Source organism: Clostridium sp. TW13, assembly GCF_024345225.1.
Classification (GTDB): Bacteria; Bacillota; Clostridia; order Clostridiales; family Clostridiaceae; genus Inconstantimicrobium; species Inconstantimicrobium mannanitabidum.
In genome coordinates this window covers 3402614-3460284 of record NZ_BROD01000001.1, presented here as the reverse complement: position 1 = coordinate 3460284, position 57671 = coordinate 3402614, and the positions used below count along the sequence as shown (strand labels likewise).

Sequence of the window (57671 nt, the reverse complement as noted above, 5' to 3'; positions counted from 1 at the left end):
ATTCATTATTTAAAATAGCAAGTAATGACATAGGAAGTAAGTTAGTTTTTGCAGGGTATAGATTTGCATTAGCAGGGATATTCGTTCTTCTAATGCAGTTGGTAACAGGGAAGAGTATATTGAATTTTTCAATAAAAGATTTTGGTCAAATTACATTATTAGGAACAATGCAAACTACACTACAGTATATATTTTTTTATATAGGATTATCTTACACAACAGGTGTGAGAGGCTCAATAATTAATGGAACAGGAACTTTCTTCAGTATATTGCTAGCACATTTTATTTATAAAAATGATAAACTTAATACTAATAAAGTTATAGGTTGTATTATAGGTTTTTTAGGTGTAATTATAGTTAATTTAAATGGACAATCATTAGGAGGCAAGTTCACATTTAATGGTGAAGGTTTCATAATGATTTCAGCATTTCTATTTGCAGTCTCCGCTATATATGGCAAGACTATTACTCAAAAGAAGGATGCATCTACAGTTACAGGGTTACAATTATTTATTGGAGGTATTTTTTTAACTGTTTTAGGATTTTTATTGGGTGGAAGCATGCATGGATTTTCAGTAAAATCCACAGTACTTTTAATTTACATGGCGTTATTATCTTCAATTTCTTTTGCAATATGGACTCAATTGTTAAAGTATAATAAAGTTGGATTAATATCTATTTTCAATTTTATGATACCTGTATTTGGATCTGTATTATCAGCGTTATTTCTTGGAGAAAATATATTTGATATAAAGATTTTTATAGCATTGATATTTGTGTGTTATGGAATTTATCTGGTATATAGGGTGAAAGAGTAAAATTATTTATAGGTTAATAAGTGTTAGGTTTAAGAAAGATTGATTATGGATAAGTAATCAATCTTTTTTTGCAAAATATCTTGAATTTTATAAATAAATTAACGATATATATATAAGATATGCATATGTAATCATTATATAGTTAAAAGATAAACGAAAGTGAAGGAAAATGAGAGAATATGTCGAATATTATTCATTAAGTATGACTATATGAAATGAAGACTAATTTTTTAGTTCTTTTTTTTTCTGATTTTATGAAGAGGCATCTGGAAGTAAATAGTTTATATATTAATCTATTTGGAATCTCTACTTATTTTTAGATGTCTAAATAGAAACTTAATGAAGAAATCATATAAATAAAATCATTATTTTTAAAGGTAAGTCTTGGAGGTGAAAATTATAAAAATAAAATATAAGGCAATTGTTATAACTGTATTAAGTGTAATTCCGCTTATAGGAGTTACAGATATTATTTTTGAACATTCTTATTCTGGATATGTAAATAATAGAAAGCTTGAAGAAACAAAGAAAAGTTTTGATGCAGTAAGTGATGTTATTACTAAAGAACAGAATAGTGTAACTAGAACTGTTGAAGATTGGGCTAAATGGACAGATACATATGAATTTATAACGAACAGTGATAAAAAGTATATTGCTTCAAATTTACAGGATGACACATTAAAAAACTTGGATTTGCAAGCAATGATTTTTATAAACAAAAGTGGAAAGATAGTATATGCAAAAGAGGATAAAGAGAAAAAGATATCTAAAGATATAATTAATAGTGTACATATTGAAAACATAAAAAAGAATAGAGTAGGTCTAATGGTGCAAAATGGTAATTTGTATGTTGTTGGAATATCAACTGTAACGCCATCAGATAATCAAAACATTAGTAATGGTTTTTTAATTATTATAAAACATTTAGACATAAGCACATTCAATATCTTGAAAAGGTTGGTTAATGTAGAAGCTGATATTGAAGAAGCAAGTAAATTTAATATATCGAGTTATGATAAGTTAGTTGAAAATATAAGATATAAACAAGATAAAGAATCTATAGAAGCTGTAAAAGTGCTAAAGAACATTAATGGAGATGATGTCATTGCTGTAAAATTAATTAATTTTGGAGATAAGAAAGCAGTAAATGAATATTTTATTCTTTTTAACATACATTTTATAATTTTACTCATAGCTATCATAGCTATAGATTTTATAGTTTTAAACAAGTATAGCTTAAAAAGATTAAAAAAACTTAATGATTTTATCGAAGAGATTATAGTAAGTAAGGATATTACAAGAACGATTTCCTTACCCGGAAAAGATGAATATGCAATGTTTGCAGCATTAACTAATAGAATGTTAAAAGAGCTTAATTTAGCTTATAAAGGAATGAGAGAACAAAATGAAAGATTTATGATGCTTATGGAGGCTACTAATGATGGAGTTTTGGATTATTCAGTTAAAGAAGATAGGGTGTATATAAGTAATGAATTAAAACAATTAATTGGATTTAATAGTGAAAAGAATTATGTTTCAGAGAGGGAATATGTATCTAGAGTGCATTTAGAATGTGCAGAGCGTTTAAGAGAACATTATCATAATATTATTAATGGAAACTCTGAGTATTTTAATGCAGAATACAGAATGATAGATCAGTTAGGAAATATAACATGGGTTTTACATAGAGGAAAGATTGTAGGAAAGGATGAAAACGGAAAGCCATTAAGAATTATAAGTACTTTGGTAAATATAACAGATAGAAAAAAATATGAAGAGGAAACGTTATTTTTAAGCTATTCAGATAAGCTTACTGGATTAAGGAACAGGTCCTATATGGAGAAACAATTTCAAGCTTTAGACTCAAGTCCTAAATCCCAGTACTATATTGTTATGTGTGATGTTAATGGATTAAAAGTTGTTAATGATACCTTCGGTCATAAGGAAGGAGATCATTTGCTGTGTACAATTGCTAACATATTAACAGAAAGTTGTGAACAAGATGATATAATATCTCGCTTGGGTGGGGATGAATTTATTATTTTAATAGAAGATAAAGATGAGGAATATGTAAAAAATCTGCAAGACAAGATAAAAATAAAATGTGATAGCTTGTTTGGATACAAGTACAAAGTTAGTATGGCTATAGGATATGCAAGTAAGACAGAGGAAATTAGCGAGACTGAATTAGTAATGGGATTAGCAGATTTGAGAATGTATCGTAATAAGCTTACAGAAGAAGAGAGTACTAGAAGTGCAACTATAGAATCTTTACTAAATACTCTCCATGAGAAGCATAGCGAGACAGAAGAACATACTGTTAGGATAAAGGAATTAAGTATTCAACTAGGAGAGAAGCTAGGATTAAATCAAGAAAAGTTAGATGAATTAAAATTATTGTCATTACTTCATGATATAGGTAAAGTAGGAATACCAGAAAATATTCTTATGAAGCCAGGCAAGCTTACAGTGGAGGAATGGGCTATAATGAAAACACATACTCAAATTGGATATAGAATTGCAAAATCAAGCTCTGATTTTTCACACATCGCAAACGAAATACTAGCTCATCATGAGAGATATGATGGTACTGGATATCCAAATGGTCTTAAGGGAGAAGAGATTCCGTTATTATCAAGAATAATAAATGTAGTAGATTCTTTTGATGTAATGACTAATAAGAGAGCTTATAAGGAGGCTTTTAATTTAGAATATGCCTTTAAAGAATTGAATGAATGTTCAGGGACACAGTTTGATCCATATATTGTTAAAGAGTTTATTGATATTTTGCAAGAAAATATACGTTAGTTGTGAGAAGGAATAAATACGTTTTGTTAAAATGTGTAAAATGGGTTTATTATTATTTTCATATGTTATATAATGAAATGTATTTATTTTTACAAATGTAATATCACGAAGAGGAGGATATAAATTGAGTGTAAATTCAAATAGGTTAAAAAAGTTGAAAAAGCGTAAAAAAAATAAGAAAGGTTTAATAGCGGTATTTATTGTATTTGAGCTTTTTTTTACTTTAATAACAGCTCCATTTGTACTTCTTTATGGGCCTTTTGAAAATGCTAAAAGAATATATGTTGGATCAGCTATGACTTCAGGTAGACATCAATATTTGGCTACATTATTTCTATCAAAAGAGAGAATAGAAAAAATACTAAGCTCCAATGAAGGAAATAGTAATTTAGATGGTGTGGAGAACAATGCTTCCACTGTAGTTATAAATGGTAAGCATGATAATAGTATAGAACTTTTTGAATTTGAGAATAGCAAATACAAAGGGCGTATGTTAGTTATTAAAGATCCTCAAAGAGTTAAAATTGCATATACAGACAGCATGTATAAAAAAGGAGAAACTACTTCTCAAATGGCAATGAAAAATAATGCAGTAGCTGCAATAAATGGTGGGGCTTTTGTGGACAGTTCGAGTAACTCAACTTACACAGGTAACGGAGGTACTCCTACAGGAATAATAATTAGTAATGGAGTAGTTAAGTTTAATGATTTAAGTTCTAACAATAAAAAGACAGATTGTGTTGCTTTTGATAATCAAGGAAAGATGTATGCAGGAAGTTATTCCATCAATCAATTAAAGGAACTAAATGTTAGGGAAGCAGTAACTTTTGCACCTACCCTTGTTAGGGAAGGAAAACCTACCAATTTAAGTGGAGGATATGGGGCAGGAGGTATTGCACCAAGAACTGCAATTGGACAACGTGCTGATGGCTCAGTAGTACTGATGGTTATAGATGGAAGAGACTTAGTAGAAGGTCCAGGAGCAACGATGACTGAATTACAAACTCTTATGTTAACCAAAGGGAAATGTGTTACAGCACTTAACCTAGATGGTGGTAAATCAGCAACCATGTATCTAAATGGACAAGTTATAAATAAGGTGTCTAATGCATTAGGGGAAAGATATATAGCATCATCGATTATAGTTAAATAGTTAAAAGGAGAAATAATGAAAGTTTGTGGTTACAATTTAAAAGGAAAACATATATTAGCTTGGATGCTAATATCAATTGTATTTCAAGGAAGTATACTTTTATTTCTTGATAAATTTTATTTTAAAGATAATACTGATGTAGATATGAAGCAAGTTAATGTTTCAGATATGTCTTCAAAACCAGAGGTTCATATGGAGATACCTAGTGAATCTAAAAATGTTAAGGTATCTTATGATGGCAAGTTTATAATGTATAATGATGGTACGTCTATAAATATTGCAAACACAAGCAATGGCAGTACTCAAAAAATTGAAGGATTAGATACTGGAAGTTTATTAAGAACAACATGGGTAAATGATAGAAATTTAATGCTGTTTTTGACAAGGGAAGGCAGCAAAGTTGCTTTATATAATTATGAGCCTGAGAAGAATACAAAACAAAAGATTATTGATATTTGTTATTATTCATCAAAACACAAGGATTATGATATAAGAACTTCAACAATTACAGGAGTTATTTATGTTAGAGTTGATAATACTGCTTATAGAACAGATATAAATCAAACTAAGGTTACAGAGCAATCAATAAAAATAAGTACATTGAGTGATTTCTTTGTTCTTCCTACACAAGATAGATTAGTATATCAAAATCTTAATGGATATATATATACAACTCAACCAAGAAGTAGAATTTATTTAAATGCTAAAAGAAAGACTACAGTGTTGGGTGTAGATGATGATGGTGTGGCATACTTTGGAGAGTTGCAATCAGATAATAAGATTGATACAATTTTTAGTTTTTCCATACCTAAGAATGAAAGAAAAAGAACTCCTATAACATTAAGTAGTGCTGTGGCAACTAAAGATATATATATTAGTAGTAAAGGGAGTATTTTTGTTAATAATAGCAATAGTAAGGTAGTTACTGAAGTTGAAACAGGGAAGCAAACTAAGTATGATGGAGAGTTTTTATCTTTTTATAATTATGGAGTTACTAGTTTAGTGAATAATAAGTATTATAAAACTAGATTTAGTAATTAGTTAAAGTATGTGACAGAACATAAGTTATATGGTAGTTTATTTCTAGATGTATAAGGCATATTAAAAGTAAAATTATATTGATAACCGACCGATTGAGTAATATTAGTTTGGTCGGTTTTTTTGATAATTGAAGAGAGGATGATTTTAAATGAATAAAAATATTGAAATGATGAAAAAACTAATAGAAGAAAAGAAGAAGGCTGGGAATTCAAAAAATAATCAAAGACCAGCTAAAAGCATAGGTAAAGCAGCAAAAGGAAGAAAGAGTGGAAATGGTGGGGGATTATTTGATAAATAGGCAGTAAATAGCCTATAAGCTAAGGAGGAATGAGTTTGGGTGTCAGTGAGTGCATATAAGTACAAATTTAGAATAAATGTATCACATAGCATAAATTCGTCAACTGAAACTACAAAACCTCATTCTCATACTTTAGAGATAGCATTATTGATGAAGCAGGAAACAAGTGAATTTATTGGGTATGAAGAATTAGAGAAAAAGGTTCATCAATACTTAAGTATGTATAAGGGCATGTACTTGAATGATATTGAGCCATTTAATATCATTGAGCCTACTATAGAGAATATTGGAAATGAATTTTATGAAAAAATTAAGCAGATATTAGTGGTAAATGATTTTAGCTTATTAAAGTTAGATATTAGTGAAACTCCAACAAGAATATTTTCTGTTTCAGATACTTCAGTATTAGGATTGCTTAATGGTGAAGCAAATATGTTGATTATAGAGGATGTCCTCACTGAAAATAAATTCATAAATTCATATAAAATGCAGATGAAGAAAGATAAAAATATACCTAAGTATAATTTATCAAAGGAAGGCGACAATGATGTTTTTGTAATAAATCAAAATTATGTAGAGAATACTGAAACATCTGTTAATCTAGAAATTGATTCTCATACTAGTGAAAGAAATGTAAAGAACAAAGAAAAAATATACACTTATATGAAAGTGTTAATAGCTTGTATATATTTTTTAGCGTGCTCTTACGGAATCATGATTTATATAAAAAGATCAGGCCTATATCCAAAAGGCAGTGATATTTATGGCCATATTTTTAAAGCTAATTTCTTATATGAAAGCATAAAAAATGGAGATTATTATCCATTGTATACAAACTTGTGGTATAACGGTATACAACCATTTAGATATTGGGCACCAGTTCCATATTACATATTAGCTGCATTACAATTTTTAGTTGGTGGAGATCCTGTGAATGCTTATATAGTGTTTGTAGGACTATCTTTTTTTATTGGTGCTTCAGGTTGGCTGCTTTTTGGAATACATAATAAAAGAATGTCTTTGTGTATAACACTTGGTACTTTGTGGTTTTTGTTGCCAGATAACATGAGAGTATTTTTTTCTGAAGGCAATTTTCCACGTATGGTAATAACAATGCTTTTGCCATGTTTGTTTTATTTTATTTGGAGTTTTATTGAATACAAAAATAAGAGAAGTATATTCTTTATTATTATAATAATGAGCAATATTATCTTATGTCATGTAATGATTGCAGCAATGATTGGAATTGCTAGCTTTATATTTGTAATCATTTACTGTACTATAAATAAATCATATAAGGAGTCTGCTTTTTTGATAGTGAGTATGCTGTTATGTTTTGCAATGGTTGGTATTTGGTTATATCCTGCATTAAAGGGAGGCTTAATGGGAATGGAATCTTCCTCAACCTCCGAAGTTATGAGGTCTATGAGTGCTAAGGCAAGTATTTCTTTAAACCCAACATTAAGGCTGCAGGGAGGAATTGAAACCTACTACTATGGACTATCTGTATTATTAATATCTATATTGGGACTTTTATTATCAAATAGAAAAAGCATAGCAGGTTTCCTTAGTGCATTGATTATATTTGTGGGAACCACTACATTTGCTTATCCTTTATTATCAAAGCTGCCCTTGAATCAATTGCTTTGGATGTCAAGATTCACTCCTATAGCTTATGCAGTGTTCTTTTTAGCTTTGTTAGAGTGGAAGAGATGTAGGAAGATTTTCATGACATTCTTTATTGTAATGCTTGTTGCAGATATAATTCCTTCTTTAAGACTTGTTCAATACCCAATAAGTGAAAAAATGGCTAATACTTATGAAAGACAGAAAAAGATAGCTGATGAGTATTCTTTTTCTTATGCAAAGAGTATAACTAATCAGAGGTTATCTTTAATGGATTTAAGCCAATCAGGTTCTTTTCCTTCTTATGAAATAACTTCTAGAGAACCAAGGACTAAATATGTTTACGGATGGGCTTGGCAAGGAGCTTCTACTTCAAGGAATATAGTAATGTTAAACACAGCTTTAGAGAAGGGCTATTATAACTATTTGTTTGATAGATCCATAGAAATGGGCAGTGATACAGTAATAATTAGAAAAGAGCTATTTCAAGATCCAGAAGAAGAGTTAAAGAAAATCAATAAATCAGCAAATTTATTAGGCTTTAATTTAGTGCAGGATGGTAAATATTCCTTTGTATACAATAAGCAAACACCTAAAACTTTTGGAGTAATAACAGAATATGAAGGTTTAGCCATAGGGAATTCAGCAAGGCAGATTTCATTTTTATTTCCAAGTTTTAAGGAAGCAGATAATGATAATTTAGATGAGTATAATTTTGAAAGTTTGAAAAAATATAAGATGATATATCTTTCTGGTTTTAAGTATAAAAATCAAGCTAAGGCTGAAAGTTTGGTTAGAAAACTAACTGAACAAGGAATAAAGGTTTATATTGATATGAATAAGATACCTGTAAATTCAACTACTAATAGAATGACTTTTCTAGGTGTAACAGCTCAAGAAGTATCCTTTAGTGGAAGGTATCCAGATATAATTTATAACAATAAATTTATTCAAAGTGCAAGTTTTGGTGCTGAATTTTCTAAATGGAACACAGTATATTTAGAGAATGTGCCTCATATAGAGGCATACAGTAAGTTAAGTAATGAAACATTAGGAGTAATAGGAACAGGAGATAATAATAATCTTGTTTTTATGGGCTTTAATTTTCTATATCATTCCATAGAAACAAAGGATCAGAATATTGTAGGACTGTTAAGAGATGTTTTTGGAACTAGGGAAGAGATACTTCCTAATAGAGAAATAATACCTATAGAGGTGCAATATGAAAAGAATAAGATAATTGTTTCATCCCCTTTAGATAATTTAAATACTACTATTGCATATCAGGATAATTTTAATGCAGACAGGGAAATAGCAAATGAACAGAATTTGCTGATGGTTAATAAGGGAACTACGAAAATAGAGATAAGATATCCATATCTTCCAATAGGAATTGTTGTTAGTTTCTTTGGAACTTTTAGCATTGGAGCTTTTTTATATTTTATTTTGAGTAAGTCATTTAAAAGTACATAGGTTTGTATGCTAGTCTATTTGGATTTGTTGTTCATTTCCAGATGCGTAAGAAACATAATTTTAATAAGGAGGCATTAAAGAATGGGGATAGTAGTTAAACGAATTTTAGTGCGTGGATTCACAATTTTACCCAAAGGAGCTTCTACACTTAGAATGCCAATAAAAATTGATGGTTATTATGATGATTGGCTTGATAAACCTATTAGTTATCTGCATTATGGAAATAAAAATTATTCTAATAAAGTATCAATGTTGATAGATGATAATTATGTTTATCTATATATAAAGATGAATGATGCTGCATATACAAAATTTAATGGATATAACTATAATTTTAGATATGAAGGAAACCAGACATCTTTTCTAATTGAAGGTGGAGATAATATTGGTGTTGGCAGATATCAATTAAGAGTTAGAAATCAAGACGGCTGGACCATAGTTAAGGATAGTAATGCTTATATAACCAGATATAGCTTGGCTTCTACCGCAGGTTTTAAATCAGATGAGGCTGAAATACAGATACCAATTGCAGCCATACAAAAAAATGCTAATGGCAATAGCATATCATTTAATTCACCTAATTTAGGGCCGCAATGGGTTACTGCTGTTGGTACTAGTACTGCACCTTTCTTAGGAATAGGAATATCAATTTTAATTGCATTAGGTGGATATTTGTTTTTTAAGAAAAAAAGAAAGCAGATTAAATCATGATATTGCATATATTATTTTTTATAATTTGGATATACATATTGTGGGTTACCAAGAGAGCAAAACTTGATTTTTTTAAATTTTGCATAGGAAGTGTTGGTTTATTTGTATTTATGATGATATGGCTTCAGCCTGTAGCAACATTACCTTTAACTAAAATTGTTGCAGCTGGTACAGGAATATTAGGTAAAATAACTAAAATGTATGAATCTTATTATGAATACGGAATGATTTTCATAACGCAAAATGATTCATCAATTTCTCTATATATTGATTATGAATGTTCTGGAATAATTGAAATTATGGCATTTTCATCTATGTTGTGGTTCTTTCCTGTGTATAATTTTTTTGAAAAATTTATAATAACAATAGGTGGTATTGTGTGGATTTTTATGGCCAATGTGTTTAGAATCTTTGCCATTTGTACTATGATATTTTTCTTTGGAAATAATGTATTTTATCTTGCTCACACAGTGTTTGGAAGGATAATATTTTATGTCTTATCAGTAATTTTATACTTTTATGTTTTTACAAAATCCCAAGTTATAAGGCAGAAGGTGGGAAACTTTAATTATGGAGATGATATTTGAACGATTATCAAGTGAAATGGTATTTTGGATGGCTTGGGTTATTATTCCCTTGATTATAGAGATTGCACCATCTTTATTTGGTTTTGTAATTTTGATAAAAAAGAGATTTTTGTTAAATAATTCAAAAGAACCTATAAGGCTTCCGGAAATAACAATAATAGTACCAGTATATAATTCTTCGGATACTCTTAGAGGCTGTTTAGAGTCTATATATTTATCAAATTACCCAAATTCTCTAATAAGCATAATGGTTGTTAATAATGAAAGTAAAGATGACAGCTTTAATGTATTTACTCAGTGTCAAAACGAGTTTAAGGAGTTATCAATGCAGTGGTTAAATGCTAAGCAAGGTAAATCTAAAGCACTTAATATGGCACTTTTTAATAGTGAAGGCAAATATATAGTACATATTGATAGTGATGGAAAGCTGCATCCAGATGCAATTAAAAATATAGCAGTTAGGTTTGAACAAAATAAAAATATAGATTGTTTAACAGGCGCAATATTATCAGACTACAATGAAGTGGAAAAAACAAAGGGATTTTGGATGAAGCTACTCAGAAGAACTGAGTTTTTTGAGTATTGTCAAGCGTTTTTGGCAGGAAGAAATTTTGAATCAGAGTTTAATAATATTTACACTCTGTCAGGGGCATTTTCTGCTTTTAGAAAGTCTACTATTCTAAAGACACAACTATATAACACTGATACAGTTTGCGAAGATACGCAAGTAACTTTTCAAGTAAGAGAATTGCTTAAAAAGAATATACATATGTGTGAAAATGCTTTATTTTTTGTGGAACCTATAGAAAATTTTGATAAGCTATATACTCAAAGGCAAAGATGGCAGCGGGGAGAAATTGAGGTTGCTCATATGTTCTTGAAGAAGAACTTATCCGCTACAAAAGGTTTCTTCTCTAATTTCATGGTTAGGCTTCTAATGATAGACCATACTTTTGCTTTTCCAAGGATGATATGGTATTTTGCATTAATATGTCTTGTATTTCTTAATTATCCTATGAGGCTTATATTTGGATCTGTTATTATTTTGTATTTACTTTATATTCTTGCAGCTTTTCTATACTTTTTAAACATTTGCTTATACTTAGAGAAGTTTAGAAATATAAGAAAATACTATATTTCTAAATGGTACATAATATTTATTTTGCCTCTTTTTAATTTTATAGTGTTTTGGATTAGGCTAGCTGGAATTATTAATTGTATCAGAGGTGAAGGAAGGTGGAAAACTAATACACTTACAGAAGAGTGGAGAGGATTTACTTCAATAATTAAGTCTGATTTTTTGTTTATAAACTCAATAAGAAAAAAAATAAATAGTATTATAAATCATAAATAGAGTAATATAGCATCCATTGTAAATAATAAGAATAAAGCATCTGAAAGCACATAGTTTTATATGCTTTTAGATGCATAACAACTTTTTTACGGAGGATGAAATGTTAAGTATAATTATACCAACTTATAATGAAGGTGAAAATGTTATTATAATATCTCAAGAAATACAAAGCAGTATGAATATGTATGATTATGAAATTGTATTTGTGGATGATAGTAAAGATAATACAGTAGATATATTAAATAAATTAAAAGAGAATGATGAAAAAATAAGATATTACCATAGAAATAATGAAAGAGGACTAGCAACAGCTGTTATTTTAGGTTTTAAAATGGCTAAAGGGGATATAATAGCAGTTATGGATGCAGATTTACAACATAATCCTATAATATTGCGTGAGATGATTAATGCAATTAATAATGGGGCTGATATTGCCATTCCAAGCCGATTTGTTGAAGGTGGAGATGATGGTGGATTAGATAATGTAAGAAAGTTTGTATCCTATGTAGCAAGGAAAATAGGGCAGATTTCTATAAAAAAATTAAGAGATTTTAGTGACATAACTAGTGGATACTTTATGTTTAGAAAAGAAGTTGTAAATAATTGTGATTTAGATCCTATTGGATGGAAAATACTTATGGAGATATTAGTTAAGGGCAAATATGATAAGGTAGTAGAAATCCCTTATCAATTTGAAAGTAGAAAAGCTGGAGAATCAAAGATGTCTTTAAAAGAACAATGGAATTATTTAAGGCATGTAGCAAGACTTTTATTAAATAGTCCATCAGATATTAGGTTTATTTTATTTTGTATGGTTGGAGTTTCCGGGGTAATAATTAATTTAATAATTTATATGATTTTAGTTAATATGGGCTTTAGCATTATCAGTTCAGCTATTTTTTCTGCACTTATAGCTATGATTTCTAATTTTATATTAAATGATTTATTTACATGGAGAGATATTAAAAAGACAAAGTTAAATGAGAGAATGAGTAAGAATTTTATTACTAGCATAATTGGAATTATAATTAATGTATTTATACTAAATATACTTAAGCTATATTCCCAAGTTAATTACATTATAGCAAATACTTTCTCTATTATGTTATCAACAGTATGGAATTACTTTGTAAATAAATCATGGACTTGGAGAAGACATAGTAAATAGAAAAAGAGGTCATATTAATGATTGAAAAGATAAAAAATACAGCAAGTAAAGACGTTATTAGATTGACAAAATTCTCTATTCTAAGTGTTTTATTCTGTGGTATATTAATATTTTTTTTATTAACTCAAATGAAAGAAAATAAAAAGAATGTTATAGAATTTTTTGCTTCTCAACAAGAGATGCTTGTAAGGGAGCAAAATGAAAAAATTAAAGATATTTTGAAAACTAGCACTTCAAAAAATGATTTTGAGAAAAAAGTAGTAAATGATATTGTCAAAAAGGCTGAAAATTCGGGAAGCAGATATTGGCTTTTTGGTAATGACAAGGATTTTATTTATTATAAAGATGAAGAAACCACTAATTTATTTGAAGCAAAGAATATTAAAGGAATGTTGAAGTATTTTAGAAATAGTGGAGGATTGTATATTAATAACTTAGAAAAAGCAATTTCTAAAAATACGTTTGGAACTACAAATTATTCAGAACAAAAAAATGGTGAAAATAAAGTGGTTTCAATAGGTTTTATTAAAGCATATGATAGTAATTATGTTATTGGGTTAAGTACCTCAGAAAATTATATAATTAGTTATGCGAAAATAGATAAGTATAATATAAACCTATATATCATCATGGGATTATTTACTGCAACATTTTTAGTTAGCATAATAGCGTATACCTTAACCATGAATAAAAAAGATAAGAAGATAGAACTTGGTAATAATCTAATAAGAGAAAAGAGCATAATATTGACTGAAAATAGTGAGAAAGATAATAAGGATTTAAATGAATCAGAGAAGAATATAATAATAGATGAATTGACAGGATTATATAATCGTAAGTTTTTTGATTCAACTATACGTATATTAAATTCAAGAGAACGATTATCCATAGGAGTTATTACGTTTATAGTTGATAAAAGTAAATGCAAAGAGAATGATTATATTATAGACATAGCTAAGTCATTAGAAGAGATTTCTTTTGAAAATAAAATAATTTCAAGAATAAGTGAAGATGAATTTTCAATTATACTATTAGATGCAGATAAGGACCAAAGTTGCATAATGTTAGAAGAAATAAAACTAAAGTTTCTAGGACAGTTTCACAGTCTTAAGTTAATTGTGCTAATAGGTAAGGATGGAGAAAATAAAAATACACAATCCTATAAAATATATAAAAAGAGTTATAGAAAGTAGATGAATTAGCATTGAAATACAGTCAATATAAGTTTAAGTTTTATTTAAATGCAAGTCATGCAATATATATTAACGGTAATCTTGGTCAAAGTCATCCTCATACCTGGGAAATAATGATTGATACAATAAAGTTAAACGATAGATTTATACAATTTCATGAAGTTGAACGAAGAATTGAGCAGCTACTACATAAATATCAAGATAAATATATAAATGAAATAGAGCCATTTAGTTCGCTAAATCCTACATTAGAAAATATCTGTGAGTTCTTTAAGAATAGCATAAGGAAGTTATTAAAAGAAGTTGGATGGGAATTAATTAAAATTGAAACTAGTGAGACTCCAGCAAGGTCATATACAATTGATTTAATGGATGAGATTGAGCTAGATGTTAGATTGCAAGAGCAAGAACAAATAGAGATAGATAGAGAAGTTGAAAAGGTTATAAGTAAGATGTTGAAAAAAATTTAAGTTATAAATTTAAGAGAGGGAGGATTTTATGGAGTTCTTACAATTGATTGTATTTTGTTTAGGTATAACCTATGGTGGATTAACAATAATTCCATGTGTTCTGCAACTTAAAAAGAAACAGGTTAACCTTTGGGCTAATATATTGATGGCAGTGGGGGCAGCTCTTGTAATTGTAGCAATTGACATGGGATATCTTGTGGACAGGGAGACAACTTGGGTTTTAATTTTAGGCTTATTATGCATTCATATTGCAGCTATTAACAACGGATTTAAGTTATATGGGCATATAAATATTAAGCACCACATAATAAGGTTTATTATTTCTTTAGCACTTGTAATATTATATGTTATTGCTTTTTAGACATATGGAAATAAGTCATATTTAAAAAATAGATAAGTCCATATGATAGTCTATTTGACCTTCTACTCGTCCACAGAATGCTTAGACAGCCTTGCTATCTGCGGAGCCTGTTTTTTTGCCAACTAAAGATATCCATCCCATATTTGGAATTGGTATTTATTTTCAGATATCTAAATATTTTATTGACAATATACAAGTATAGGTATAATATGAAAATATATTTAGTCTTGGATATTATGGAGGTAAAAATGGTAAAGGCACTTATACTGTATTATCTGAGTGTGAAAGAAACACATGGATATGAGATACAAAGGTTTGTAGAATTTGTTGGCATTGATAAATGGGCGAAGGTCAAATCAGGCTCTATATATTATGCTTTAGCAAGCTTAGAGAAAGATGGATTTATTGATACTGTTAGAGAAGAAAGAACGGGAGCGAGAGTTAGAAAAATCTATGGTATTAATAAAAAAGGAGAGCAAGAATTAGTAAAGCTAACTAAAGAAGAACTTTTAAAGCCAATCTGGCCAGTTGAATCAGAAAAATTTGAGAGTTGGACTTTTATAAACAAGCTTCCTAAGGAAGAAGTAATAGAGCTTGTAAATAAGCATATTGAAGAATTAAAAGCTCAAGTTACTTGGTGGAAACAGGGCAAAGAAGTTAAAGTTCTTGATAATTCCACAAAACTAGATATCTTAACTTTTGATATATCAATAACTAACTTAGAAAATCAGATAAAGTGGCATGAAGCTTTATTAGAAGAATTAGATAAATGTATGATAATAAGTGGTGGACAAGAAAATTTAATTAAATCTATAGCATTTGAAGAGATTGATGATAAACGAACTTGCAGTATGAATAGAGAGTTTCAAAAGAATTTAGATATCATGAAGAAAAGGATGAAAGATAATCCGGATCAAATAGATGATTTGGTTAATCAGATAGTTAATTTGCTAAAAAATCAAAATGATAATTAGATACATAAATAGGGCGGAAGCCCATTTATTATGATTAGATATCCAAGATTGAATATTCAGTGCTAAATACTCAAATATATATAAGGAGAGATAGAAATGAATAGAATATTAGAAGTAGAAAATTTGAAAAAAGGTTATAAAGATAAGAAAGCTGTGCAAGGTATTTCTTTTGGGATTAATGAAGGTGAAGTTCTAGGTCTTTTAGGACCAAATGGAGCTGGTAAGAGTACAAGTATCAATATGATTTCAACAGTTTTATCACCAGATGAAGGAAAGATTAAGTATATGGGGGAAGACATAAGAAAGATTGATAAAAAGTTCAAAAAATCATTAGGAGTAGTCCCTCAAGATTTATCTTTGTTTAATGATTTGTCCGCTTATGATAATGTAAAGTTTTTTTGTAGTTTATATGGGATAAGAGGTGAGCAACTTAAGAAGTGTGTAAAAGAAGCATTAGAGTTTGTTGAGCTTTGGGATAGAAGGCATGAGAATCCACCTTCATTCTCTGGTGGAATGAAAAGAAGATTAAATATAGCTTGTGCTATAGCTCACAAACCAAGGTTGATTATAATGGATGAACCTACTGTTGGTATTGATCCACAGTCAAGAAATCATATTTTAGAAGAAGTAAAGACTTTAAATAAATCTGGAGTTACTGTAATTTATACTTCTCACTATATGGAAGAGGTAGAAGCAGTATGTTCAAGAATTGTAATAATGGATGAAGGTAAAATTATTGAGGAAGGAAATAAGGAGGAACTTAAACAAAAGTATTCTAAGAATAAAGATGAACAAACGTCTTTAGAAGAGATATTTTTAAACTTGACTGGAAAGGCATTAAGAGATTAGTGGAGGAAAGATTATGAATGAAATTAGAATTTTAACACATTTTTATGTTAAAAGAACAATGAAGGATTTCTTTTTACTTATATATAGCATAATTTATCCAATGGTATCGATATTACTTCTAGGTTATATATCTTCAAAGTTATTTACGGGAGACAAAAATATAACTTCATATACTTATTACACCATAGTAACATTACCATTTTTTATATTGAATTTTATAATTACCATGGCATATTTGGCTAAAGATGAAAGTATAAATAAAGTTTCTTATAGATTTTTAATTTCACCAATTAATAAGAGAAGTATTATAATTTCAAAGGTGATTTCAGCCTTTGTAGTGGTATCACTATACAATGTATTTTTATTAGTAATATTACAATTTTTATTGAACCTGAAATTAGGACAAGGATTGTATAAATTAGCAGCTTTATTATCATTTGAAACATTTATGATAACTGCTATAGGAATTTTTATTGGAATTAGTTTTCAAGATTTCAAGAGAATAAAGACTGTATTGATGATTCCGTTAAATTTAATGGGGTTCTTAGGAGGAGCTTTTTTCCCAGTAGGTTCATTAGGTGTTACATTTGAAAAGTTAAGTTATATATCACCCTTAACTTGGGCAAATAGGGCAGTAATGCAAATGTTATATGACAACAATCTGTCATTATACATTAATGTATCTATAGTAACAATTGTAATAGGAGCATTTTTCACATTATTGTCTGTAGTAACTTTTAAAAAGGAGGCTTTTCTATAATGAATATCGTGTTATTGGTTTTTAGAACAAATTTGAAAAGAAGTTTAAAAGATAAAAGAAAGTTTTTTATAAATCTTCTATTACCAATAGTGGTAATATTATTATCAATAGTTATCAGTAACTCTTCAGCAATCTCTGTTAATATAGCATTAATTAATGATTTTCATGATAAAAATACAGAAAATTTAATATCGTTATTAAAGTCTACGAAAGGAATTAATATAAAAGAAGCAAATAAAGAAAACATAAATACTGATATATTAAATGGAAAATATGCTGCATCTATTACAGTGAAAAAACCAATAGATAAGCAAGTATTGGCAGATATAGATGGATATTTTACAATATATACATCACAAGAGGAAAATACACTTGTTGTAGTTAAAGACTTAATTAAAGGAACAATACAAACAAATAAGCCTATAAGTTTTAAAGATATTAATAAATCTCTAACAGAAGGGCAACTATCAAAAGCTGAAAATGTAGTATCACTTTTATCTACAGTCTTGTTAATAATGGCAGTAGTTAATGGGGCATTACTTATTAAAGATAAAGAGGATAATATCTTATTTAGGTATAAATCATCACCAAACAAAAGGTGGCAATATATTATTGGGAACGTTTTGTTTAATTATTGCTTGTGCTATATACAGTTAGCAGTAACTTTTATATTAGCAACTATGTTACAAATAAATATGAATATTTCATTATTGAATTTGCTGCTATTTGGGTTGGTTATAGTACTTGTTACCACAAGCTTTGGAACCTTAATAGCATGCTTATTTAAAAAAGATTTATATGCTAATATGTTTTCATCAGCTATTGGTTTCATTTTAGCTTTAATTGGAGGAGGATTTCTTCCTTATGAAAAAATGCCAACAGTACTTCAAGCAATTAGCAATATTACGCCAATAAGATGGATGATAAAAGGGACTAGGTTTATAGAAAATGGAAGTGATCGCATCATTTCGTCATTAATCGTTTTGCTAGTATTTGCAGTTATATTTTCATCTTTAGCTACTCTATTTAGTAGACACAGTGTATCTTTATAATAAATTATATTAATTTACCTATTAAGTGTAATAGTTCTTGACAATACATTCAATAAGATTATAATTAAATCTAATAACTCAAACGTAATTATATTGTTACAGTTATAAAATAAAATTTAATATTGAATATCTTATTAAGAGCGGTGGAGGGACTGGCCCTATGAAACCCAGCAACCTGTAATAGATCATTAATATTATGTGGTGCTAAATCCTGCAGGATTATCCTGACAGATAAGAAGAGTAATAGACTCGTTATGTCTATAATTATGACTATTTTTAGCCACTTCTTATCTAAAGAAGTGGCTTTTTTGATGCAAAAAATAAAGGGGGCAAAAAAATGAGTGAAAAACATTTATTCGAGACAAAGGCGGTAAGAGGAGCTTCAGGTGGAGATGAACGAACTGGAGCAATTAGTTTTCCAATTTATCAAACAGCAACATTTAAACATTTGGGGTTAAACAGAAGTACTGGATATGATTATTCAAGACTACAAAATCCAACAGTAGAGGAGCTAGAAAAGACTGTTGCCAATCTGGAAGGTGGAAAGGAAGGTTTAGCTTTTTCTACAGGTCTTGGAGCGATTACTTGTAGCATCCATCTTTTTAAAGCTGGGGATCATGTTATTGTTTCAGAGGATTTATATGGGGGTACTTTTAGATTATTTAGTGAGATATATCATGAATTAGGCATAGAGGCAACCTTTGTTGATACTAGAGACCTAAAAGCTATAGAGTCAGCAGTGAAGGAAAGTACAAAGGCAATTTACATAGAAACTCCATCAAATCCATCTATGAGAGTAACAGACATAAGAGGAGTAAGTGCAATTGCTAAGAAGAATGATTTGCTTCTAATAGTGGACAATACATTTCTAACTCCATATTATCAAAAGCCATTAGAGTTGGGAGCTGATTTAGTTGTTCACAGTGGTACAAAATATCTTGGCGGACATAATGATTTACTAGCAGGTTTTCTTGTTGCAAATGATGAAAAAGTGATACAAAGATTAAGATTTATTCAAAAATCTACAGGTGCAACCTTAGGAGCCTTTGAGGCATGGCTTGTATTAAGAGGCATAAAGACCTTGCATATTAGATTAGATAGAGGCCAAGAAAATGCTATAGTTATTGCAAAATGGTTAAAACAACAAGATGAAATAGAAGATGTGTATTATGTTGGTTTAGAAGATGGTGATGGATATGAAATAAATAAATCTCAAAGTTCAGGCTTTGGAACAACACTATCATTTAGGGTTAAAGATAAAAATCTTGTGGAGCAAATTCTAAATAACGTTAAGGTAGTATCTTTTGCAGAAAGTTTAGGGGGAGTAGATACTTTGATTACATATCCATTTACTCAAACTCATGCAGAGGTACCAGAGGAGCTTAAGATTAGACTTGGGGTAGATGAATATCTTTTGAGATTGTCAGTTGGAATAGAAAATGTACAAGATTTAATTCAAGATTTAGAAAGAGCAATAAAGGGGGCTTAACCATGAGAACAGGAACACTATTAATTCATTCAGAAGGAAGTATAGATAATGTAACAGGAGCACTAAGTACGCCAATATATCAAGCATCAACCTACCACCAATTTGATATTGATAATTTTGGTAAGTACGATTATTCAAGATCAGGGAATCCAACTAGGGATGTCCTTGAAAATTTAATTGCTGAGTTAGAAGGAGGGGACAGAGGGTTTGCCTTTGCTTCTGGAATGGCAGCCATTTGCTCAGTGCTTAGTATTTTCTCAGCTGGGGATCACATTGTAATCTGTGGTGATGTTTATGGAGGAACCTATAGAGCGGTGACAAAGTTATTTTCTAGATTTGCTATAGAGCATACCTTTGTTGACGCTAGTAATCTTCAAGAGATTGAAGGAGCAATAAAAGAAAATACAAAAGCAATATATCTTGAGACACCTTCAAATCCATTGCTTAAGGTAACAGATATAAGAGAAGCAGTAAAGATTGCAAAGAAATCAGCAGCCTTAGTAATTGTAGATAACACATTTATGTCTCCACTTTTACAAAAGCCTTTAGAATTAGGAGCGGATATAGTTGTGCATAGTGCCACAAAATTTATAGGTGGGCATAGCGATGTTATATCAGGACTTGTGGTTACAAAGGATAAAGAAATAAGTGACAGGGTTTATCAAGTGCAAAATACCTTTGGAGCAGTACTTGGACCTCAAGATTGTTGGTTACTTATAAGAGGTTTAAAAACTCTAAAGGTAAGACTTATAGAAGCACAAAAAAGTGCAGAAGCATTAGTAAAATGGTTAAGTCAAAGGGAAGATGTAGAAAAGGTCTATTACCCAAGTTTAGAAGGGCATCCAGGAAGAGAGGTACATTTGTCTCAAGCCAAGGGTGGTGGTGCAGTGTTTTCATTTAAGTTTAAAGACATAGGGAAAACAAAGTATTTTCTAAAGTATATAAACAATGCTGCAGTAGCAGTAAGTTTAGGCGGGGTTGAAACCATAGTATCTTACCCAGTTAAGATGAGTCATGCAGCCATACCAAGAGAGGAAAGAGAAAAGCTTGGAGTAACTGATACTCTTATTAGAGTTTCTGTAGGACTTGAGGATATTGAGGATTTGATTGAGAGTTTTGAAAAAGCGATTATCTAATATAAAGCAGTAAATAAGAGGAATTAATATTGTGTGAAAAGAAAGTGAGGGAAATGTTCACAATTAACTTTGGTTAAAAAAAGCTATTATTTAACTAAAACAGAGGGTATATAAACAAATAGTAATCTGCTATCTAAAGAACTGGGGCAAGCCTTTAAAAACTGCCTAGTTCTTATTTTTTATCATTAATGCTCTCGTTGATAGAATATTATTTGTATGTTACCATATAAATGTATATATATTATAAAAAGAGGAGTTGGAGTTAACGTGGAAGCGAGCCCGGAATCGAGTTCAAGTATTTTACTACAAATCATATTATTGATTATTTTAACAGCGATAAATGCTTTTTTTGCATCAGCAGAGATGGCCATAGTTTCTTTGAATAAGAATAAAGTAAAGATGTTGGCTGAACAAGGAAATAAAAAGGCACTATTATTAGAAAAACTTTTTAAAGAACCAACCAAATTTTTATCAACTATACAAGTAGGCATTACTCTTGCAAGTTTCTTTGCCAGTGCATCTGCAGCTACAGGTATATCAGTTCAATTTGGGAAGGCTTTAGAAAAAGTTAATGTACCTTATGGAAGTCAAATAGCATTGGTTATTGTAACTATTATTTTGTCATATGTGACTTTAGTGTTTGGAGAGTTATATCCTAAGAGAGTAGCACTACAGCAGTCAGAAGTTATTGCTATGTTTGCTGTAAAACCAATTTTATTTCTTTCAAAGATTGCCTCACCTTTTATAAAAGTTCTTACTTTATCAACAGCTTTATTATTAAAAATGACAGGCATAAAAGTTGGAGATATAGAAGAAAAAGTATCAGAAGAAGAAATTAGATCATTGGTGGAAGCTGGTCAAGAAGATGGTGTTTTCAATGAGACAGAAAAGGAAATGATCAACAGTATATTTGAGTTTGATGATAAGATAGCTAGGGAAGTTATGACACCAAGAATAGATGTATATTCAGTTGATATAAATGATTCCTTGAATGATTATTTAGATGAGTTACTTCAAATGAAATATTCAAGAATTCCAGTATACGAAGAAGATAGGGATAACATCATTGGAATCTTATATATAAAGGACTTTATAATAGAAGCTAGAAAGCATGGCTTTGAGAATGTAAATATAAAAGAGATATTACACGAACCATACTTTGTACCTGAAAGTAAAAAAATTGATGAGCTATTTAAAGAATTGCAACAATCTAAAAGGCACATCGCTGTCTTAATAGATGAATATGGTGGTTTTTCAGGAATAGCTACTATTGAAGATTTAATTGAAGAAGTAATGGGAAATATAGAAGATGAGTACGATGATGATGAACCTCAGATAGAGAAGGTTGATGAAGGCACTTTTATCATTGATGGACAAGTTCCAATTGATGATATAAATGACCAATTAGCGCTTAATTTAAATTCAGAAAGTCATGAGACTATTAGTGGATTGCTAATTGATATAATAGGGGAAATACCAGACGAGGATGAAAAGCGTACTATAGAAATTGATAATAATATCTTTAAAATACAGCAAGTAAGAGAAAAGAGAATAGATAAAATTAAATTATATATACAAAGTAATGAAGTAAGTTAATTAAAATTTTAGTCTTTAAGATATCTGTAGAAAATGTTAATTTTAATAATTAACGGTTGTAGGTATTTTAAAGACTTTTTTATTTTGGAAAGCAGTTTTCTACAAATGATTATGAATATTTGTATATCAATAGTGTTACCAACTTAGTACAATAATATAATTGAGTATTTTTATGATTTTTTAGGAAATTTCCCATAGTATCTATTTTATGATAAAGGAATTACAATTTTTTACGATTTAATTAATAATAAAACTAAGGAGGAATATATTATGGATAAATTTATAAATATTAAAATCTTTAAAAGATTCAAGGTAAGCTATGGGATAATAATACTTTTTATTTTAGCTATAGCATCAACAATATCTATTGGTTCAATTAGTTATATCAAGCTTAACAACATTAATAATAATGTAAATGAAATGGCTAATATACAACTTGCAGGGGCTACAAGGGTTGGGGAGATAGATGGTTCATCAGGAAACCTTCGTAATACTTTAACTAAATTAACAGATAGAAAGTTTGATGAAAAGTACATAAGCACTTTGGATAGTCTATCTTCAACTATGAATAAAGATATAGATGAAGAAATTTCTTCAATTCCTGATGAAAAAGGTAAAAATTTAGCTAAGGAATTGAAAAAAAGTTTTGCTGATTATACAGTTTTTGTAGATAAATTAAAGGATATAAGATCTATTGGAAAAAATCCTAATCAAGATTTTGTTGATGCAAATACAAAAGCAGGAACTAATCTAGCTAATTGCATAAAAGCACTTTCACAATACCATAAAGATCAAGCAGAAATATTAAAGGATAAATCAGCTAAAGACTTTAACAATGCAAAAAAACTATTAATTATAATTATTATAGTTCTATTAGTAATAGGAACTTTATTATCTCTAGCAATTTTATCATTAATAAATAATTCTTTGAAGAAATTTATAAATGCAATAAAACAGGTATCTCAAGGTAATTTAAATGTTGATATAGATACTGACGGGACTAATGAATTTGCATTAATGAATAGTTCATTAAATTCTACAGTTGAGTCTATTTCCAAGATAATCAGTGAAATAAAAAATAAAGCTGATGATATTAATAAGGAGGCAATCTCACTTTCAGCAGTTTCAGACCAAATGTCATCTACTTCTCAAGAAGTAAGTAATGCCATTTCTCAAGTTGCAGATGGGTCTACTTCTCAATCAGGTGGACTTGTTGAAATGACCAATTCTTTAAACAACTTTGGGGACTCAATAGATACAGTTTTAGTATCTATAAATGATGTTAATACTACAGCTCAACAAGTCAGCTTAATGGCTAATGGCAGTAATACTCAATTACATGAATTAGTAGTATCAGTTAATAATATGAATAATTCTTTTGAAACTGTAGCGGAAAAAGTAAACAATTTAGTGTTAAGTGTAAATCAGATTAATGAAATAACTTCATTGATTAACAGTATAGCTGATCAAACAAATCTATTGGCATTAAATGCTGCTATTGAAGCAGCTAGAGCCGGTGAAGCTGGGAAAGGCTTTGCGGTAGTTGCTGATGAGATAAGGACGTTAGCTGAACAAAGTAAGGACTCATCAGATGAAATAGCTAAATTGGTTTTTGATATATCCAATGAGACAAATGTCGTTATAAATACTACAAAAGATGTAAGTGGTACAATTAATGCGCAAATAGAAGGAATAGATAATTCAATAGTTTCATTTAGAGAAATAGTACAAGCAGTAGAAAAAATAATCCCACAAATAAATAAAGTAAGTAGGGCTATGGAGAAAATTACTGGAGATAAGGGTGCAATAATAGAAAAAATTGAAAATTCTTCAGCAATTGCAGAAGAAAATGCAGCCTCATCAGAAGAAATAAGTGCATCAACTCAACAGATGTCAGAATCATCAAGTGAAGTTGCAACAGCTGCGGAAAAATTATCACAAAATGTTAATGTTATGTTTGAAACAATAAATCAGTTTAAGCTTAAATAATTTTAATAATGAAGTGAGCTGTAACTAAAAGAAAATATAAATATATATTATTATTACAACGGGTCAGTAATGATATTGCTATATTTGCATTATACTGTAATAAAGCAGTGAAAGATGAAATGAATCAGCTGAAATTTAAATAGGCTGGTTCATTATTTTTTTAGTAGTTAAATGAATAGCTGTGAACGATAAAGTGTTTTTTATGGAATCAACATAAGAGTACTTAGTTCCAAGTAAAACAAGGATAACATTTTAGCAAAACTAGTCTTTTAGCGTTTCTTGATATCATGATATCAAGAAATAGATATATTAATATATGTAGGCTAGTCTATTTCATTTTATAATGGTAAAATATTAATATATAATTACAATATCAAGTGGAACTTGATTCAGGTGGGGTTTGATCCCCATCTGAATCTTAGTTGAACTTATCCAGGAGCGTGCAGCCGTTATCTCCAACTTAAGCAAATAAGTGAAAGTCAAAATCTATGATTTGGTTACTTGAACTTAGTTAACTAATGAATTAGTTAACTTCATTAAAATCAATTTAGTGTGAATCGGTTAAGCAGACATCTCAAATCTATGATTTGATGATGGTCGCTTACTCTGTGAGCACTCATCTGACTTTAGGAAGAGGAGTTTCATATAAGATTAGAGTGTTACGGATGCTAGCTATCGGATAAAAATTTGCACCAGAAAGGTAAAACAATAATTATTGTAATATTGGGAAATGGTAAGAGTAGAGAACATTAGTTTCTTGTTTACTAATTCATGAGGAAAAGTTAAAATCTAATATAGAAAGATATAGTTTGCCCAATCTTACAAATTAATGCAATCTAATGGGACAAAACGTCAATATGTTCAGTGAAAAATACTTTGATACTAGCATGTTGAAACTTGAGTCATAATTTACATAATAATAGGAGATATACGATGGAAAAGAAAAAAGTTAAGAAGAGCAAAAAATTTAAAATTATAGCTATAGTATTTATAGTTTTAGCTGTAATAATAGCAGTACCATATTTTTATTTTAATTATCAGGTTGGAAAGGTAAAAACAGTAAGTATACCAACTTCCTCTAAGGACCTTGGTATAAATGAAAATATATTTAAGCCAAAGGCTAATACTGATGATTATGTAAATATACTTCTTTTTGGTGTAGATACCCGTGATGTACAAAACAAAAAGGGAAGTGCTGACAGTATCATGATATTAACAGTGGATAAGTTTAATAAAAAAATGAAACTTACATCTATCATGAGAGACTCTATAGTAGATATGCAAGGCCGTGGAGAAATGCAAGGGTTTAACCAAGATAGAATAAACTACTCCTTTGATTATGGCGGAGCCCCACTTACTATAAAAACAATAAATGAAAATTATCAAATGAACATTAAGGACTATGTAAAAGTTGACTTTGTAGCTATGGCAAAATTAATAGATGCGGTTGGTGGAGTTCCTGTAAATATTACTGCTGAGGAGATACCTGTAGCCAATTCATATATTAAAGAAATATCAAAGATAGAAAAAACAACTCCTAACTATATAAAAACACCAGGCTTACAAACGCTAAATGGTGTTCAAGCTGTAGGATATTGCAGAATAAGATATGTAGGAAATATGGACTTTGAAAGAACTCAAAGACAAAGAACTGTATTAACTGAGTTATTTAAAAAGTTGTCAAAAACTAGTTTACTAGATATGCCTAAACTTGCAGACACAATATTGCCTAATGTAGAAACTAGTTTGGATAAATCAGACATTCTTTCTTTGGCTAGTTATATATTGATGAATAAGATAAGTAATATTGAACAGTTAAGACTTCCTATTGAGGGGTCATACCGTACTATATATGTAAATAATGTATACTTTTTAGGATGGGACAAAGATACTAATATTAAAAAATTACATGAATTTGTTTTTGAAGGACAAAATATAGACAAATAACTACAGTTGCTGAGTTTTAAATAGTCTGTGTTAATTTCATTAAGATGGTATAAAAATCATCAAAATGAAAGCAATACAGACTATATTTTTTTACAATAAATTATGTTCAGTAATTCTCTATTTCAAAATTAGGTAGCGTGATATATTTTATAGATGTTATTAATTCAATAAATGTGATATTATGGAACTGGGCTGATAATTAAATAATATAAGGGTATAAGGGAGGGGGAGCGTAAATGTTACTAAAAGTTAGTGATGCGACAAACACCTACACTGTTGAAAGTGTAGAAGAACTTGGGAAAATGATAAAGTCAGGTAAGGTAAATAAGGATTCAAGAGTATTTGATGCAGAGGCAGGGGAATATAGAGCACTGCAAGAAATTAAAGAAGTAAAAGAGTTTGCTTTGTACACAGAATATAATAAATACTTGTGCATGGATGCAGAGAGTATTGAGTTAGAAAAGAAAAGAGAAACAGCTCAGGATAATCGATATAAAATAGTTGTAGTAACTTCATTAACTATGTTAATTATTTCAGTGATAATTAATATTATTAATTTAATTAGAATAACTTCAATTATGAAACTATCAGCATTTTCTGCTGGAGCTGCAGGTGGTGCTCAGTTATTTAGATGGGTTATTATGGTGATAATATGGATATTTGTTAAAAACCGTTATCAAAAGAATCATGGGAAAATAGCTGCAGTTATTTTAATATTACTAGGTATTATTTATATATTTATGGCATTTATATCTTTTCAGATTATAAGTTATTTGGGTTTATCCATGTAAAGAAGAGCATAAGTATTGAAAAAAAATCCATGAAGTCGCATAAAGACTTATTTATTATATATTCAAAGAGAATACGTTTACTAGGATTTATAAAGGCTTACTATAATGTTTATAGTAAGTCTTTGATTTTTGTATATTAAATTTATATATTATAAAATAAGAAGTAGAGAGTATATTTGAATTATCAAATGGAGGATTTATTATATATGAAAATTATGACACAAATAGGCATAGTTTTTGGAGTTTGTTTATTAGGCAAGGTTATAGCTGCAATTTTACCAATAGCATTTCCAGACAGTGTTATCAGCATGATCTTATTATTCGTTTTGTTATTATTAAAGGTTATAAAAATACATCACATAAAAGAAAAGGCAGATTTTCTACTAAGAAATATGGCATTTTTCTTTATTCCAGCAGGGGTAGGAATTATGGATAATTACACTTCTCTAAAAGGTAGCATCTTACCATTATTAGCAGTTTGTGTACTCACTACAATTATAACTTTTGCAGCTACTGCTTTTACAGTGAGAGCAGTAATAGCCGTACAAAATAAGTTAGGTACAGCATGTATACAAGATATTAATGATGAACAGGAGGAAGTGGTTTAAAATGAAGATTAATGATATTTTAACCTCACCGTTTTTTGGAATAGTTCTTTGCATTTTAGCTTATGAAATAGGATTGTATATAAATAAAAAGTTAAAATCAGCTATTGCAAATCCACTTCTTATAGCAATTGCAATTATAATAGTTATATTAAAGCTATTTAATATACCAATGAAAAGTTTTAATGTTGGGGGAAGCATAGTATCTATGTTTTTAGCTCCAGCTACGGCAGTGCTTGCAATATCAATTTATAGTAAACTTGATATATTAAAGAAAAATTTGATACCAATAATAGCTGGAACTTTAGTTGGATCAATAACCTCAATGGGTAGTGCATTTTTATTATGCAAAGCTTTTGGGTTAAATAAAAGTTTAGTAGCTTCAATGATTCCTAAATCAGTAACAACACCTATTGCCATGGAAATATCTAAGCAAGGTGGAGGTCTGGTTCCAGTAACAGTTGCAGCAGTTATAATTACAGGGATATTAGGAGCTATATTAGCACCTGTTCTAATTAAGGTATTTAGAGTGAAAGATCCAGTTGCAAGAGGAGTTGCTATAGGTACATGCAGTCATGCAGTAGGAACATCTAAAGCTATAGAAATAGGAGAAGTAGAAGGAGCAATGAGTGGAATAGCTATTGGCATGGCTGGAATAATTACTGTAATTTTATCAATAATAATAAAATAAATAATGCTATACATATAAAACAATGATATAATTTTATTTATAAAACTCACCAATGACTTGTATACTGAATTGGTGAGATATTTTATTTTAAGCATCTAAAAGCAAATAGGTTTATATGTTAGTTCATTTGGAATTGTTATTTATTTTTAGAAGCTTTAGTGAAAATAGGAGTGTTTTATGAAAATTGATATTATAAATGCCATTGAAAGCAATTTAAATATACAAAAACTTTTCAAGGATTTTGAAGAAGTATTTGAAAAAACATATGGGAAGTTAGGCAAGATTGAAAGATCCAATGTACAACTTTTTAAAGATTCAATAGTTAGAAGGTGGATGTATTCAGCCTTAACTACAGAGACTTATTTGAATCCTAATTATTTGATAAATCAATTGGCACAAGAAAAAGTCAAAGGAGATTATGCAGTTACTCCACATATAAGAATTAGTGTGGATGAACATGATAAGTTACAACTTAAAAGAGAATTTATATTTTATTCTTTAGATAAACATCCAGTGCTTGAAGATTTGGATAGATTAATAGAGTTTGCAAATCCAACAATTATAATTAGAGAAGGAAATAAGTTTGTAGTAGATGATGGGGAAACCTTTATTGAAACATTGAGTTTTAGAAGTGGATATTATTTAGACTATCTTCTTGAGGTAGCACAAGCTTTAGGTTTATTAGAATCAATGAAATCTATAGGGTGTACTTGCTTAGCAGTAGGAGAAACTTATAGAGCATTTAGTAAGTTAGATAATTTAGATAAGATTAATAAAATTCTCGAGTATAGTCTTCAGTATAGTGCTACAAAGTTAAATGGACTTGGTATCTTTTTAGAAACCTTTGATAGGAAAAAAATACTAAGTTATTTAGACAATAATATAAACTTTGGTGATTACATTAGGAACATCAAGCCTTTGGAGAATAATATTTATAGCATGGTTAGAGAGCAGCTGCCTCAAGAATCCACAGATAATGTAAAGGATATTGCTAAAGTAAGTGCTCAGATTTATTATAAAATATTTTTTGATATGTACTTTACCAGCATATATGGGTATTATTTAGGAATAATAAGTCCTAATAATGCATTGGTGTGTGTAATGGATAAGTTTATAAAAGAAGTTGCAGAGGATCAAAACTTAAATGATAAGTTAAGGTTAATATTTCAATGTGATGACATACATGATTTAACTCCTTTTGGGCAAAGGATTTTAGAACAGTTTAGAAAAGATTTTAAGGATAGTTATTATGTAAAGTTGAGAACAGAAGATTTTCCACAAATCATGCAGTTAATTGAAGAAGAGAATGATGGAAACAATAAAGCTTTGGATTTAGAGTTTGATTTTCAGGATGAAGATGAGCTTGAAAGTGACTTTTATGGTAACAGAGACTTTATCGAAAAGCATCTAAATAAGTTTTACTCATATTTGACTAAAGAAAAAGGATTGAAATATGAAACAGCAGAAGATCATTGTGGGAACATCGAGCTGTTTTTAAGTATGTATTTAAAGTGTCAGGATAATAAGAATATAAAACTTATAACAGCAGATCAATTAGATTTATATCTACGTGGTTTTTTTATGGAAAATGTAGCTACAAGCAAAACTGATACAAAAAAACAGCTTGTCTCAATTGGAAAGTATGGGGATTTTCTACATTTAAAGAAATTCATAAGTGAAGATGAATTAAAAAATATAAAAAAGCTGGTAAAGAAAAAAGATTTATATATAAGGTTGTTTGAAGAACAATTTGAACAGTGGTAAATTGATTCTATATAAGTTATTGAAAAAAATTTTTCAATAACTTATATTTTTTTTGCATTAAACACTAATGAATCCTATAGAAAAATAAAGAAAATTATCATAAGTTTAAAGTATTTTAAGGATTTGGCTAAATTTCAGTCTATGAAATACAGATATAAAAAGTGTGAACATGGTGTAAACATTTAGAATTTTTAATTTATAGAAAATAAGAGATATTGCCTTGTAGGCTGAAAGAAAAGTGTATAAATTTTGACCAGATAAGATAATGATAAGGAAAATGGGTATATATGGCGCTAAATCGCATTGTTTAAGAAATTAAAGGGCGTATAATTCAGTCTGTGCTTGAAAAATAATAGGGAATAAGGGGTGAAGGTATGAAATATATATCTTTAGTTATTTTATTAGTAATATTTATTTTTGCATCAATTTTCGTCGGAAAATATATCTACAATATTTTATTTGGCACAAAATCCTTTGTGGATAAGGTTATGGATAAAGTGGACAACTTTATATATAAGATATCAGGGATAAAGGGCGAAAAGATGACATGGAAGCAGTACTTAAAAGCACTATTAATCACAAATATAGCAATGATAGTAGTAGCATTTTTAGTGCTTATAGCTCAATATTTTATTTCAGGAGTAAAAAATCCATTATTGAAAGTTAATTGGCATACAGCTTTTAACACAGCTATAAGTTTTATGACCAATACGGACTTACAAGATTATACGGGGGAGTCTAATTTAACAAACTTATCTCAAATGATAGTTATAACCTTTATGATGTTTACATCAGCAGGTACTGGCTTTGCAGCTTGTGGAGCATTTATAAGAGGAATTACAGGAAATCCATTAGGAAATTATTATAGAGATTTAGTTAGAATCATAACAAGACTTTTAATACCAGTATCAATTGTTGCATCAGTTATTATGATTTGGCAGGGAGTGCCTCAAACATTAGAAAGTCATAAAATTGTACAAACATTAGAAGGAAGTTCTCAGACAATAGCTTATGGACCAGTAGCATCACTAGAAAGTATTAAACACTTAGGTACAAATGGAGGAGGATTTTTTGGAGCAAATTCAGCACATCCTTTTGAGAATCCAACACCACTTACAAATTTTATAGAAATGATTCTAATGATGTTTACACCAGGAGCATATTTTTATGTATTTGGGAAAGCAACAAAGCATAAGAAAAATGGAATGGCAATGTTTGCGGCGGCGTTATTCTTATTCTTAATGGTAATACCAATTATATTACATGCTGAAATGGGTGGAAACCATGTGATGAATACGGCTGGTATTCAAAATACCTTAGGTAATATGGAAGGAAAAGAAGTAAGAAATGGTGTTTTTGATTCTTCAATATTCTCAGTAGTTACTACAGCCTTTACAACAGGTTCAGTAAATAATATGCATGATTCATTAACAGCACTTGGTGGTGCAGTGCCAATGTGGAACATGATGCTTAACCTTGTCTTTGGAGGTAAGGGAGTTGGTTTTATGAACCTAATAGTATATGCAATGCTTGCTGTGTTCATATGCGGACTTATGGTTGGTAGAACTCCTGAATTTTTAAGAAGAAAAATAGAAGGAAAGGAAATGAAGATTATAGCTGCAGTTATTCTAATTCATCCTTTTCTAATATTATTACCAACAGCTATAGCAGCAGCTACAGGACAAGCTTCCTTAGGTGGATATCATGGATTTTCACAGATGTTATATCAATTCTCTAGTTCAGCGGCTAATAATGGCTCAGGATTTGAGGGGTTAGCAGATACTACAGCATTTTGGAATGTATCAGCAGGAATTGTAATGTTTTTAGGCAGATATATTTCAATTGGATTATTGCTAGCATTAGCAGGATCAATGATGGAAAAAACTCCAGTTCCAGAAAGTTCAATATCTTTCAGAACTGATAAGCCGTTATTTGTAGGAGTGCTAATAGCAGTTATTCTTATAATTGGAGCCTTGACATTTTTACCAGCTTTAGTACTGGGACCTATATCAGAGTTCTTGACACTGGTTTAGTAGGAGGAAGAAGAGAATGAAAGATAACAAAAAAAGCTTTATTACAAAAAAGATGATAAAGGATGCAATTCGTGATTCATTCATTAAGTTGAATCCTAAAGATATGATAAAAAATCCAGTTATGTTTGTGGCTTATATAGGAATGATAATTACAGCAATTCTTACTGTTTTTCCTCAGATAGCTGGAGAAGGCGGTAGAACATATAATTTCATAGTTACAATAATACTCTTCTTTACTATAGTTTTTGCTAACTTTGCAGAAGCTATAGCGGAAGGAAGAGGAAAAGCCCAAGCCGATACTTTAAAATCTACAAAAAGAGATACTAAGGCTAAGCTTTTAAAGCCAGATGGAAGTTATGTAATAGTAAATGCTTCTGAACTTAAAAAGGGAGATAGAGTTTTAGTAGAAGCAAATGACATGATACCGAATGATGGAGAGGTAATTGAAGGATTAGCTTCAGTTAATGAATCTGCAATAACAGGGGAATCAGCTCCAGTTATAAAGGAACCAGGTGGAGATTTTTCATCAGTTACAGGAGGAACTACAGTAGTTTCTGACTGGATCAAGGTTGAAATTACTTCAGATCCAGGGGAATCCTTCTTAGATAAGATGATTTCATTGGTAGAAGGAGCTTCAAGACAGAAAACACCAAATGAAATAGCTTTAAGTACATTATTAGTAGCTCTTACAGTAATATTTATAATGGTTATTGTTTCACTATATCCTATAGCTAACTTTGTTGGAGTAAAAATAGAAGTATCTACTTTAGTAGCTTTGCTAGTTTGCTTGATTCCAACTACTATTGGAGGTTTGTTGTCTTCTATAGGTATAGCAGGTATGGATAGGGTAACAAGATTTAATGTTATAGCTATGAGTGGGAAGGCAGTTGAAGCTTGTGGTGATGTAGATGTAATGATATTAGATAAAACAGGTACAATTACCTTTGGAAACAGACTTGCAGCTAAGTTTATTCCAGTTGAAGGTGTTTCTGAAGAAGAGGTAATAAAATATTCATTAATTACTTCAATAAATGATACAACTCCAGAAGGAAAATCAACAATTGAACTTGGAGAAAAGCTTGGCTTTACAGTTAATAAAGAAGAATATGCAAAAGCAGAGTTTATTGAGTTTACAGCTCAAACAAAAAGCAGTGGGATGAACTTAGAAAATGGAGATAGAATCAGAAAAGGCGCCTATTCTTCTATAACAGCCTTTGTTAAAGAAAATGGAGGAGCAATTCCTAGTGATTTAAAGGATAAGGTTGATGATATTTCAAAACTAGGTGGTACACCTTTAGTTGTAGCAAAGCAAGATAAGGTTTATGGAGTAATATATTTAAAAGATACAGTAAAACCAGGTTTGGTAGAGAGATTTGCTCAACTTAGAGAAATGGGAATAAAAACTGTAATGTGTACAGGAGACAATCCATTGACAGCGGCAACTATAGCAAAAGAAGCTGGAGTTGATGATTATATAGCTGAGTGCAAACCAGAGGATAAGATAGATGCTATAAAAAAAGAACAAGCTAATGGAAAGATAGTTGCTATGACAGGAGATGGAACTAATGATGCTCCAGCTCTTGCACAGGCAAATGTAGGGCTTGCAATGAATTCAGGTACCATAGCAGCAAAGGAAGCTGCAAACATGGTGGATTTAGACTCAGATCCAACAAAGATATTAGATGTAGTTGGTATAGGAAAGCAATTACTTATAACAAGAGGTGCGCTTACAACTTTCTCAATTGCTAACGATGTGGCTAAATATTTCGCGATAATACCAGCAATGTTTATGCTTGCAATCCCACAAATAAAAGTTTTAAATATTATGGGTTTGAACAGTCCAAAATCAGCTATAATATCAGCTTTAATATTTAACGCTATAATAATTCCATTGTTGATTCCAATTGCATTAAAGGGTGTTAAGTATAGACCTATGAAACCAGAAAAAATACTAAAAAGAAATTTAAGCATATACGGACTTGGTGGGGTCATTGTTCCTTTTATTGGAATTAAAATAATAGATATTATTATCGCACCATTATTAAAAATTATAGGTATGTAGGAGGGAAAATCATGGATTATTTAAAGAAGTCATTAAAGTTAACCTTAGTATTAATTTTAATCTGTGGATTAGCCTATCCACTATTTATCACTGGAATTGGACAACTTATATTTCCAAGCCAAGCTAACGGAAGCATAGTAACTTATAATGGTAAGGTAGTAGGGTCAAAGCTTATAGGACAGCAGTATAATGATGATAAACATTTTGTAGGCAGAATATCTGCTGTGGATTATAATACATCAAAGGATGGAAAACAAGTTGATGTTACTTCAGGCTCACAAAATTTGAGTGAAAGTAGTGTAGCCTTGAAAAAAAGGGTTGAAGCAGATATTAATAACTTTTTAGAGAAGAATCCAACTGTATCTAAGAAAGATATTTCTTCAGAGCTTATTTCACAATCAGGTTCAGGACTTGACCCAGACATAACACCTGAAGGCGCAAAGATGCAGGTAGATAGAATATCAAAGGCTGCAGGAATATCTAAAGATGTGTTATATAAACTTATAGATGATAATACAAAAAATAGAACTTTAGGAGTATTGGGAGAAAAGAGAGTTAATGTTTTAGAGCTAAATATAGGTTTAGATAAGATAAAGAAATAAACCCTAAGAGCAGTATGTTTTAAATTGCAATTAAACATACTGCTCTTTTTATTGAAAAACAATGTAAAAGTTTACTTGAGCAATTAACTAATGTATAATCTATAGTAAAATTTAAGTAGAAACAGGGGATGTTGTTATTAAAAATAACTGGAGGAAGAATAGATGGGATTTACAAATGAACAAGCAAGTGAAGAAAACTTGGTAGAAGAAATTATATCAAAGCAAGAGTATTTGAAATTATTGTCTAAAGGGTATCCAACAATTGCAGCGGCATCTACAGAAATTATCAATTTGGAAGCAATTTTAAATTTACCTAAGGGGACAGAACATTTTTTAAGTGATGTGCATGGAGAGTATGAGCCTTTTATTCATGTGCTTAGAAATGGTTCAGGGGTAGTGAAAAGGAAGATAGAAGATATCTTTGGAAATTATTTAATGGATGATGAAAAAAAGAGTTTAGCTACCCTAGTGTACTATCCTGAACAAAAATTAGAAATAGAATTAAAGGAACAGAATAATATTAATGATTGGTACAAAATAAATCTACATAGACTGATTGAACTTTGCAGATATGTATCATCTAAATATACTAGATCTAAAGTGAGAAAGGCATTGCCAAAGGATTTTACCTACGTTATTGAGGAATTGCTACACGAACAGGTGGATGGAATAGATAAGCAGCAATATTATGATAGGATAATAACTACCATTATTGATATTGGCAGAGCAAATGAATTTATTATAGCATTATCAAAATTGATTCAAAGGTTAGTAATCGATAGGCTTCATATAATTGGAGATATATATGACAGAGGGCCACGTCCAGACATAATATTAGATACATTGATGGAATATCATTCTGTAGATATACAGTGGGGAAACCATGATATGCTTTGGATGGGAGCAGCTGCTGGAGTGAAAGCTTGCATAGCAAATGTACTTAGAATATCTGCTAGGTATTCTAATCTAGATATAATTGAAGATATATACGGGATAAATCTTCTACCATTAGCTACCTTTGCTCTTAGATATTATGGTGAGGATTCATGTAAGCAGTTCATACCTAAAATAAATGAAGAAAATATTTATAACAGTCATGAAATTGAGTTAATAGCAAAAATGCACAAAGCAATAACTATAATTCAATTCAAGCTTGAATATGAAATAATAAAGAGAAGACCTGAATTTAAGATGGATCATAGGTTGCTGTTAGACAAGATTAATTATGAGAATGGGACTATTAAACTAGGAGAAAATATATATAATCTTAATGGTAACTTGTTTCCAACTATAGATTCTAAAGACCCGTTTAAATTGACAGAAGATGAAAAGATACTTATTGAAAAATTAGAGTCATCTTTTGTAAACAGTGAAAAACTACAAAAACATATAGCCTTTTTATTTGCAAAGGGAAGTATATATCTCAAATATAATTCTAACCTGTTATTTCATGGGTGCATTCCTCTAAATGAAGATATGTCATTTAAAACTATGACTATTAACGGTAAGCAGTATAAGGGAAGATTATTGTTAGAAAAATTTGAGTCATTAGCAAGAGAGGGGTATTTTTATAAGAGGGATACATCAGAAAAGCAATATGGTATGGATATAATGTGGTACTTATGGAATGGAGCAGCATCATCACTTTTCGGGAAGGATGAGATGGCAACCTTTGAAAGATATTTTATTAATGATAAAAGTATGCATAAGGAAAATAAGAACCCTTATTATAGATGGCGTGATGATGAAGAAATGTGTGATAAGGTATTAAAGGAATTTGATTTATACAATAAGGAAAGTAGAATAATAAATGGTCATGTTCCTGTTAAGAATGTTAAGGGTGAAAGCCCTATAAAGGCTAATGGCAAGTTAATAGTCATAGATGGTGGTTTTGCTAAAGCATATAGAACACAAACGGGAATAGCAGGATATACACTAATATACAATTCATATGGGCTTCAGCTTGTTTCTCACGAACCTTTTGAATCTACAGAAAATGCAATTGTAAAAGAAAGAGACATACTTTCAACCACCTTAGTTGTTGAAAAGAAATTGGATAGAAAGACCGTGGGAGATACAGATATAGGGGAAGAGCTGAAGAATCAGATAAAGGATTTAAAATTATTGCTCACTGCTTATAGAAAAGGATTAATAAATGAAATTGTATAGAAATTATATATAAATGTGGATTTAAAGCAAAAAGCCATGTTATAAGAGAAAAATATACTCTACTATTATAACATGGCTTTATTCATTGAAAATATCGTATTATCTACATGGCATCATAAGGAACTACTATTATTTGAACATCCTTAGCATGCTCTAAAAATTTATTTGTTGTGGAACCTCTGAATAATCTTTGAAATTTTGATCGATGAGGATGTCCAATAATTAGCTGAGTAATATGTTTCTCTTGAGAGAATTTGAGTAATGCATGAGAAATTGATTTTCCAGAAAGCTCTACTACTTCAGCATTAAACTTTTTAGCTAATTGAATATTGTCCTCCAATGTTTTAACCCTATCTGGAGTCTCTTTAGCTGATAATATATGAGTACATTCTACATATACAACGTAAAGCTGACATTTATATTTTTTTGCAATCCTAGCACCTAATCGTATCAGTCTTTTTGATTTTGGATTAGAAGAGATGGATACCATTATTCTTTCACAAGTATACCAATTATCATTTATATCATGATTAATTTTATATTCTTCTAAATCCTCGTCCACTTCGTCTGCAATCTGTCTTAAGGTAAGTTCTCTTAAAGCAGCAAGATTACCATTTCTAAAGAAATTCTTTAAGGCTGATTCAATTAAGAAGGGTTTATAGATGTTTCCTCTTCTCAATCTATTTCTCAAGGATTCAGGTGGAATATCTATAATAACTACTTCAGCGTTAGTCAATATATTATCGGGAATTGTTTCATTAACTGTGATTCCTGTGATTTGCTGTACAATATCGTTAAGACTCTCAAGATGTTGAAGGTTAACAGTTGAATAAACATTTATACCAGCATTAAGTATTTCAATAACATCCTCATATCTCTTTTTATTTTTAGAACCAGGAGCATTGGTGTGCGCCAGTTCATCTACAATAACCAGTTTAGGAGCTCGTTCAATTATTGAATCTACGTCCATTTCTTTTAGTTTAATAGAACCGTGAGGAATTTCCTTTAAAGGCATAAGAGGCAAGTCTTTAAGTTGTTCGATGGTATCCTTTCTTTCATGGCTTTCAAAATACCCAACAACAACATCTTCACCACGCTCAAAACGTCTATTAGCTTCATTTAGCATGCTAAATGTTTTACCAACACCAGGTGCATATCCTAAAAAGATTTTAAGCTTGCCTGTAGTCTGTAATTTATATTGTTTTAGAGCTTCTTCAGGAGTAAGTCTTTTTTCTACCATAAATTAAACCCCTTATTTTAAATTAGCTAGTTTTGTAGCAAATTCTTTAAATAGATTTCCTTTTTCTATATCCCCATTTTTGATTAAGCATTCTCCAAACTTCTCGTATGCAATAGAGTCTAAAGGAAGTATAGAAGATTTTGCTTCATTAGCATTAGTGCTATTAATCTGTTTTGCTGCTGGATTATAATCTTCAAAGATTTCACCAAGTAATTTTTCTATGGTATTTGAAGTAAATGGCTTTTGTAAATAGGCTACAGCTCCTAGTTTGGTGGTAGTAACGGCATTTTTTATTGTGCCAAACCCTGTCATCATAACTACTTGAAATGTATATCCCTCTTTATTTATTTGCTCTAGTAAAGCAGTTCCACTAATATTAGGCATTTTTACATCTATAAATGCTATGTCAAAGTTAATGCTTGATATTAATTCCATTGCTTCTAAAGCATTGCTGGCACAATGTACTTCAAAGTTATCATTTTTTAAGCAATGTGATAAAAGAATTCTAATATTTTTAGTGTCATCTACTATTAAGGCTTTTTTCATAAGATCCCCCTCCATGAATATTCCATTATATTCTATACTACGTTAGTTTAATTTCTTTATCAATTATTAATTCATTTAGAAAATAAGACCATACTCAAATAAATCTGTAGTTGGGATAGATGATTTGTTATAATAGGTGTTAATATATAGGATTACAAGTAACCTATATATTATGAGTTATAGGAAATAAAATAGGTATGGAATATAATAGTAATAAATAGCAGTATAAGGAGATAGTAATGATTAAAAGTATTAAGTTTAAGATTTTTTTAATTCTGGCGGTTTTTGTGATATTAACTGCTGGGAGTAGTTTAGTATCTATAAAATATTATCATGATTTACAGCAATCTATAGATTTAATAATGCATTCTAATTATGATAGCATAGTTTACGCTCAGAATATGCTAGAAACATTAGATGCTCAAGACAAATCACAAATGGTATACATTTTTGGAAATGATACTGCGGTAATATCTGATTATGAGTCAAATAGAATACAATTTTTGCAATGGTTGAATAGAGCTAAGGGCAATATTACTGAATATGGAGAAAAAGAAACATTAGATTTAATTGAAAAAGATTATAATAAATACGTATCAGCTGTAAATAAGTTTAAAACAACAAAAGAAAAGAGCAGTGATAATAATTCAGTTGATTATTATTATAGTTCTGGAACATATTATTATAACAATATTTTGCCATTATATAAGGATCTAAAAGATAATTGTAGGAATCTTTTAGACATAAATGAACAATCGATGTTAAAGATGAAGGATCAATCAAGGAATTTAGCTAATAAGGCAGTTTATTATATTACAATTATTTCAGGGCTTGTTTTATTTGTTGGTATTATTGTAATAGGATATTTACTAAAGAAAATTATAAATCCAGTTGAAGATTTAGTTGTGGGCATAAATAAGGTCTCAGAGGGTAAATACGAGTATGTTATTCCTATAAGAGGGGAGAAGGAAATTAACTACATTTTGGAATCCTACAATAATATGGCGAAAAAGCTACAGGAGTATGGTAGATTAAATGTTCAAGAAATATTAAGAGAAAAACAAAAGGCAGAAGCTATAATAGAAAGTATAGATTCTCCTATAATAGTAACAGATGAAGATAATAAGGTTATAATGCTTAATAAGGCTGGAGAAAGAGTTTTTGATGTCAAAGAAAAAAATATAATTAATACTCATTTTCTTGAATATATAAAACAAAGAATAATATTTGACATGATAAAGAATTCTAGAAATTTAAGCAGAGAAAATAAAGAAGTTAATGATATAGAAATGTCCCAAGATAATAGAAATCTTTATTATAGAGTAATAACAAAACCTATATGGTTTGAGGAAACAGAAAATATAGGTGCGATTACTATACTTCAGGATATAACAAAATTCAAAGAAATTGATAGACTTAAATCTGACTTTGTATCTAATGTATCTCATGAATTCAGAACTCCGTTAACGTCTATTTGCATGGCAACTGGATTGTTGCTAGAAGGAAATTATAGTGACGCTGCAGAAGCAAATGAGTTACTTATGATAATAAAAGAAGATAGTGATAAATTAGATAAGCTTGTTAGAGAATTATTAGATTTATCAAAGATGGAATCTGGAAAAATAGAAATGGAAATGAAAGATGTGGGGATAGATGATGTTATAAATGCAGTAACGCGAACCTTTAAAATTCAACTTGATGAGAAAAATATAAAACTAATAATAAATACAAAAGGAATCAGAAAGAAAGTAAAAGCAGATGTAGATAAGATATCTTGGGTAATTGCAAATCTACTAGGTAATGCTTTAAGGTACACCAATACAGATGGGACAGGTATTATTGAAATAAAAGCTAGAGAGGTAAATAACACCATGCTTGTAGCAATTTCAGATAATGGTCAAGGCATTGCAGAGGAACATCAAAAGATAATATTTGGCAAGTTCATACAAGTAAAAGATAAAGATGGGCAGATAACAGGAAACTCTGGCCTTGGTCTAGCAATATGTAAGGAGATAGTAAAAGCCCACTTAGGTGAAATTTGGGTTGAAAGTACATTGGGAAAAGGAAGTACATTTTATTTTACATTGAAGCTTGGAGAGATGCTGGAAGAATAAGAAGAATATAATAATTATTTATATAAACCACAGAAATATTTAGTTTTTCTGTGGTTTATATATTTAGAGTATATATTTGTACAAGATTTACTAATACATATAAATGTAAATAATTTGAAAACTATACGATATTTTGTGAAAGCAAAAAGATTTGATGATATAATATCCTTATGTAAATGCAAATGGTTTGCATTTTGACGAAAGGAGTAAATATATGTACACAAAGATTGATATTATTTCTGGATTTTTAGGAGCAGGAAAGACAACTTTAATAAAAAAGGTTATAGAGGAAAAATTAAAATCTGAAAAGGTTGCTATAGTAGAAAATGAATTTGGAGAGATAGGAATTGATGGATCAATATTAAGAACAAAAGGTATAGAAGTTCAAGAATTGAATTCAGGGTGTATATGTTGCAGCCTTACTGGAGATTTTGATTTAGCTTTAAAAGAAATAATTAAAGATTATAAACCAGATAGAATAATAATTGAACCTTCTGGGGTGGCTAACCTTTCAGATGTTTTAAATGTGTGTAGGAAAATGACAAAGCAAGATATAGTAAAAATTAATATGTGTATAGTGGTTGTTGATGCTGTCAAGTATCAAATGTATTTAAGAAATTTCTCTGAATTTTTTATAAATCAAATTAAAAATGCTAAGACTGTTATTTTAAGTCGTACACAAAACATAGAACCAGATAAACTTGTTTTAGTTGTAAAAGATATTCAGAAAATTAATTGCAATGCTAATATTATAACCACACCTTGGAATCAATTGCCTACAAGTTCAATAATTTCAGTAGGGGAACAGTCTAGAGAGAATTTATTAGAAAATAAAATTAATATCGTTAATATAGAAAAACAAGTTTATAATTTAAAGGGCAAAGAACAAAATAAAGTTTTACTCCAATGCGGTAAAGCTCATACTGCTTCAGAAGTTTTTCAAGTATGGGGAACTGAGACGCCTAAAATTTTTTCAAAGAACCAAATAATCAAATTAAAGGACATATTGTCATCTAGTAAGTTTGGAGCAATTTTAAGAGCCAAAGGAATAGTTAGGATAGAGAATAACAAATGGATTCAATTTGATTTTGTACCTAATGAGATTCAAGTTAACAGTGTAGAATGTGATTATACTGGCAGAATATGTGTAATAGGTGCAGATATAGATAGAAAAGAATTGGAAGAATTATTTAATAATTTATAGGGGAAAATTATGAAGAAAAAAATTCAAATTATTACTGGATTTCTTGAGTGGGGGAAGACGAGTTTAATAAATAAGCTTGTAGAAAAAAAAGTAATAGAAAAAAATAAAAGAGTATTAATTCTAGCTTTTGAGCAAGGCATAGAAGAATTTGATATAAAAGAATTTAAAGAACAAAATATAGATATTAAATTAATTGAAGAAAAAGATAAGCTTGATGATAAATTGTTTTATAATTTGGAAGAGAAGTATTCCCCTGATGTTATAATAATAGAATATAATGGAACCTGGGAAATGAGTGACATGTTAAAAGTTAGAATGCCATTTGATTATTATATAGATAATGTGATTTATGTACTAGATGCTGAAAAATTCACATCTTATATGAAAAATATGAGTAATATTATAGCTGAACAAATTTCAAATTCAGATGTTGTATTTGTAAATAGATTTGATAATTTATCCAATAATGAAAGAGAAGTCATAAAAAAAGTTATTAAAAGTATCAATAGAAAATCTAAAATAATTTTTTGTGAAGAAAATGATGAGAATTTAGATGAATATTTATATAAGGCATTTGATAGGAGAAGAGCTAATCCTATAGATAAAGTATTAAATTATATCCTATTACTTATGACGGGATGGATTTTTTCAATATATCTAAGCGCATTAAATAATACTGTATCTGATTTACAAATAAATATATTAAAAAGTATAAATACAGTTTTTTTGAGTATTTTACTTCAAGCCATTCCATTCATATTAGTTGGTGTATTCATATCTTCAATATTGCAGATATTTGTATCAGATAGAAAACTTATTAAACTATTTAATGTAAAAGGAATATTCAAGTTTCCTATAGCAGCACTAATAGGAATATTTCTTCCTATATGTGATTGTGGTATGGTACCAATAACATCTAGATTGGTGAGGAAAGGAGTGCCTTTGTCACAAGCAATAACATTTATGCTATCATCAGCAGCAGTAAATCCTGTAGTGATAATATCTACAATATATGCTTTTTCAGAAGATTACAAGATAGCAGTACTTAGGATAGTTTTTGGTGTAATAATTTCAATTATTGCAGGAATGTTTATCGAATTATTATTTAAACAAAAGGATGCCATAGAGATAGATACTTCAGATATTTCTCAGGTTTGTAGTAGTGGATATGTTGGTAATCTTGATGTAGATGGGGTTGGAGGAAAGGTAATTGGATTATTCAGACATACAACTATTGAATTTTTCAGTGTAGGAAAATATTTAGTAATTGGTGCAATGATTTCCTCTATAATTCAGGTTATCGTACCAAAGGATACTTTTATGTATACAGGAGCACGTAGTATAATTCCTATTGGATTAATGATATTTGCATCATTTTTTATGTCTATATGTTCTAATTCAAATGCATTTATAGCCAGGAGTTTTTTGAACAATTTTCCTATGAATGCAGTTTTAGCATTTATGGTGATGGGTCCTATGTTGGATTTGAAAAATTTATTGATGCTTACACAGAGCTTTAATAAAAGATTTGTGCTGATTTTAGTGATCATATTATTAGTATCATCTTTTGTGCTATTTTCATTACCTACTATATTCTTTTATGGAGGAGTTAAATGAAGAGGAAAATTAATTTGGAAGTTCTTATAGAAATAATAATTTTATTCACCATAGCTAATATTTTATTTTTTTCTGTGGTATTTGATAAGGCTAAATATTATGTGCATCCAAGGTTGAATATATATATAATTTTTTCGGCATTTTTCCTTCTGATTTTAGGAAGTTTTATGATGCTATATTTATTTAAACCTAAACATTCAGTTAATTATAGTAAGTATATAATCGTAGTAATACCGATAGTTACAACTTTTATCATACCTATGGGAATTTCTAATAATAATTCTGTAGATTTTTTTAAAAGTTCTGTGAATGTTTATACTGGAAAATCTAATATTAATAATTCTAATCAAGACACAAATATAGAAGTTAATTCTCAGAATCAACAAAGTTCTAATGTAAGTAGTGGAAGTAATTATGATCAAGCTTATTATAATGATAATATTAAGGAGAAAAGTATTAATGTGGATAGTAATGGGATTATAGTTATAAATGATGATGATTATATGAAATGGTATTTGGATATTAATAAAAATGTCAATAAGTATGAAGGCAAAACTATACAATTTAAGGGGCAAGTACTTAGAATAAAAGAATTTAAAAATAATGAATTTGTGCCAGCTCGTAAAGCCATGGTATGTTGTGCAGCAGATCTTCAACCATGCGGTATTTTATGCAGATACAAGAGCGCGTCAAACTTTAGGAATAATGAGTGGGTTGTAGTAACTGCTAAAATACATGTAGAAAAATATGATGGTGAAATTATGCCTATAATATACGCTGATAAAGTATCGAAGACTCAGGCACCTAAGAGTGAATATGTGTACTTCAAATAATAATTAATAAGATTCTGTTTATATAAAGTTTTACAAAGATATAAGCATCCAATAATAATTTTTAAATTGTTATTGAGATGCTTATTTTTATATTGAAAATTTTAAAGTGCCAAGGTTTTAGATAAAAAAAGCGCATCCATGGAGTTTGATGGAAATTATAGGAATATAAGATTAAAGTGTATTGACATGATTTTTTTCTAGGAGTAATATGGTATACAGAAGTTAATGCAAATGATTTGCATTAACAAAAATTAAGGAGATGTTAAAATGAAAAAGGTGAGTATGCTATTAATATTATTTTTGATGGCAATAGGAGTTACATTAACAGGTTGCACATCAAATAATACAAATGATAAAACTAATTCTGAGAATAAAAAGTTGGCTGTTTACTCTAGCTTTTATGCAATGTATGATTTTGCAAAAAAGATAGGCGGAGATAAAATAACTATAACTAATTTAGTTCCAGCTGGAACAGAACCTCATGATTGGGAACCAAGTACTAAAGATATTAATAATTTAGAGAAAGCTGATGTTCTTATATATAATGGTGCAGGTATGGAGCATTGGATAAAAAAAGTTGTAGGAACTTTGGAAAATAAAAAGCTAGTAACAGTAGAAGCATCACAGGGAATAAATTTGATCGAAGGACATGAAGAAGAGGAGGAAAAAGAGAAGGATGCTGAGGAAAGCAAATATGATCCCCATGTTTGGATGAACCCTCAAAATGCAAAAAAGGAAATGGAAAATATAAAAAATGCACTGGTAAAGGCAGATGAGTCTAATAAAAAATATTATGAAGATAATTATAATAAGTATGCTAAGCAAATTGATGAGTTAGATAAAGAATTTAAAGATGCGATTTCAAATATAAAAAATAAGGATATAATTGTTGCACATCAAGCATTTGGATATTTATGCAAGCAATATGGACTTAATCAAGTGTCCATAGAAGGACTTTCAGCAGATTCGGAACCAGATCCAACAAGAATGAAAGAAATAATTAAATTTGCAGAAGAACATAAAGTTAAAACTATTTTCTTTGAAGAATTAGTTAGTCCAAAGGTTTCTGAAACAATTGCTAAAGAAGTTGGTGCTAAAACAGATATGCTTAATCCGTTAGAAGGCTTAAGTGATAAGGAGCAAGCTGAAGGAAAAGATTATTTTACAGTAATGAAAAGGAATCTTGAATCTTTAAAAGCAGCATTAGGTTAGTTGGTGGTGTAATGGGAAACATTTTAGAAATTCAAAATTTAAGTTTTGCATATGAAGATGAGCTGATTTTGAGTAACATCAATTTTTCAGTTAAGTCTGGAGAATTTGTTGGAATTATAGGTTCAAATGGAGCTGGTAAAAGCACGTTGCTTAAGTTAATATTAGGTTTAATATCACCTATGAATGGTAAAGTGATAATTAGTGGTGAAGAAGTTAAAAACAATAAAAGATTGCCAAAGGTAGGATATGTTCCCCAAAATGCTATTGCATCAAATGACAATTTCCCTGCGACTGTGGAGGAAATAGTAAAATCTAATTTGTATTCGCAAATTGGATTTATGAGATTTTCAAAAAGAAAGCATATACAAAAAACTATAAACGCGTTACAAATGGTTAATATGCAGGATTATGCTAAAAGATTGATTGGTAATCTTTCAGGCGGTCAGCAACAAAGAATTATGATTGCAAGAGCATTAGTGAATGAACCAGAACTGTTAATATTAGATGAACCAACCACTGGAATTGATGATAAATCTATAGAGTCTTTATATAGTTTGTTAGTTAGAATAAATCTAGAATTTGGAATTACCATTATAATGGTTACTCATGACATTAATAGGATTTATGGACGTGTGAAAAAAGTCGTATCAATTGAAAATAAGAAAATTGTAGATGTATCTGAAAGAAAAAATAAAATAGTATTTTAAGTAGGTAATATAATAAAAAATGTTACAGGAGTAATTTTCAATAAGATGGAGGAGGTATATTTTGATTTTTCAATATGAATTTATGCAAAGAGCTTTTATAGTGGGCATACTTCTAGCAATTATTATTCCTTTTATTGGAATATTAGTGGTGTTAAAACGTCTTTCTATGATTGGTGATGCTTTATCTCATACATCATTGGCAGGAGTAGCAGTGGGATTACTATTAGGATTTAATCCAGTTTTAGGAGCTATAGTAATATCTGCTATGGGAGCTTTGGGAATTGAAGCTATTAGAAAGAAAATTCCTAAATATTCAGAGATGTCAATTGCTATTATCATGTCTGCAGGAGTAGGCTTAGCAGGAGTTCTTTCAGGATTTGTTAAGAATTCGGGCAATTTTAATAATTTTCTTTTTGGAAGTATTGTAGCTATAAGTGATTTTGAACTTCTACTAGTTATTGTAATAAGCTCTATTGTGATCATAATGTCAGTATTATTGTATAAGGAGTTATTTTTTATTGCCTTTGATGAACAAGCAGCAATACTAGCAGGAGTTCCTGTAAAGTTAGTTAATTTTATTTTTACAATTCTTGTGGCAATAACTGTATCAGTTGCATCGCGAACTGTTGGAGCACTGATAGTATCATCGTTAATGGTGGTACCTGTAGCTTGTGCTATGAAGTTTGGAAAGAGTTATAAGCAGACACTTATATATTCAATTATTTTTGCATTATTATTTACTATAATTGGTTTATCAATCTCTTATTATATGGGATTAAAGCCAGGAGGAACTATTGTATTGACTGGGATTATAGTTTTAAGCATTATATTAGTTATAAAAAGATAAATTAAGATTAAAAAGATTGTCTAAAAATATAATTGAAGATAATCTTTTTGAATTTATACAAATTATATGTATATTTTAACAAATGCAAATTAATATTATATACTATAGCCAGATAATAAGAATTGGTGTATAATCAGAATATTATATTTTTGAAAGCCATTATCAATAAGGAAAAACATTTTTATTAGAATTGTTAGTTAGGAGAGGAATATAAATGTACGAAATGAAGGAAGAATATAAAACAGGGATAGAAGCTATAGATGAGCAACATAAAAAACTTTTTGATATAGCTGATAGAGCTTACATGTTATTAAAAGATGAGTATACAATAGATAAATACGATAAAATTGTAACAATAATTAAAGAGTTAAAAGATTATACTGCATATCATTTCAAATTTGAAGAAGAGTATATGGATAGCATTGGTTATAAGAGAATGTTCACACAAAAGATTGAACATGCAGAATTTATAAAGAAACTTGATGAAATTGATTTTGATAAAATTGACAAAGACCAAGATAAATACATATTATCAATTTTACAATATTTAAATGATTGGTTAGTTGAGCATATATATGAGAAAGATAAGCTTATAGGGAAATAATGCACCTGAAAATAACCAGTCTAAATATGCAACGGATATTTTTTAGATGAATAAGATAAATTATTAATATGATAAGGGAGGTATTCTATGATAGATAAGTTACCGAAGATAGATCTTCACTGTCACTTAGATGGTAGCGTAAGACCGGAAACAATAATAGATATAGCAAGAAAAGAAAATATTATCATTCCCAGTGATGATATAGAGGAGATAAAGAGATTAGTTATAGCACCTCCTGATTGTGAATCTTTAGATGAATACTTAAAGGTTTTTGAACTTCCTTGCTCAGTTATGCAAACAAAGGAAAGCTTAAGAAGAGTTGCCTTTGAGTTATATGAAGATGCTGCAAAAGAAAATGTAAAGTATATGGAAGTGAGATTTGCTCCACTAGTTCACACTGCAAAGGGGTTAACCATTGAAGAAGTAATAGGAAGTGTGATTTTAGGAATGAAGGATGCAGAGAAGCTTTACGGTATAAGAGGAAACATAATACTTGGAGCCATGAGGTTTCATAGCATAGATAAAGCTATTGAACTATTTGAGGCAGGAAAGAAATTCTTATCAAAAGGAGTAGCAGCTGTAGATTTATGCGCTTCAGAATTAGCTGGCTTTTCACAAGAGTTTAAGGAGCCTATAGCATTAGCGAAGCAATATGGTTATAGAATAACAATACATGCAGGAGAAACTGGAATAGGTAAAAATGTATTAGATGCTGTTGAGATTCTTGAAGCAGAAAGAATAGGACATGGAGTATATATTACTGATTGTAAAGAAGCATATGATATTGTAAAGAAGAAGGGCATAACTCTTGAAATTTGTCCAACAAGCAATGTGCAAACTAAAGCTGTTAGTTCATATAAGACACATCCTTTCTCTGATTTTTATAAGGATGGCATAAAGGTGACATTAAATACTGATAATAGAACAGTATCAAATATTGATATGACTCATGAATGTGGAGTTCTGTTCAATGAATTTAATATGAGTGAAGAAGATTATAAAAACATATACTTAAATTCTGTTGAAGCTTCTTTTACAGATGAAGCAACAAAACAATGGTTAAGAAGTTTTATATAATTATATTTATAGCATATCTGTAATATAAATGTTAGTCATTTTTGGTTGACATATAGTAGTGAATTATGTATCATTAATTGAATGATGAAGTATAGGCTTTCTCAATTTGCAATCCATTTTGAGAAAGCCTATTTATGTAATTTGAACTTGTTATTTATTTTCCAATAATTTAAGTTGATATGGAGGTGGTATTTGATGGACTCGTATCCGGGGAAACATTCTATAGTAAAAATTAAATATAGTAAAGAGGAACAAGCTTATCTTATATCACTTAAGGAAATAAGTGATAGTGTAAATATATGATTTGATTTTTTGAATTTATGATTTTATAAATAAAGTTAATGGAATGAGAATTTGATTAGCGTTATTTATGAAATTATCATAAAGCATATTATGTTAGTTTGTTCCTCTTAAAAAGGAGGAAGCAAACATGAAATTAGATATGAATAAAAACGAGTTTAAGAGTTTTTTATTACATGCTCCACAAGATAAGGTGCTAAAATATATTGAGAATATCCATCCAGTTGATATATTAGATATAGTACGTGAAAATAAGGATGATATTAAAGATATATTAAATAGGTTGCCAGAAGATTTCATTGCTGGGATTATCGATGAGGCAGAAACAGAAGAAAAGTATGAAATACTAACTTGTTTTTCTGAAAATAAACAAAAAAACATTGTGGAAGAAATGTCTTCTGATGAATTAACAGACCTTTTGGGTATATTAGATGAAGAACAGGCAAATAAGATTCTTGCGCATATGACAGCGGATGAGGCGAGAAAAGTTAGAAGATTATTAAGCTATGATCCTGATACAGCTGCAGGTATAATGGCTACAGAGTTTATTTCAATAAAAGAAAATATGACAGTTGAGCAAACCTTAAAGTATTTGCAAGATACAGCAGAAGATATTGAAAATATCTATGATTTATTTGTTATTGATAACTTTGATAAGTTAAAAGGTGTAGTTTCATTAAAAGATTTAGTTACGAATAAGTTTGATGCTTTAATTTCAGAGATTATTAATCCTAATGTAGTTAGTATTCCTTGTGAAATGGATCAAGAAGAAGTTGGACATCTATTTGAAAAATACGGTTACTTAACTATGCCTGTAGTGGACAATTTTAATAGGCTGCTTGGAGTAGTAACAGTAGATGATGTTATGCAGATTTTAAGAGATGAGAATACAGAGGATATTCACCGTCTTGGAGGAGTAGCAGATGGGGAAAAGATAAGTGGTACAACTATGGAATCTGTTAAAAGTAGATTACCATGGCTTATAGTAAACTTAGTTACTGCAATACTAGCATCTTCTGTAGTAGGTATGTTTGAAGGAACCATAGAAAAGGTAGTATCGCTTGCAACCTTCATGCCTATAGTATCAGGAATGGGTGGAAATGCAGGTACTCAAACTCTAACAATTATAGTAAGAGGGTTAGCACTTGGTGAGTTGAGTTATAAAAATGTAAAGAGAGTTTTGTTCAAAGAATTAGGAATAGGATTTATCACAGGGGCTGCAATTGGTATTATTATTTCTGTATTAGGGTTCTTATGGGAAAAGAACATTACCTTTGGTATAGTAATTGGAATAGCAATGATTTTAAACATGATAGTAGCAACAGTAACGGGATTCTTAATTCCATTAATATTGAAGAAGTGCAAGGTAGATCCAGCCTTAGCATCAGCCGTATTTGTTACAACTTTTACTGATGTATGCGGATTCTTATTCTTCTTAGGCCTTGCAACTATGTTTGTTAAGTATTTAGTATAATAAAATATGGATTATCTTTATGATAGTAATTTTTCTATAATTGGAGAAATTGCTATCTTTTTATTTATTTTTGAATTAGTAGTAGTTTCAACATAATTGGTTCATACCTCCGAAAGATTATTGGATTTATACAAGTTTTGTACTTACATTGTATGTTTTGTAATTTATGCTATATAATATTATAATATCATAATGGAATTATTATTTTTAGTTTGGAAAATATAATTAAAAATTAATATATGGAGGGTATCATGATTAATTTTATTGGAACAGGAAGTGCTTTTAATACTAAGCTTGGAAATACAAGTGCTTTTGTAAAGAAGAATACAAGTTTACTTCTTATTGATTGTGGAGGAACAGTTTTTCACAGATTACAAAAGTCTAATCTTTTGAATGGAATAGAGAATTTATATATTGTTATAACCCATACGCATCCTGATCATGTTGGAAGTTTAGGAGACACAATATTCTATTCATATTTTATTCTAAAACATAAGCCAACTATTTTCTTTAGTAATAAGGAAGTGATTGAAGGGCTATTAAACAAACTTGGTGTCACAAGTGATATGTACAATCTTAATACTTCAGATAAGGTAGCAGTGAATGATTCACAACTTGGAGAGTTCAATATAGAATTTGTACCTGTTTCTCATGTGAATACAATACCAACACATGGTTTTATTATGAAGCTAAATAATAAAATATTTTATTATAGTGGAGATGCTAACAGTATAAATAGCAAAATATTAGATAATTTTAAAAAGGGTGAAATTAATAGAATTTATCAAGACACTTGTGGATTGGATTATGATGGAAATGCCCATTTATCACTAAAGAAACTTTGTGAAGCAATTCCTGAAGAGCTTAGAGATAAGGTTTATTGTATGCATCTTGATGAGCATGTAGAAGAAAAAGCAATAGAAGACAATGGATTCAATTTGGCTAAGGTATCTGGAGATAAGTAACAGGTTCAAATATCTGTTGCATATGAACCTCTGTACTTTCACATGTCTAAGTTATATATAAAAATATTTATATATTTATAGGAAAAATGCGCCTTTAAGAGATTGCGATGAAAAGTTGGTGGATTAAATTGTTCATAGAGGAAGTAATGTTATAGAATTTAAAATCTCCTTATAGCCAAAATAAAATAGACAGGATGATAATTTTATAAATCCTGATATCAATAGAATAAGGAGGTTTTAACTATGGATAAGAATACTACTCAAACTTCAACAGAACCAAAAAAGGAACATCAAGATGATATTAATGGACCTACTGGACACTGTGGTTGTGGTGACAATAAAAAAGCTAAGAAATCAGCAACTAATAACCAATGGGCTTAGTTACATTTGTTTATTAGGCATCTGAAAATAAATAACAAGTCCCAATATGTGACGGATATTTTTTGAAGATGCCATAGGAGGTTGTAGCTATGAGTAAAAATTCTAAACATTCATCTGTAAGTTTGGCAACTAAAAAGAATAAGCAAGGTAGAAGTCAAAGTTCTACGAATGTTGAGGCATTTGAGCAACAAAAACCTAAATTGTCAGATGGACCTAATAAGTTAGAACAAGATTAGCTTGAAATATAATTAATTTTCTAACTATTTTGTACTTGAAAACTTTTTGAGAAATTACCAACAAATCAATGAACCACTTGTATAACGTAATAATGCCTAATAAAAGTAATGTACTTTTATTAGGCATTTATTGCTGTGAATTTTAGAACGCTCCAGAGTCACTTCCTCCACCACCAGAGAAGCCACCACCGTCGGAAAATCCTCCAAATCCTCCACCATCTCCACCATCTCCACCAGTAAAGCTACTAGAAGAATTATTGTGGGTATTATAAAATTTATCTACATTATCATTAATACTATCAAATAATATTAAATTTGTGAGATAGTAAGATGAAAAAGCATCATTATTATAGTAATCATAGTAACCATTACTATTTGGATTACTAGTATATCTATTAGATTTCTTATATACGTTGGAGATATCTTTTGATAACTTCTCTAATATAGAATTATCTATACCTAAGGCAGTACCATAAATCATTGCATCTCCTAAATAAGAATCATCAAAATTGGAAGATATGTTCTTGCTTGTGTGTAATATATATTTTTTATATGCTATCCACTTTAAAAGTTCATCATATCCAGTGTTTGAGAGTACTTGTCTATTTCTAATTTCTACAAAGAAGCGAAGTCTATGAGCATCTAATCTTACATCATTTATAAAACCAACATACTTATTTCTAAAGGTTTCAGCATTACGATAGTTAGAAATGGAGTCTTTAACTGATCGTAAAGAAAATTTTCCGTTCTCCTCATAATTTGAAAACCAATTAATAAGAGTTGTTAGATGAATCAATTGTGGAGTTTTATTCGTAGTTCTAATAAAAAATAAATCCTTATGTTTACCAATTTGAACTTCCTCAACAGAATAAAATCCTTTCTTACTAAGATAAAATAAGGTAGATACTATAGCAATTTCTTTAATTTTAGTACTAGTAGTGGTAGCAGTTTTATTACATTCGTACAATAAATTAACCAAAGCTGGTGACATGTCTGAAGGCGGTGAAATTAGGATTTTTTCATCAAAAAATTTATAGGTAGATCTATATTGTTCAAGTTCTTTTCTGAACTTTTTATTATTAATTTTTTTCATTACAAATCCAAAAATAGCAGCAAATAAAACAAATCCTACTACTACAAATAGAAAGTGGCCAAAATTCCCGTTAGGGTCATGTGAAGTTTCGTTAATATTATTTTGATAGTCTCTTAAATCCTCAGGTTCTGTATAAGTAGAAGTTGGCAAATTTAAAAACTCTGGTTGAAAGTTAATTTTTACACCTAAAAGTGATGAAAGATTAGTTCCTTTAATTTGTATTCTATCTGGACCATAATTGGTGTTAAAATCTCCATCTACATAAAGCCAGTATTTAAATTTATCTTTAATGAATTGAGTATCTTTTAATGAAACATTCAGTTCAACATCTTTTACATTTTTATTGTTTGTTACATTATAAAAACTCCAATATAGCTCGCCAAAACCATCATATTTTACAGCAGCTGCTTTTACAGTATAATTTACAATAAAAGTTTTTTCTTCATTTGAACTTTTAGAGAAAATCTTTATATTTGTGTTTTCATTAGAGTCATTTAGTTCATAAGTATTATTCTGTTCATTGTTATATAAGTTTAATGGAATCATTCCATTCTTATCTTTAACAGATACTTTTGAAACATTAATAGAAGAAGTTCCCCTTTTGTATAAATTGATATATACTCCGTTAAAATTTCCGCTAAAGTTGTAAGTTAATTCTTCTTGAACTAATAAATCCCCAGAAGAATCTATACTTGCATTAATTAAAAGCTTTGAGATTGTGAAGTTTTTTTCTGAGGCATTAACAGTAAGTGGGGTAATTAAAATAAAAAAAGTTAAAAATAGAGAAAGTATTTTTTTCATAGAATCTCTCCTTAAAATATTTCTATAATATAGTTAATTATATCATGAGTACAGTGAATTTTTTCGTGAAATCATATTAATCTTTCTATAGTATTTATAGAATGTAGTTATAACTATAAAATGAATGATTTTGTAGTTAAATTCTATTGCGTTAAATTTATGGCTGAATTACAATATAGTAGTAAATTGGCTATAGAATTCATAAAGAGAGGAGAATAAATGTTGAAAAAGCAATTAAAGACTTTAAATGTAATGAAAGCTCTTTTAATTTTACTATTATCAGTTTTAATAATGGTACCTAGCAATGTTTTTGCAAGTACTACTTCAAAAGCAAAAGTATCGATAAGTAACATAGCTGATATTAGTAAGAATGTAAGAATGGGGGACAAGTATGCTTTGCCCAATACAGTAACAGCAACTATGAGCAATAAAACTACTAAACAAGTACCGGTGAAATGGAATGCTAAAGTTGTTAATACAAATAAGGCAGGCAAGTATTCTTTTGTAGGAACTGTACAAGGATATAATAAGAAGGTTACATTAACTTTAAATGTACAAAAGTATATAAAGTCTGTTGGTGATATTAACGCAACTGTAATTGTTGGTGATAGTTATAGATTACCAAGTGCAGTAACAGCAATTATGAATGATAATTCAAAACAACAAGTATCAATAATATGGAACAAAAGCATTGATACCAATAAGGTAGGCAAGTGTAATTTCACAGGCAATGTGCAAGGATATAGCAAAAAAATCAATGCAATGATAACAGTAAAAGATATTGTAATAACATTTAAAGATGAAAACTTAAAAAAGCTAGTACTAGATGAAGTAAGAAAGAGCTGTGATCAAACTATAATACATCGAAGTGATGTCTTAAAGGTAACTAAGTTATCATTTCAGAATGAAGAAATTAATAATATAACTGGTCTTGAGCATTTTGTTAATTTGGAAAGTCTTGATTTATCAGAGAATAAAATAAGTGACATAAGTGCATTGAAGGGATTAACTAAATTACAAAGGCTCTTATTACAAGATAATAAAATTAAAGATATAAGTGCGCTTAAAAATATGGTAAAGTTAGAAACCCTTGATTTGAATGGTAGCCAAGTAAAGGATATAAGTCCAATAAAGGATTTGATTCAAATGAAAGATCTTAATGCATATGGTAATCAAATAAGGGATATAAGTTCATTAAAGGGATTAACTAATTTAAAAAGGTTTATATTAGGTTCAAATCCAATAAGTGATATAAGCGTAGTGAGGAATTTTACAAAGTTACAAGAACTTAATATAAATGCTGCTGAGATAAAGGACATAAGTGTATTAAAAGGGTTAAAGAATCTAGTAGGGATTAATATATGTCATAATCAAATAAAAGATATAAGCCCATTAAAGGATTTGAAAAATTTAGAGTGGATAGATTTTGATAATAACCAGATAGCTAATATAGATGCACTAAGAGGTTTAACTAAGTTAAATGATATTTCTTTCGATTCTAATCGTATATGCAATATAGATGCATTAAAAGGGTTAACTAAATTAAAAGATCTTTGCCTAAGTAATAATCAAATAATTAATATAAATGTACTAGGAAATCTAAAAAGTTTAACAAGCTTGGAGTTAAATTATAACAAAATTAAAGATATAAACATTTTGAAGAAGATGACTAATCTCAGAGGTATTGCAATAAAGGGTAATCAGGTTAGCTATGAGGATAAGATAGCATTAGTACATGCATTACCTAAATGTATTATGAGTATCTAAAAATACTCAATTAAAAGAATAAAAATCAGAACCTACAAGAATTCAGTTCTTGTAGGTTTTGATTTTTTATTTTGTTAATATTAAGTTAGAGTCTGTTTTTATTATAATTTTTAAGTTATTATCTTTTATTATCTTATCAGTGTTGGCATTTTTGGGAACTATTAAGATAGATTTATTTGTATCGTTAATAAATGCTTTAACGCCACCATTTACAGGTTTTAAGTTTCTGTATAATTCTGCAGCTAAAAACTGACTTTGATCCCAGAATTCAGAACCACCGTATGTACCGCACAAAGTATACGCATTTACACCATTGTATTCAGGGAAAGATTTAAGCTTTTTAATAGTATTCTGAGCACTATATGATATGTAAGCATCTAGACCATTGTATTCAGGTAAATCACTAAGCTGTTTTATGGGACTTTGACTTCCGTCTACATGAGGAGATCTAATTCCTAGATAAATGACTCTTTCATTTAATCCTAAACTTAGCAATAAACTAAATAATAGCACAAATTGAACAATATTATTTTTATTCAAATCTGTTATTATTTTTTTTGAGAAAGCACCAATGCATATAGCTAAAGCTGGGTATATGGGTATTATATACCATGAAAGTTTTGTTTTAGCTATAGAAAAGGCTACAAATGGGACTAGAATCCATAATAACATAGTTAATGTATAGCCAGATATTTTTTTCTTATTATTTTTATTAGAGAGAGTTAAATATCCTATAAAAACTCCAAATAATATAATAAGCCAATAAGAATAATAATTTTCAATAACATCAAAATAGTATAATACAGTACCAGTGTGGCCTTCTAAAGGAGTAGCAGATCGAGCGAATAAGTCATACTGTATCATTTCTGTAAAAAACTTAGTGCCGTCTTTGGCATATCTAAATATGGCCCAAAGACCAATAGGTAAAATAGATGATGCTATGAAAAGTAACCACTGCTTAAGTTTTAATTTAAATATATATTTACTGAATAATAGATATAATCCACCTATGGCTACTATAGCAAACGCATGCCAGCTTTTTGCTAAAAAAGCTAGGGAAAAAGATAGGCCGGATAAATAGAT

Annotated in this window: 48 protein-coding genes and 1 riboswitch (2 of these 49 running past the window's edge); of the genes, 44 read left to right on the top strand and 4 right to left on the bottom strand. The window is 29.4% G+C overall.

Annotation, left to right across the window (positions count from 1 at the left end; translation table 11 throughout):
- From OCU47_RS15965 to OCU47_RS15820, 30 genes are all read left to right on the top strand, one after another.
- Positions 1 to 818 carry the 3' portion of a DMT family transporter gene (locus OCU47_RS15965; protein ID WP_261829603.1) on the top strand. Its footprint begins 103 nt before the window's first position, so 818 of the gene's 921 nt are visible here — the last part of the coding sequence; the start codon falls outside the window, past its left edge; its stop codon occupies positions 816 to 818.
- A gap of 390 nt (positions 819 to 1208) precedes the next feature.
- Positions 1209 to 3626: an HD domain-containing phosphohydrolase gene (locus OCU47_RS15960; RefSeq protein WP_261829602.1), complete on the top strand. Its 2418-nt coding sequence runs from the start codon at positions 1209 to 1211 to the stop codon at positions 3624 to 3626.
- Between the two features lie 124 nt (positions 3627 to 3750).
- On the top strand, positions 3751 to 4779 hold the full coding sequence (locus OCU47_RS15955) for a phosphodiester glycosidase family protein (RefSeq protein WP_261829601.1): 1029 nt from the start codon (positions 3751 to 3753) through the stop codon (positions 4777 to 4779).
- A gap of 15 nt (positions 4780 to 4794) precedes the next feature.
- On the top strand, positions 4795 to 5820 hold the full coding sequence (locus OCU47_RS15950) for a hypothetical protein (protein ID WP_261829600.1): 1026 nt from the start codon (positions 4795 to 4797) through the stop codon (positions 5818 to 5820).
- A 148-nt stretch (positions 5821 to 5968) separates the two neighbouring features.
- Positions 5969 to 6118, top strand: a complete 150-nt coding sequence (locus OCU47_RS15945) for a hypothetical protein (protein WP_261829599.1) — start codon at positions 5969 to 5971, stop codon at positions 6116 to 6118.
- A gap of 39 nt (positions 6119 to 6157) precedes the next feature.
- The gene (locus tag OCU47_RS15940) at positions 6158 to 9217 is read left to right on the top strand and encodes a 6-pyruvoyl-tetrahydropterin synthase-related protein (RefSeq protein ID WP_261829598.1); all 3060 of its coding nucleotides are present in this window, start codon (positions 6158 to 6160) and stop codon (positions 9215 to 9217) included.
- An 81-nt stretch (positions 9218 to 9298) separates the two neighbouring features.
- The gene (locus OCU47_RS15935; protein WP_261829597.1) at positions 9299 to 9928 is read left to right on the top strand and encodes a Firmicu-CTERM sorting domain-containing protein; all 630 of its coding nucleotides are present in this window, start codon (positions 9299 to 9301) and stop codon (positions 9926 to 9928) included.
- Complete coding sequence (xrtG, locus tag OCU47_RS15930; RefSeq protein WP_309297455.1) at positions 9925 to 10515, top strand: exosortase family protein XrtG; 591 nt, start codon at positions 9925 to 9927, stop codon at positions 10513 to 10515. Before OCU47_RS15935 ends, xrtG begins: the two co-directional genes overlap by 4 nt.
- Positions 10499 to 11869 carry a TIGR03111 family XrtG-associated glycosyltransferase gene (locus tag OCU47_RS15925; protein ID WP_261829596.1) on the top strand — a complete coding sequence of 457 codons (1371 nt, stop codon included), beginning with the start codon at positions 10499 to 10501 and terminating at the stop codon, positions 11867 to 11869. The genes xrtG and OCU47_RS15925 overlap by 17 nt, the downstream gene beginning before the upstream one ends.
- 100 nt (positions 11870 to 11969) lie before the next feature.
- The gene (locus OCU47_RS15920; RefSeq protein ID WP_261829595.1) at positions 11970 to 13037 is read left to right on the top strand and encodes a glycosyltransferase; all 1068 of its coding nucleotides are present in this window, start codon (positions 11970 to 11972) and stop codon (positions 13035 to 13037) included.
- A gap of 17 nt (positions 13038 to 13054) precedes the next feature.
- Positions 13055 to 14230, top strand: a complete 1176-nt coding sequence (locus OCU47_RS15915) for a diguanylate cyclase domain-containing protein (protein WP_261829594.1) — start codon at positions 13055 to 13057, stop codon at positions 14228 to 14230.
- Between the two features lie 11 nt (positions 14231 to 14241).
- A complete protein-coding gene (locus OCU47_RS15910; RefSeq protein ID WP_261829593.1) occupies positions 14242 to 14700 on the top strand; it encodes a 6-carboxytetrahydropterin synthase in 459 nt (152 codons plus the stop codon).
- Between the two features lie 28 nt (positions 14701 to 14728).
- Positions 14729 to 15061, top strand: a complete 333-nt coding sequence (locus OCU47_RS15905; RefSeq protein WP_261829592.1) for a hypothetical protein — start codon at positions 14729 to 14731, stop codon at positions 15059 to 15061.
- 248 nt (positions 15062 to 15309) lie between these two features.
- Complete coding sequence (locus OCU47_RS15900; RefSeq protein ID WP_261829591.1) at positions 15310 to 16035, top strand: PadR family transcriptional regulator; 726 nt, start codon at positions 15310 to 15312, stop codon at positions 16033 to 16035.
- A gap of 96 nt (positions 16036 to 16131) precedes the next feature.
- Complete coding sequence (locus OCU47_RS15895) at positions 16132 to 16884, top strand: ABC transporter ATP-binding protein (protein WP_261829590.1); 753 nt, start codon at positions 16132 to 16134, stop codon at positions 16882 to 16884.
- 13 nt (positions 16885 to 16897) lie between these two features.
- On the top strand, positions 16898 to 17644 hold the full coding sequence (locus OCU47_RS15890; protein WP_261829589.1) for an ABC transporter permease: 747 nt from the start codon (positions 16898 to 16900) through the stop codon (positions 17642 to 17644).
- Positions 17644 to 18696: an ABC transporter permease gene (locus OCU47_RS15885; RefSeq protein WP_261829588.1), complete on the top strand. Its 1053-nt coding sequence runs from the start codon at positions 17644 to 17646 to the stop codon at positions 18694 to 18696. The genes OCU47_RS15890 and OCU47_RS15885 overlap by 1 nt, the downstream gene beginning before the upstream one ends.
- Positions 18697 to 18824: 128 nt before the next feature.
- Positions 18825 to 18934: riboswitch (SAM riboswitch) on the top strand.
- Positions 18935 to 19033: 99 nt separating this feature from the next.
- Complete coding sequence (locus OCU47_RS15880) at positions 19034 to 20185, top strand: trans-sulfuration enzyme family protein (RefSeq protein WP_261829587.1); 1152 nt, start codon at positions 19034 to 19036, stop codon at positions 20183 to 20185.
- Positions 20186 to 20187: 2 nt separating this feature from the next.
- Complete coding sequence (locus tag OCU47_RS15875) at positions 20188 to 21321, top strand: trans-sulfuration enzyme family protein (RefSeq protein WP_261829586.1); 1134 nt, start codon at positions 20188 to 20190, stop codon at positions 21319 to 21321.
- Between the two features lie 267 nt (positions 21322 to 21588).
- Positions 21589 to 22917: a hemolysin family protein gene (locus OCU47_RS15870; RefSeq protein ID WP_261829585.1), complete on the top strand. Its 1329-nt coding sequence runs from the start codon at positions 21589 to 21591 to the stop codon at positions 22915 to 22917.
- A gap of 270 nt (positions 22918 to 23187) precedes the next feature.
- Complete coding sequence (locus OCU47_RS15865; RefSeq protein ID WP_261829584.1) at positions 23188 to 24906, top strand: methyl-accepting chemotaxis protein; 1719 nt, start codon at positions 23188 to 23190, stop codon at positions 24904 to 24906.
- 933 nt (positions 24907 to 25839) lie between these two features.
- A complete protein-coding gene (locus OCU47_RS15860) occupies positions 25840 to 26853 on the top strand; it encodes an LCP family protein (protein WP_261829583.1) in 1014 nt (337 codons plus the stop codon).
- 236 nt (positions 26854 to 27089) lie between these two features.
- On the top strand, positions 27090 to 27644 hold the full coding sequence (locus tag OCU47_RS15855; RefSeq protein ID WP_261829582.1) for a hypothetical protein: 555 nt from the start codon (positions 27090 to 27092) through the stop codon (positions 27642 to 27644).
- Positions 27645 to 27850: 206 nt separating this feature from the next.
- On the top strand, positions 27851 to 28252 hold the full coding sequence (locus OCU47_RS15850) for a CidA/LrgA family protein (RefSeq protein WP_261829581.1): 402 nt from the start codon (positions 27851 to 27853) through the stop codon (positions 28250 to 28252).
- 1 nt (position 28253) lies between these two features.
- Positions 28254 to 28940, top strand: coding sequence for an LrgB family protein (locus tag OCU47_RS15845; protein ID WP_376778043.1), 687 nt, complete (start codon positions 28254 to 28256; stop codon positions 28938 to 28940).
- A 177-nt stretch (positions 28941 to 29117) separates the two neighbouring features.
- On the top strand, positions 29118 to 30704 hold the full coding sequence (locus OCU47_RS15840; RefSeq protein WP_261829580.1) for a hypothetical protein: 1587 nt from the start codon (positions 29118 to 29120) through the stop codon (positions 30702 to 30704).
- 374 nt (positions 30705 to 31078) lie between these two features.
- Positions 31079 to 32737, top strand: a complete 1659-nt coding sequence (gene kdpA, locus OCU47_RS15835; RefSeq protein ID WP_261829579.1) for a potassium-transporting ATPase subunit KdpA — start codon at positions 31079 to 31081, stop codon at positions 32735 to 32737.
- 16 nt (positions 32738 to 32753) lie between these two features.
- Complete coding sequence (gene kdpB / locus OCU47_RS15830; RefSeq protein WP_261829578.1) at positions 32754 to 34799, top strand: potassium-transporting ATPase subunit KdpB; 2046 nt, start codon at positions 32754 to 32756, stop codon at positions 34797 to 34799.
- A gap of 11 nt (positions 34800 to 34810) precedes the next feature.
- Entirely contained in the window at positions 34811 to 35401 is a 591-nt protein-coding gene (kdpC, locus tag OCU47_RS15825) for a potassium-transporting ATPase subunit KdpC (RefSeq protein WP_261829577.1), read from the top strand.
- A gap of 162 nt (positions 35402 to 35563) precedes the next feature.
- Positions 35564 to 37570, top strand: a complete 2007-nt coding sequence (locus OCU47_RS15820) for a fructose-1,6-bisphosphatase (protein ID WP_261829576.1) — start codon at positions 35564 to 35566, stop codon at positions 37568 to 37570.
- Positions 37571 to 37673: 103 nt separating this feature from the next.
- On the opposite strand, the gene OCU47_RS15815 is transcribed toward OCU47_RS15820, so the two are convergent.
- Both OCU47_RS15815 and OCU47_RS15810 read right to left on the bottom strand, forming a co-directional pair.
- Positions 37674 to 38810 (bottom strand): universal stress protein, encoded by a 1137-nt coding sequence (locus OCU47_RS15815; RefSeq protein WP_261829575.1) that lies wholly within the window; start codon positions 38808 to 38810, stop codon positions 37674 to 37676.
- 12 nt (positions 38811 to 38822) lie between these two features.
- Positions 38823 to 39356 (bottom strand): response regulator, encoded by a 534-nt coding sequence (locus tag OCU47_RS15810; RefSeq protein ID WP_261829574.1) that lies wholly within the window; start codon positions 39354 to 39356, stop codon positions 38823 to 38825.
- Between the two features lie 239 nt (positions 39357 to 39595).
- Here OCU47_RS15810 and OCU47_RS15805 point away from each other — a divergent pair, with 239 nt between their 5' ends.
- From OCU47_RS15805 to OCU47_RS15745, 13 genes are all read left to right on the top strand, one after another.
- Positions 39596 to 41470 (top strand): cell wall metabolism sensor histidine kinase WalK, encoded by a 1875-nt coding sequence (locus tag OCU47_RS15805; protein ID WP_261829573.1) that lies wholly within the window; start codon positions 39596 to 39598, stop codon positions 41468 to 41470.
- Between the two features lie 214 nt (positions 41471 to 41684).
- Complete coding sequence (locus OCU47_RS15800; RefSeq protein WP_261829572.1) at positions 41685 to 42674, top strand: CobW family GTP-binding protein; 990 nt, start codon at positions 41685 to 41687, stop codon at positions 42672 to 42674.
- A gap of 9 nt (positions 42675 to 42683) precedes the next feature.
- Positions 42684 to 44291 carry a permease gene (locus OCU47_RS15795; protein WP_261829571.1) on the top strand — a complete coding sequence of 536 codons (1608 nt, stop codon included), beginning with the start codon at positions 42684 to 42686 and terminating at the stop codon, positions 44289 to 44291.
- Positions 44288 to 45124, top strand: a complete 837-nt coding sequence (locus OCU47_RS15790; RefSeq protein ID WP_261829570.1) for a TIGR03943 family putative permease subunit — start codon at positions 44288 to 44290, stop codon at positions 45122 to 45124. The genes OCU47_RS15795 and OCU47_RS15790 overlap by 4 nt, the downstream gene beginning before the upstream one ends.
- A gap of 267 nt (positions 45125 to 45391) precedes the next feature.
- Positions 45392 to 46336: a metal ABC transporter substrate-binding protein gene (locus OCU47_RS15785; RefSeq protein WP_261829569.1), complete on the top strand. Its 945-nt coding sequence runs from the start codon at positions 45392 to 45394 to the stop codon at positions 46334 to 46336.
- An 11-nt stretch (positions 46337 to 46347) separates the two neighbouring features.
- Positions 46348 to 47043, top strand: a complete 696-nt coding sequence (locus OCU47_RS15780; protein WP_261829568.1) for a metal ABC transporter ATP-binding protein — start codon at positions 46348 to 46350, stop codon at positions 47041 to 47043.
- A gap of 82 nt (positions 47044 to 47125) precedes the next feature.
- Complete coding sequence (locus OCU47_RS15775) at positions 47126 to 47890, top strand: metal ABC transporter permease (RefSeq protein WP_376778062.1); 765 nt, start codon at positions 47126 to 47128, stop codon at positions 47888 to 47890.
- Positions 47891 to 48104: 214 nt separating this feature from the next.
- Complete coding sequence (locus OCU47_RS15770) at positions 48105 to 48494, top strand: bacteriohemerythrin (RefSeq protein WP_261829567.1); 390 nt, start codon at positions 48105 to 48107, stop codon at positions 48492 to 48494.
- A gap of 87 nt (positions 48495 to 48581) precedes the next feature.
- A complete protein-coding gene (gene add, locus OCU47_RS15765; RefSeq protein WP_261829566.1) occupies positions 48582 to 49571 on the top strand; it encodes an adenosine deaminase in 990 nt (329 codons plus the stop codon).
- Positions 49572 to 50001: 430 nt separating this feature from the next.
- A complete protein-coding gene (gene mgtE / locus OCU47_RS15760) occupies positions 50002 to 51345 on the top strand; it encodes a magnesium transporter (RefSeq protein ID WP_261829565.1) in 1344 nt (447 codons plus the stop codon).
- Between the two features lie 251 nt (positions 51346 to 51596).
- Positions 51597 to 52310, top strand: coding sequence for an MBL fold metallo-hydrolase (locus OCU47_RS15755; RefSeq protein ID WP_261829564.1), 714 nt, complete (start codon positions 51597 to 51599; stop codon positions 52308 to 52310).
- Positions 52311 to 52553: 243 nt separating this feature from the next.
- Positions 52554 to 52691 (top strand): hypothetical protein, encoded by a 138-nt coding sequence (locus OCU47_RS15750; protein WP_261829563.1) that lies wholly within the window; start codon positions 52554 to 52556, stop codon positions 52689 to 52691.
- Positions 52692 to 52780: 89 nt separating this feature from the next.
- A complete protein-coding gene (locus OCU47_RS15745) occupies positions 52781 to 52927 on the top strand; it encodes a hypothetical protein (protein WP_261829562.1) in 147 nt (48 codons plus the stop codon).
- 142 nt (positions 52928 to 53069) lie between these two features.
- Here the strand turns inward: OCU47_RS15745 and OCU47_RS15740 are convergent, their stop codons facing one another.
- On the bottom strand, positions 53070 to 54821 hold the full coding sequence (locus OCU47_RS15740) for a DUF2207 domain-containing protein (RefSeq protein WP_261829561.1): 1752 nt from the start codon (positions 54819 to 54821) through the stop codon (positions 53070 to 53072).
- A 219-nt stretch (positions 54822 to 55040) separates the two neighbouring features.
- Here OCU47_RS15740 and OCU47_RS15735 point away from each other — a divergent pair, with 219 nt between their 5' ends.
- Positions 55041 to 56588 (top strand): leucine-rich repeat domain-containing protein, encoded by a 1548-nt coding sequence (locus OCU47_RS15735; protein ID WP_261829560.1) that lies wholly within the window; start codon positions 55041 to 55043, stop codon positions 56586 to 56588.
- Between the two features lie 66 nt (positions 56589 to 56654).
- Here the strand turns inward: OCU47_RS15735 and OCU47_RS15730 are convergent, their stop codons facing one another.
- Positions 56655 to 57671: the 3' portion of an ArnT family glycosyltransferase gene (locus OCU47_RS15730; protein WP_261829559.1), read on the bottom strand. Its footprint extends 525 nt past the window's final position; the window shows 1017 of its 1542 coding nt (coding positions 526-1542); its start codon lies off the right edge, out of view; its stop codon occupies positions 56655 to 56657.

Coding starts and splice junctions, on each gene's coding strand:
- OCU47_RS15950 (WP_261829600.1), top strand. CDS start 4,795: ATGAAAGTTTGTGGTTACAATTTAAAAGGAAAACATATATTAGCTTGG.
- OCU47_RS15945 (WP_261829599.1), top strand. CDS start 5,969: ATGAATAAAAATATTGAAATGATGAAAAAACTAATAGAAGAAAAGAAG.
- OCU47_RS15935 (WP_261829597.1), top strand. CDS start 9,299: ATGGGGATAGTAGTTAAACGAATTTTAGTGCGTGGATTCACAATTTTA.
- xrtG (WP_309297455.1), top strand. CDS start 9,925: ATGATATTGCATATATTATTTTTTATAATTTGGATATACATATTGTGG.
- OCU47_RS15925 (WP_261829596.1), top strand. CDS start 10,499: ATGGAGATGATATTTGAACGATTATCAAGTGAAATGGTATTTTGGATG.
- OCU47_RS15920 (WP_261829595.1), top strand. CDS start 11,970: ATGTTAAGTATAATTATACCAACTTATAATGAAGGTGAAAATGTTATT.
- OCU47_RS15915 (WP_261829594.1), top strand. CDS start 13,055: ATGATTGAAAAGATAAAAAATACAGCAAGTAAAGACGTTATTAGATTG.
- OCU47_RS15905 (WP_261829592.1), top strand. CDS start 14,729: ATGGAGTTCTTACAATTGATTGTATTTTGTTTAGGTATAACCTATGGT.
- OCU47_RS15900 (WP_261829591.1), top strand. CDS start 15,310: ATGGTAAAGGCACTTATACTGTATTATCTGAGTGTGAAAGAAACACAT.
- OCU47_RS15895 (WP_261829590.1), top strand. CDS start 16,132: ATGAATAGAATATTAGAAGTAGAAAATTTGAAAAAAGGTTATAAAGAT.
- OCU47_RS15890 (WP_261829589.1), top strand. CDS start 16,898: ATGAATGAAATTAGAATTTTAACACATTTTTATGTTAAAAGAACAATG.
- OCU47_RS15885 (WP_261829588.1), top strand. CDS start 17,644: ATGAATATCGTGTTATTGGTTTTTAGAACAAATTTGAAAAGAAGTTTA.
- OCU47_RS15880 (WP_261829587.1), top strand. CDS start 19,034: ATGAGTGAAAAACATTTATTCGAGACAAAGGCGGTAAGAGGAGCTTCA.
- OCU47_RS15875 (WP_261829586.1), top strand. CDS start 20,188: ATGAGAACAGGAACACTATTAATTCATTCAGAAGGAAGTATAGATAAT.
- OCU47_RS15865 (WP_261829584.1), top strand. CDS start 23,188: ATGGATAAATTTATAAATATTAAAATCTTTAAAAGATTCAAGGTAAGC.
- OCU47_RS15860 (WP_261829583.1), top strand. CDS start 25,840: ATGGAAAAGAAAAAAGTTAAGAAGAGCAAAAAATTTAAAATTATAGCT.
- OCU47_RS15855 (WP_261829582.1), top strand. CDS start 27,090: ATGTTACTAAAAGTTAGTGATGCGACAAACACCTACACTGTTGAAAGT.
- OCU47_RS15850 (WP_261829581.1), top strand. CDS start 27,851: ATGAAAATTATGACACAAATAGGCATAGTTTTTGGAGTTTGTTTATTA.
- OCU47_RS15845 (WP_376778043.1), top strand. CDS start 28,254: ATGAAGATTAATGATATTTTAACCTCACCGTTTTTTGGAATAGTTCTT.
- OCU47_RS15840 (WP_261829580.1), top strand. CDS start 29,118: ATGAAAATTGATATTATAAATGCCATTGAAAGCAATTTAAATATACAA.
- kdpA (WP_261829579.1), top strand. CDS start 31,079: ATGAAATATATATCTTTAGTTATTTTATTAGTAATATTTATTTTTGCA.
- kdpB (WP_261829578.1), top strand. CDS start 32,754: ATGAAAGATAACAAAAAAAGCTTTATTACAAAAAAGATGATAAAGGAT.
- kdpC (WP_261829577.1), top strand. CDS start 34,811: ATGGATTATTTAAAGAAGTCATTAAAGTTAACCTTAGTATTAATTTTA.
- OCU47_RS15820 (WP_261829576.1), top strand. CDS start 35,564: ATGGGATTTACAAATGAACAAGCAAGTGAAGAAAACTTGGTAGAAGAA.
- OCU47_RS15815 (WP_261829575.1), bottom strand. CDS start 38,810: ATGGTAGAAAAAAGACTTACTCCTGAAGAAGCTCTAAAACAATATAAA.
- OCU47_RS15810 (WP_261829574.1), bottom strand. CDS start 39,356: ATGAAAAAAGCCTTAATAGTAGATGACACTAAAAATATTAGAATTCTT.
- OCU47_RS15805 (WP_261829573.1), top strand. CDS start 39,596: ATGATTAAAAGTATTAAGTTTAAGATTTTTTTAATTCTGGCGGTTTTT.
- OCU47_RS15800 (WP_261829572.1), top strand. CDS start 41,685: ATGTACACAAAGATTGATATTATTTCTGGATTTTTAGGAGCAGGAAAG.
- OCU47_RS15795 (WP_261829571.1), top strand. CDS start 42,684: ATGAAGAAAAAAATTCAAATTATTACTGGATTTCTTGAGTGGGGGAAG.
- OCU47_RS15790 (WP_261829570.1), top strand. CDS start 44,288: ATGAAGAGGAAAATTAATTTGGAAGTTCTTATAGAAATAATAATTTTA.
- OCU47_RS15785 (WP_261829569.1), top strand. CDS start 45,392: ATGAAAAAGGTGAGTATGCTATTAATATTATTTTTGATGGCAATAGGA.
- OCU47_RS15780 (WP_261829568.1), top strand. CDS start 46,348: ATGGGAAACATTTTAGAAATTCAAAATTTAAGTTTTGCATATGAAGAT.
- OCU47_RS15775 (WP_376778062.1), top strand. CDS start 47,126: ATGCAAAGAGCTTTTATAGTGGGCATACTTCTAGCAATTATTATTCCT.
- OCU47_RS15770 (WP_261829567.1), top strand. CDS start 48,105: ATGTACGAAATGAAGGAAGAATATAAAACAGGGATAGAAGCTATAGAT.
- add (WP_261829566.1), top strand. CDS start 48,582: ATGATAGATAAGTTACCGAAGATAGATCTTCACTGTCACTTAGATGGT.
- mgtE (WP_261829565.1), top strand. CDS start 50,002: ATGAAATTAGATATGAATAAAAACGAGTTTAAGAGTTTTTTATTACAT.
- OCU47_RS15755 (WP_261829564.1), top strand. CDS start 51,597: ATGATTAATTTTATTGGAACAGGAAGTGCTTTTAATACTAAGCTTGGA.
- OCU47_RS15750 (WP_261829563.1), top strand. CDS start 52,554: ATGGATAAGAATACTACTCAAACTTCAACAGAACCAAAAAAGGAACAT.
- OCU47_RS15745 (WP_261829562.1), top strand. CDS start 52,781: ATGAGTAAAAATTCTAAACATTCATCTGTAAGTTTGGCAACTAAAAAG.
- OCU47_RS15740 (WP_261829561.1), bottom strand. CDS start 54,821: ATGAAAAAAATACTTTCTCTATTTTTAACTTTTTTTATTTTAATTACC.
- OCU47_RS15735 (WP_261829560.1), top strand. CDS start 55,041: ATGTTGAAAAAGCAATTAAAGACTTTAAATGTAATGAAAGCTCTTTTA.